Here is a 56,681-nt window from a genome sequence, read left to right on the forward strand (position 1 = left end):
AGTCGAATCGAATATCGACAAGGCGCTGGCTCCGTTCCTCGGCATGGATAATTTCCGCTCCAGCGTGACCGCCGATCTCAACACGGATGCGCAGCAGATCCAGGAAACCGTCTACGATCCGGAATCAAAGGTGGAGCGCTCCGTGCGCACGACCAAGGAAGCCTCGCAGTCGCAGCAGAAGCAGTCCGATAACGCAACGACCGTCGAGCAGAACGTTCCGCAGGCCGCCCCCGAGCAAGGTGGCAGCAATAGTCCGGAATCGCAGGACAAGTCGGACAAGAAGGAAGAGCAGACAAACTACGAGATCAACAGCAAGACGACCGCCACGACGCGCAACAGCTACGAGATCGAGAAGCTCTCGATCGCCGTTGTCGTCAACAAGGGCCGTATCGCCCAGATGGTCGGCGAACCTGCGGATCAGGCGAAGATCGATGCTTATCTCGCCGAGATGCAGAAGATCGTCTCGTCGGCAGCCGGTATCAGTGCTGATCGCGGCGACGTCGTCACGGTGACGGCAATGGACTTCCTCGAGAACCAGCTTCTCGAAGATGCCGCCGGCGGCGTTCGCGTCCTCGATATGCTGAGCCGCAACCTGGCGGGCATCATCAACTCGCTGGCCTTCCTGGGCGTCGCCTTCGTGGTGGTCTGGATGGGCGTGCGGCCCCTGGTGCGCAGCATCGGCGGTGGCGGTGCGGGAGTCATCGGCGACACGTCTTCAGAAAGCGTTGGCCTGGAGCTGCCTGATTTCGCACCGGCCGGTGGAGCGGCTGCCGGCGGCGCGCTCATGGACGGCTTCGGTTCTGACTTCGGCTTCGACAGCACGGAGGATCTGCTCAGCCTGGGCGACGACGACGGAAACTTCAACCGCCGCGTCAAGGAAGGCCCGGAGCGGAAGCTCGCGCGAATGGTCGAGATCAACGAGGAACGCGCCGCGAAAATCCTCAGGAAATGGGCGGTGGACAACGCCGCCTAAACGAAAGGCCGGGAGACCGGCCTTTTTTAACGTCTTCATCCGCCCGCTCGCCAGATCACGGATTTGTTATCGGAAGCTGCCGCGCGGGACATATTTTACACAAGATTGAAAAGGCACTCGATTTATTCCAGATCGAGGCGAAAGCGGAAGTTTCTCCTTACATAAATAAAAAGAAATAGCTTGGTAGGAAGACTGCTAAAGCCGAAAATTTGTTCTGTAAATACATATTCATATGTCACGCGCCGCAGCGGCGGATTTTTTCTCGATACTCGAATTACTGTTAGCTATGTTTAAAGTATATATGAATTGTGGCGCAGAATTACTTATATGGTGACTCGCCTAAAAGGAGTGGTGTGTTGCGATATTGAGAGAATCACCATAGATTCCAGACATCTAATCAAGCGATGTCTGAGCGCGAATCACGCGCACGGAAAGCGGCAAGAGTAAATCCCAAGAACTCGGATATGGTAGTTTCTATCGTCTGACTTACCCTTGGATGATTCGTTTAGTCATTGCCGCAGGCCGCGTCGGCCCTGCGCAGACAATGCCTTGCAGGAACGGGCACTCAGCCGCGGGACGTTGCCTATGGATATGCACATACTGCTTAAGGGCGAAAATCAGGCCGCGAATTTCGTTGGTCTCCAGGCCGTCAATCTTTGCTCTCGCGCCGAGCTCATTGGGCAGCTCAGCGAAATTGCCGACAGCGGGAGGTTGCAGGTCGCGCTTCGCACCCTGACCGACTACGTTGGAGCGTCGCATTACCTGCTGGCGCGATCCGACCTCATCCAGGAGGCCGGCCTCGATTTCATCGTGTCCTCGGACTGGCCGTTCGATCTCGTGAAGGACCTGGCGACGTCACTGACAAGCAGCTATGCACGCACGACCGAGCTGGAAAAGTGCATGCAGCTCTTCCAGCCAAATTTTGCTCTTCTGCCCGACAATGCCGACGTGCCGGATGGCGCCAGCCGCCAGTATTGTTCCTTGACGTTAAATGTCGGCCGTTCGCGGCTGTCGCTGATGTTCCTCTTCGATGACGGCTTCATCCTGTCACCGGAGCGGCTGCGGGACGTGGGACTCCTTGCAAGTTATCTCGCAAGTTCGCTCCGGTGCGGGGGCGCCCGGGCGGAGCGCGATTTTGAGCTGACGGAGCGGGAGCTCGAATGTCTCTTCTGGATCGCCGAGGGCAAAACCAGCGATGAGATCGCGATGATCCTCGGCATCTCCCGCAATACGATCAACAACTACATTACGAGCGTCATGCGAAAGACGGCGACCAAAACTCGCTCCGAGGCCATAGCGTTTGCGGTGAGAAATAATCTCGTCTGAGGGGAATTTATGGGGCATTCGTCAAGCAGGGCGATGGGTAGTACGGAACACATACGCAGCGTGCGCTTCAACAGGATAAGCAGCCGCTCCGACCTTTTCCCGCGGCTGGTCGCGATGCAGAAGCTGGCGGATGCCCAGAATTTTGCGGTCTACCGGATGAGCGGCTCAGGTCTGCCGGCGAAGCAGCGCCTGGTCTGCGAACTGGAAAACTGGGGACCTTCGGCAGCGGCGGCCTCAAGCAAGGCCCTTGTGGACGCTTATGGCGATGCGCTGCTGGACCATATCGAGAAATCACTCTTGCCTCTGTCCTGGGCCGGCGGCCATGATCGCGCCGCGCCCGGTTCAGCCGATTTCGCGCCGTTCATGGCGCGGCTGAAGGACGGCATCTTGCCATTTTCAGGCCTCGCTTTTCCGGTGCGGCTCGGTGCTGCAGGAAATGGCTTCGTCGTCTTCACCGGCGATTATCTTGATCCCGGCGGTGACATGATCGTAGAGCTTCATGGCCGTAGCTGCCAAATCATGATGGATCTGCTCTCGCTGGACGAACGCCGCGCGGCGGCGGCAGAAGCGTTGAGCGAGCGCGAGATCGCTTGCCTGCAGCTTGCCGGCGACGGACGCATCAGCGAAGAGATAGCTGACAAGCTCGGGCTCTCGGTTCATACGGTCAATGCTTACCTCGGCTCGGCGACGATCAAGCTGGATTCGGTCAATCGCATCCAGGCAATCGCCAAGGCAATTCGCCTAGGCTACATCAGCTGACAAGCCCGGCGCGGCGGACCGGCCGGGCTCTTTATGCCTGATGTTGGAAAGCTCGATCAGCCGGCTAGCGCCTGCAGCGGCCGGGTATTGTACCGGCTTTCGCGCAGGCTGCGTTCGAAAAAGGCCGTGTTCACGTCTGGATCGGCGGACGGTTCATGAAAGGCGATGTGATTGATCTCGATGCCGGCATGCTCCTCCGCCAAGGTCAGCTGCGCATAGACCGTCACGCCATGCGGCTTGATCTCGAGATCGAGGACGACCTCCGGCTTGCCACCCCATTCCAGCGTGTAATTGCCTCCAAGGCCGAAATTGACCGTGCCGGGATGAAAGAAGAGCTCCGCAGCCGAGGCCACCAGATCGGCGATGCTGCCGTAATACTCGAAGCGCAGCAGCGAAATCAGATCCGAAGCGTCGAGAAGCCGAAGCTCGGTCGCAACCGGGCTGATGGCTTCGGCAAGAATTCTTTCACGCTGAGAAGAGTAGGGGCATTTCTTCATTCGGCTTATCTTACCCGTTTGTTCCTGGCGTCGGCGGCGTAAACCCGGTGAATGAGCTCCGCCACTGCCTTGTAGAATACTGACGGGATGACACTATCGATCGAGACTTGCGCAAACATGGAGCGTGCAAGGGGCGGATCTTCGAAAACCGGAATTCCGTTCTTTTCGGCTATCTCTCTGATTTTCAACGCAATGAGGTCCTGACCCTTGGCGAGAACCACTGGCGCATCGTTTTCTTCGCGCACGTAGCGCAGGGCCACGGCATAGTGCGTCGGGTTGGCGATGACGAGCGTGGCGCGTTCGACATTGGCAATCATGCGGCGGCGGGCACGGTCTCGCATCAGCGAGCGCTGGCGGCCCTTCACGAAGGGATCGCCCTGAGCCTGCTTGTTTTCTTCCTTCACTTCATGCCGCGTCATCTTGAGTTCGGTGAACCAGTGATGCCGCGACCAGAAGAAATCAGCGATCGCAACGACGGCTGTCGCGAAAAGCACGACCAGCACGATCTTGCGCATGATCGTCATCGTCCGCTCGAAGAAGGTTTGCGGGTCGGAGAACATCGCATCGATCGCGTTGAAATATTCGCTCTTCAGCACGAAGAACATGATCACGCCGACGATCAGGATCTTGAACAGCGATTTACCGAATTCGATCAGGCCGGGCAGGCTGAATATGCGCGAAAAGCCCTTGGCCGGCGAAAGGCGCGACAGCTGCGGACGGATGCGTTCGAGAACCGGAGTGGGCAAATTCTGGCTTATGGATGCTACGACGCCGAAGATCATGAACAGCAGCATGGCCGGCGTGAGAAGCACGGCGCTCACCCAGCCGAGATGAACGAAGAGCGACATTGCGTCCGGCCCGGTCTCGATCTTCCACTGGTCCGGCTGCTCGAAGATGTCGCGAAGCGATTCGCTGACGCGGCTGATGCCGTCGGGCAGATAGAAGGTCAGATAGATGAAGGTCGCAAGAACGGTGGCAAAGATGGGCACTTCGCGTGAGAAGGGCGTATTGCCCTTCTCGGCCGCATCGGCCTGCTTTTTCGCTGTCGGGGCTTCTGTTTTGCTGTCCTTGTCTTCATCAGCCAAGTTCGCGGCCCTCCATCAATGGAAAGGGCCGCGGCAAGGCGCGGCCCGTTCCGAAAAGCGTAGTCTCGTGGTGCATCGCGATCAACGCCGTGAGCGGCCTCTCGTCGGGTTGTCAACAGAAGCAGAAGCTTAGGCGGCTGCCGGCGCTTCGCCCTCCGTCTCCTTGAGCTGGATCTGGCCGGAATTTGCCAGCCGAATCGCTTCCTGGGCGACAGCACGCCGCGCAATGGCGATCTCGCGCGGATTGATGCCGACAGTGCCGCTCTGCAGGTCCGATTCGATCATTCGTCGCTGGCGCGGGCTGATCGACGAGAGAACGGCTTCGCGGATTTCGGCCGACGCGCCGCGCAAAGCCATGGTAAGAATGTCGGCGGAGATATCGTTGAGCAGCATGACACGGCTGCGCTGCGGCATGAAGAGAATGTCGTCGAAGAGGAAGATCTTCGGGCGAACCTTGTTGACGGATTCGCGGCTGATCGACTCCAGCGAAGTTAGCAAGGTATCGACCTGCGGCTTGTCCATCTCGTTCATGAGTTCGGCAACCTTGTTCGAGCCGATCGAATTCTTCTCGGCCTCGACCTCGGCCAGCAGCGTCATCACCTGCTTTTCGATGATGTGCGCGACCTTGGGGCTGACGGATTTCAGGTTCACGGTACGGTTCATGATGTCCGCGCGGCGGCTGTCGGGAAGCTGCATCAGCACCTTGGCGCCGAAGGAAGACGGCATCATCGAAAGGATATAGGCGACGGTCTGCGGATGTTCGCGCAGCAGGAACTTGCCGATGAAGGCCGGATCGCCCTCGCCGAGACGGTCCCAGATTGAGGTTTCGTATGCCTGGAACGCGGTGCGGCGGCCGAGAAGGCTGTCCACCTCGTCCGGAGTCAGGCCCTCCTCGAGAATGCTCTCGATGGCCTTGGCATTGTCCATAAGGCCGGCGCCTTCGGTGAAGAGATCTTCGAATTCGGCTACCAGGCCAAGAAGTTCATCCGGCGGAATGGCCCGCAGAGCCTGCGCGGAGGAGATAATCGTCTGCAACTCGGCCTGGGTGAAATACTTCAATAGCCGGCCTGCGACTCCCTTCCCCATAGCGAGGAGTACAGCCGCTGCCTTTTCAGCCTGGGTCAACGGTTTCCCGGCAAGTGCGCCGCCGAAATCGTCAAAGTCCATCATGGTCTAACCTCTCCGCCCCTAACCGGGGTCAGGCTTTTCTTGTGCTCAAAACTTCTATCAGTTTAACCCCGAAGCGGGTGTCGTCATTCTCCAGGACGGTGATTTCGCCACGTGCGATCTTGCGGCCGTTCACCATGATTTCAACCGGCTCGCCGATCTTCTTGTCGAGGGCGATGGTCGCGCCTTCGTTGAGATTCATCAGGCCGGAAACCTGCATGCGGCTGCTGCCGAGCATGATCTGGACGTCGATCGGAATGTCCATGATCAGTTCGAAGTTCGAAGACAGCGCGCTGCCGAGCGGTGCCGGTTCGGCGCTCGCCGCGGACAAAGCGGTATCACCGAAATCCGAAGAGCCGCCAAAGTCGCCGGCGCCGAAATCGCTGCTGTCGAACGATGTCTCGGCTGCGCCATCGCTGCCGAAATCGCCGAAGGCCGACAAATCGGTGCCGGTTCCGGCGCCGAATGCATCGGCTTCTTCGCCCAACTCCGCAAGCCCGCCGTCCGAATCCTGCTTCAGAACTCCGCGGAGATCATCGATCGCCTGGTCGAGGTCAGCTTCGTTGCCCGGAAGCTCCAGTGACAGATCGTCGTTCTGCTGTGTTTTCTTCGTAGCCATGAAATCACTATTCCAGTTGAAACTTGCCTCAAACTGCCGTCGCAGCCGAGGGGAGGGGAACCGATTAATTCATTAAATGACGGATGAGCTCGTCGTCGGAGCTGATCGTATCTTTGACCCGGACAGTATAATTTTCGCCGGAACGCCCGAACTCGCACACATACAATTCCTTGCTGTTGGCACTGACTTCGACACGGACGTCGCCAGTGTCGCGGAACGGAATGACATCGCCCGGCGCGAGCTTGGAGATGGTGCGCAGCGTCAGATCCTGAAGGCGGATTTTCGCGTCGAGCGTCACATGCGAACGGTGGACCTGTTCGGTGAGCTGTTCGGTCCATTCCGTGGACTTGGTGGACTGGTTCGTTGCCTTCGGTGCGGAAATCTGCGTCTTAAGGAGCGGCGCCTGGGGCACGATCACCGAGAACTCGGACGTGATACCCGAAAGCGTGATTGACATGTTGATGGCCGAGGCGAATTCGTCCGGCGTATCGCTGGAGGGATGGCCGCGCAATTCGTGGGGATGCGGCGGCTCAAGGTTCGGTTCGAAACCGCCCGGTGCATTGACGGCGGAACGGAAGACATTGGCGATCTTCTCGAAAACCATGACCGCAAGTTCAAGCTCGATGACCGAAAGCGACCTATCGGCCGGCTGCTCGATCGTATCGGACGCGGCCCCAAGCAGGTTTTCCATCAGTGTGATGACGAAGCTGTTGCCGCAGGCAAAGGTGATGTTCTGCGACCAGTTGCGCAACGTCGCCTCGACGAGGGTCACGTTGGTGTCGAGGTCGGCAATCAGATCGTTCTTGTGGCCGGAACTGCAGCCGAGATAGGCGACGGCGATGTCCAGCCCGGTTTCGCTCTTGAAGATATCCGGCAGGAATTCGCCATAGACCTCCGACAATGAAGCGCAGAGCTTTTCTATGGTCGCCCGGTCGCCGAGGCGTCCCGTCAGCTTCGCAAGAAGGACCGGATCCACTGCCGGCCTTTGAGGGGAAAGGTTGCTCATGGTCGTTTAGGCCGCCTTGTTCTCGCCACCCGGGTTCATCATTTCCTGTTCGACCGCGTCGATTGATGGGCGCTCGTAAGCAGAAATCGTCTTGCGGCCGTATTCGAGGGCCACCTGTGGTACGGAGCCGTTCATGTAGGCAAGCAAGGTCTGCTTCACGATGACGTAGAGGCGATGCTGCTTCGTGCGCACGACCTTGATCTGGGAGACGAGCGGCGAGCAGAGGCAATAAGACAGCAGAATGCCGAGGAAGGTGCCGACGAGCGCCGAACCGATCAGGTGGCCGAGGACCTCCGGCGAATCGTTGATGTGCGCCATGGCCTTGATGACGCCGAGAACGGCGGCAACGATACCGATCGCGGGGAAAGCGTCGCCCATGATCTGGATGGCGTGATAGGGCTTCATCTTGTCGTGCAGGATCGTATTGATCTCTTCGTCCATCAGAGCCTCAATCTCATGCGAGCGGGCATTGCCGATAATGATCAAGCGGACGTAGTCGCAGATGAATGCCGTCAATTCCTTGTTCTTCAGGATCGTCGGAGCTGACAGGAAGATCGAGGATTCGGCCGGATTGTCGATATGCGCCTCGATCTCGTTGCGTGATTTCGTGCGCAGGTCGCGCATTAGCGAATAGAGGACACCCAGCGTATCGAGGTAATTCCGCTCCTTGGGCACCGTATGCTTGAAGGCTTCACCGAGTGCCTTTCCGGAATCCTTCACCACCTTCATCGGGTTAGCCATGATGAAGCTGCCCAGGCCAGCGCCGCCGATGATGACGAGTTCGAAAGGCTGCCAGAGTGCGCCGACATGGCCACCCATCGCCATGAAGCTGCCAACGATGCAGCCGCAGGTAATCACAAATCCGATAATGATATTCATCGTCAGTCCAAACCTGAACGTTGTTTTCAACCTCAGGGATAGGGTTGCTGGCTTGCGTGAGGCTGATGGTTGGCACTTTGAGCCCGCATTGTGCATGCCAGCTTCGCACAAGGATTTGCCGTCAGGTTCAAGGTGACGAATGGACCGATTCGTCCGTTTCTGAGATGCCGCCTCAGCGAAACCGTGGTTGAACAAATGACAGGAACCCGGTCTTCGTTCCGTTCATCGCCAATGCCAGGAGCCTATCATGCAATCCGGTCTTTATGTTTCCTTGTCATCCCAGATGGCACTCGAAAAGCGCCTGACGACAATTGCGGACAATATGGCGAACGTGAACACGACCGGATTTCGCGGGACGGAGGTGAAGTTCAATCAGTTGCTGAGCGACACCGACAACAAGCTGAATGCACAGGTTGCCTTCGTCTCGCAGGGCAATGACTATCTATCCGGCGACAGCGGCGAGCTGCAGCACACCGGCAACATGCTGGACTTTGCGATCAAGGGCGACGCCTGGTTCGCACTGGATACGCCGGCGGGTCAGGTTCTGACCAAGGACGGCCGGTTCACCATGAAGGACACGGGCGAGCTGGTTTCGATCCGCGGATACCCGGTTCTCGACGCTGGCGGCGCGCCGATTCAGCTGAACTCGGCGGGCGGTGAGCCCAAGGTCGGCAATGACGGCATGATCTACCAGGGCGGCCGGCAGGTTGGCTCGCTCGGTCTCTTCGAAGCCGATATCAGCAAGGGTTACCTCCGCTATGAGAACAGCGGCGTCATGACCACGGAGACGCCGCGGGCCGTGACCGACCGATTCAATATCGGCATCGAGCAAGGCTATCTCGAAAACTCCAACGTCAACGCGATGCACGAAATCACCCAGCTGATCGAAGTCAACCGCGCCTTCGAGAGCATCGCCTCGCTGACGGCCGACAGCGAAAGCTCCTTCAACGAGGCCATCAAGACGCTGGGTGGCAGCCGTTGAGCGAAAGGTTTGACGGATGACCAACATGCCGCTGACTGAAGACGCGCTTTCGCCGAAGCTGGATCATCTGGCCGGCCTCGTCAGCCGCTATACCAAGCCGGAATATGCGGTCGCACATGGCGGCCATGTCCAGACGATCGCCGCCGGCCACTATACGGTAAGCGGTCTTTCCCGCCACGTCCGTCTCGGCGAATTTGTGGCCCACAAGTCGGCGACCGGCATCCATCTCGGCGAGGTCGTCCGCGTCGAGCCGGAACTGGCCTATGTCTGCCCGATCGAACCGGGTGAGCCGATCGGCATTCATGACACGGTCATCCGCAAGGGAGCTTTTCGAATATCGCCGGCCGAAAGCTGGTGCGGCCGGACGATCAATTCGCTTTGCGAACCGATCGATGGCCTTGGCCCGATCGTTGAGGGCCTCGATCGCCGCTCGATTTCCAATACCGCGCCGCCTTCGATGACCCGCAAGCGTGTCGAGAAGGGCTTCCGGACGGGTGTCCGCGCCATCGATATCTTTTCGCCGCTATGCCACGGCCAGCGCCTCGGAATCTTCGCAGGCTCCGGCGTCGGTAAATCGACGCTGCTCTCGATGCTCGCCAAGGCCAATGCCTTTGACAGGGTGGTCATTGCGCTCGTCGGCGAACGCGGCCGCGAAGTGCGCGAATTCATCGAGGATACGCTCGGCGAGAACATGAAGAAGTCGATCGCCGTTGTCGCGACCAGCGACGAGAGCCCGATGCTGCGCAAGATGGCGCCGTTGACGGCGGTGACGATCGCCGAACATTTCCGCGATCAGGGCGACAACGTTCTCCTGATTGTCGACAGCGTCACGCGCTTTGCCCATGCAATCCGGGAAGTGGCGACGGCATCCGGCGAGCCGCCGATCGCCCGCGGCTATCCCGCATCCGTTTTCACCGAGCTGCCGCGACTGCTCGAGCGTGCGGGTCCCGGGCCGGAAGGCACAGGAACGATCACCGCAATCATCTCGATCCTCGTCGATGGCGACAATCACAACGACCCGATCGCCGACTCCACGCGCGGCATTCTCGACGGCCATATCGTCCTGCAGCGCAGCCTTGCAGAGGAGGGCCGCTATCCGCCGATCGACCCGCTGGCTTCCATTTCGCGCCTTGCCCGCAAGGCCTGGACGCCGGATCAGGAAAAGCTGGTCTCGCGCCTGAAGGCGCTGATCCATCGCTTCGAGGAAACGCGCGACCTGCGCTTGATCGGCGGCTACCGACCGGGGGCCGACCCGGATTTGGACATGGCGGTCAAGCAGGTACCAATTATTTACGATGTTTTGAAACAGTCGCCGGGAGACCGCGAGTCGGCCGATGCCTTTGCTGACCTGGCGGCAGCACTCAAGACGGCTGCCGGGATTTCGAACCAGCCGTCGACGATCCCGACGAGACCCAGAGGCTAGCTTTGACCACTTTCGACGATGATGACGAGCGCATCGCTCCCTTGAAGCCACTGGAAAAGCGGCAGGCGCTGATGCTCGACCGTGTGCTGACCGTGACCGGGCTTGCGCTCGCGTGTGCGGCGGCGTTTTTCCCATGGTATGTCTTCTTCAACGAGGACAAGTTCAGCATCAAAGTCGAACAAGGTGACCGGAGCCGTGACCTGCCGGACTGGCCGGAACGCAACGTTTTCAGCGTCTCGCCGCTTGCGATGGTCAACAAGAACGAGGTGGAGAAGAAGCCCGCGCTTGCCTTCGACCCGCTGACGACCGCGACGGTTTCGAATGTCGGCAGGGAGAGCAACAAGGGTATCATGCCCGACGACCAGCCGTTTCCAGCCGTTTCCGGTTTCAAGCTGCTGCATGTCGCCAACGGCCGCGCGCTGATTGAGGATTCCTCAGGCATGTATGTCGTGCGCGTCGGATCGATCCTCCCGGACGAAAGCCGTCTTGCCACGCTGGAAGAGCGCGACGGCAAATGGGTGATCGTCACGTCCAATGGTGAAGTCTACCAGAACAATTGATCGCGATTGCTGTGATCGGTGGAGGCTCCGCGCGTGCGACGGGGTCTCTTTGCTTTTGGCGCTTCCATAAAGATAGCTTCGGCGCGAAGCCGAAATTCCCCGTAAGTCTGACGCAAGATTGCCGCCCTAGGGTCCTCTCAGTAAAAACGGAGAGTTCCCATGCAACCGATTCAACTTTTCGACTTGGCCTCGCGGCAGGCGGAATGGCTGACGATCCGTCAGGAGGTTGTGGCCGGCAATATCGCGAATGCAAACACGCCGAAATTTCGTGCCAAGGACGTGACGCCTTTCGAGGCCGTGCTCGACAAGGCCGATATCACCATGGCCCGCACCAATCCGGCGCATCTCAGCGGCAACGATTTCAGCACCAGCGGCGGCATCGACGTCAAGGAAGCTGCACTCGACCAGGAAATCGGCGTGCAGGAATCGGGCAATACCGTCGGCCTCGCGGAGGAACTGTCCAAGTCCGGCGAGATCAAGCGTCAGTACGAGTTGAACACCTCTTTGGTGGGCTCCTTCCATCGAATGATGTTGATGACCGTAAGGAAGTAATGTCGTGGATCCCTTGTCAGCAGCAATGAAGATCGCAGGTTCCGGGCTCGAAGCGCAGTCGACGCGCTTGCGCATCGTCTCGGAAAACATCGCAAACGCCCGTTCGACCGGCGATACGCCCGGCGCCGATCCCTATCGCCGCAAGACGATCACGTTTGGCGAGGAGGTCGATCGCGCCGGCGGCGTGACGACAGTGGGCGTCAAGAAGCTCGGCGTCGACGAATCCGATTTCACGACGGAATACGATCCGAGCAATCCGGGCGCCGACGAGCGTGGCGTCGTCAAGCTGCCGAACGTCAACATGCTGGTCGAAATGGCGGACATGCGCGAAGCCAACCGTTCCTATGACGCCAACCTGCAGACCATCAAGCAGACCCGCGACCTGATCTCCTCCACGATCGATCTCCTGAAGAGCCAACAATGATCAACACCGTACAGAACGTTAGCTCTCTTTCCGTAACGCGCGGCCTCGGCAGCGTTGCGACCGAGAATTCCTCCACGGCCCCTTCCGCCGCCGAAAGCGCCAAGAACGACCAGAGCTTTGCGGCCGTTCTCGGAAACATGGCAACGCAGGCCGTAGATACCATGAAGGGCGCCGAAAGCATGTCCTTCGCCGGCATCAAGGGCACGGCGACGACCCGCGAAGTGGTCGACTCCATGCTGCAGGCCGAGCAGACCCTGCAAACCGCAATCGCAATCCGTGACAAGGTCGTGTCGGCCTTTCTCGAAGTCACCAAGATGCAGATGTAACTGGATTTAAGGACGAACCGATGAGAGCGCTCGCCATTGCGGCTACGGGCATGGATGCCCAGCAGACTAACCTCGAAGTGATCGCGAACAACATCGCGAACATCAATACGACAGGCTTCAAGCGTGCACGCGCCGAGTTCACCGACCTTCTCTACCAGACCGAACGCGCCAAGGGCGTCGCAAACCGCGCCAATCAGGCGATCGTTCCGGAAGGCGCCAATATCGGCCTCGGCGTGCAGACATCTGCGATCCGCAACCTGCACATTCAGGGCGAGCTCAGCCAGACCGGCAACGATCTCGACGTGGCGCTGATCGGCAAGGGTTTCTTCCAGATCGAGGCCCCGGACGGCACAACGCTCTACACACGCGCCGGCGCTTTTAACAAGAACGACCAGGGCCAGCTCGTCACCGTCGATGGTTATGAGGTCGTCCCGGGCATCACGATCCCGACCGGTTCGACGGAACTGACGATCAGCCGGTCCGGTGAAGTCACCGCAAAGCTCCCGGGCCAGACGGATCCGACGACGCTCGGCCAGCTGACGCTTGCAAGTTTCGTCAACGAAGCCGGCCTTCAGCCGCTTGGCGACAACCTTTTCCAGCAGACGCCGGCCTCCGGCGACCCGGTCGTCGGTACGCCGGACGAAGAGGGCTTTGCGTACATGAAGCAGGGCTACCTGGAATCTTCGAACGTCGATCCGGTGAAGGAAATCACCGAGCTGATATCGGCCCAGCGCGCCTATGAAATGAACTCCAAGGTCATCACCACGGCCGACGAAATGGCCTCCATCGTCAGCAAGAACCTGAAATAAAGAGGAAAGGGCCGAACATGATGTTTCGCCGGGCGAGAAATATCGTCGCTTTGACGGCATTAGCCTCGGTTGCGATCGCAGGCATCTTCATGCCCGGCGCCGCGAGCGCCGGCATGGGCTATGCGGTCGTGCCGACGGCCATCATCTATCCCGGAGAAACGATCGGCGGCGGCCAGCTTCAGGAGGTCGAAGTCACCAATCCGAACCTTGCGAGCGGCTATGCGAAATCCATCGACGAAGTTCGCGGCATGATCTCGAAGCGCACGCTGCTGCCGGGACGGACGATCCCTGTTTCGGCGCTGCGCGAGCCTTACACCGTCACCCGCGGATCGCAGATTCGCCTTATCTTTCGTATCGGCGCGATGACGATCTCGGCGGCAGGCTCGCCGCTCGAGGACGGCTCTACCGGCCAGGTCGTTCGTGCCCGCAACATGGATTCAGGCGTCATCGTCAGCGGCACCGTGCTTGCCGACGGCACCATACACGTGGCGGCAAAATGAAGATTGTCTCTCGCATTTTTATCGCACTCGCGGCCCTTTCCATGTGCATGGCGCATGTGACGCCGGCATTTGCGCTGACCTCGCGCATCAAGGACATCGCCTCGCTGCAGGCCGGGCGCGATAATCAGCTCATCGGCTACGGTCTCGTCGTCGGTCTTCAGGGCACGGGCGACGGCTTCCGCGCTTCACCGTTCACCGAACAGTCGATGCGCGCCATGCTGCAGAACCTCGGCATTTCGACGCAGGGCGGGGAATCCAATGCGAAGAATACGGCGGCTGTCATGGTCACGGCGAACCTTCCGCCTTTTGCGAGCCCCGGCAGCCGCATCGACGTCAGCGTCAGTTCGCTGGGCGACGCGACCTCGCTGCGTGGCGGCACGCTTGTCATGACGTCGCTGTCGGGCGCCGACGGTCAGATTTATGCCGTCGCGCAAGGCTCCGTCGTTGTCTCCGGCTTCCAGGCGCAAGGCCAGGCTGCAACGCTGACCGAGGGCGTCACGACGGCCGGCCGCGTTCCGGGCGGCGCAATTATCGAGCGCGAGCTTCCCTCGCACTTCAAGGATTCCGTCAATCTGGTGCTGCAGCTTCGCAATCCGGATTTCTCGACGGCCGTGCGCATTGCCGATGTGGTGAACGGCTATGCCGCTGCCCGCTTCGGCGGTCCGGTCGCGGAGGCGAGGGACGCGCAGGAAGTTGTCGTCCAGAAGCCGCGTGTGGCGGACCTGACGCGATTAATGGCCGATATCGAAAATCTCGTCGTCGAGACCGATACGCCGGCGAAGGTCGTGGTCAACGAGCGCACCGGCACGATCGTCATCGGGGCGGACGTTCGCGTCTCGCCGGTTGCGGTCAGCTACGGAACTCTGACCGTACAGGTTACCGAGCTGCCGCAGATTATCCAGCCCGAGCCCTTCTCGCGCGGCGTCACAGCCGTCCAGCCGCAGACCGATATCGCCGCGCAGCAAAACGGCGGACGTGTCGCGATCCTCGACGGTCCGGACCTCCGGACCCTGGTTGCAGGTCTCAACAACATCGGCGTCAAGCCGGATGGTATCATCGCAATCCTGCAGGGTATCAAGTCCGCGGGCGCCCTGCAGGCGGAGCTCGTACTGCAATGATCGGCTCGAAGTTCGACACCAGAATTTCCAAACTGCTACGGCGGCTCTCGCTACCGGCTGCCGTGGCCGTCCTTCTTTCCATCCCCGGCGCCTTCGCCCAGGAAGCCGCAAGACCTGCCGGCGACCTGAGCTCGGAAGAGGAAATCAAGCAGTTCTGCACCAACATTGCCGATCCGGCGCGCGACCAGCGCTATCTGCTGCAGAAGCAGGAACTGGAGAAGCTGCGCGCCGATATCGACGCCCGCATGGCGGAAATGGACAGACGCAAGGCCGAGTATCAGGACTGGCTGAAGCGTCGCGACGACTTCCTCAAGCAGGCCCAGGCGGGCCTTACCGACATCTTTAAGAACATGAAGCCGGACGCTGCGGCCCTGCAGCTTCAGGAAGTCAAGATCGAGGTTGCGGCGGCGGTGATCATGCGGCTCGGCTCGCGTCAGTCGAGCCTGATCCTGAACGAGATGGACCCGCTGAAGGCGGCCGTCATCGCCAATATCATCGCAAGTGCGTCCGATCCCAATACGTCGAAGGATCCCTCATGAACAAGCGTTTCCCGGCTGTCATGGCCGCTGTTGCCCTACTAGCCGGCTGCCAGTCGCCGCAGGCTGTGAGGGAGATCGGCCGGGCGCCTGCCATGAGCCCGATCGGCAGTGGCCTTGCTTACGGCCAAACACCGCAGATGGCGCTTTATCCGAAGCAGCCACGCCAGGTAGCGCAGGGCTATTCGCTGTGGAGCGATTCCCAGGCGGCCCTCTTCAAGGATGCGCGCGCACTCAACGTCGGCGACATTCTGACGGTCAATATCCAGATCAACGACAAGGCGACGTTCGACAACGAAACCAATCGCAGTCGCCAGAATTCGAGCGGGCTCAATTGGGATGTGCAGGCGAACATCTTCGGCTGGAACCCGACCTCCCAGACGGACATCACCTACGGTTCCGACACGAGCACTGACGGCAAGGGCAAGATCGAGCGTTCCGAAAAGCTGACGCTCCTCGTCGCGGCTGTCGTCACCGGCATCCTCGAAAACGGCAACCTCGTCATCAGTGGATCGCAGGAAGTCCGCGTAAACCAGGAAATCCGCATCCTCAATGTTGCCGGTATCGTGCGCCCGCAGGACGTCGATGCCGAAAACCAGATCTCCTACGAGAAGATCGCCGAAGCCCGCATCTCCTACGGCGGCCGCGGCCGCCTGATGGAAGTGCAGCAGCCGCCGCGCGGCCAGCAGGCCATCGATCTCTTCTCGCCGCTCTAAGGCCGGATGACCATGGCAGACGCAGAAGAAACCGACGGCAAGCCGAAAGCGAAATCCGCCATGCTGATCATGGCTGCGGGGCTGCTCGCGCTCACCCTTCTCGGCGCTGGCGGCGGCTGGCTCGTCGGCACGATGATTGCACCGAACGTCAAGAGCGCCGAGCAGGCGGAGGTGGCGGCACAAACGGCTTCGGCCAGCGGCGAAGAGAAAAAGGAAGGCGAGGGCGGACTGCCCCATATTTCCACCGAGGCGAACAACGTCTTCCAGCTTGAGCCGATCACGTCGAACCTCGCCTATCCCTCGGAAAACTGGGTCCGCCTCGAAGTGGCGCTGCTCTTCAACGGTCCGCCGGATGTGAAAGTGGCCGAGGATATCCACCAGGATGTCCTGGCTTACATCCGCACCGTTTCCCTTCAGCAGATCGAAGGGCCGCGCGGCTTTCAATATCTGCGGGATGACATACAGGAACGTGTTGACCTGCGTTCGCAAGGACGAGTATCGAAGGTCATGTTCAGGACCTTTGTCATCGAATGATTCGATTTATAGTTTTCTTCGCTGCCATGATGGCGGCGCCGGAATTGGCGGTTGCCCAGCAGCTGCCGACAGATCTTTTGAACATACCCGTCGATGGTTCCGTCGCCGCCTGGATCATCCGCACCTTCGGCCTTCTGACCGTCCTTTCGGTCGCGCCCGGCATCCTGATCATGGTGACGAGCTTTCCGCGCTTCGTCATCGCCTTTTCGATCCTGCGCACGGGCATGGGACTTTCTTCCACCCCTTCCAACATGATCCTGCTTTCGTTGGCGCTCTTCATGACCTTCTATGTCATGTCGCCAACCTTCGATCAGGCCTGGCAGAGCGGCGTGCAGCCACTGCTTTCCAACCAGATCAACGAGCAGGAGGCCGTCCAGCGCATTGCGGAGCCCTTCCGCACCTTCATGGCCGCCAACACGCGCGACAAGGATCTGGCGCTCTTCGTCGACCTTGCGCGTGAGCGCGGCCAGACCGTCCAGACCGGTGCCCAGATCGACTACCGTGTTCTTATTCCGGCTTTCATGATTTCGGAGATCCGGCGCGGGTTTGAGATCGGCTTCCTGATCGTCCTGCCGTTCCTCGTCATCGACCTGATCGTTGCAACGATCACTATGGCGATGGGCATGATGATGCTGCCGCCGACCTCGATCTCGCTGCCGTTCAAGATCCTGTTCTTCGTATTGATCGACGGCTGGAACCTGCTGGTCGGCAGCCTGGTGCGATCCTTCAGCTGATCTCCACTAACGAATTCCGATCGGCCGGCATGCCGCAATGAAAAACCGCCGGGCATGCACCCGGCGGTTTCCTTCATCTTATACAGCAGCTATTCCGCCGAGTAGAACGGCTCTGTACGCCGCGGCAAAGCCGGCACGTCGATGTGATCAGGATCAAGGCCGTTCCTGGCGCGCTCAGCCATCATTTCATAGGCTGTTTCCAGGTGATGGCAGAAGCGCTCCGCATCGAAAAGCGGCATGATCGGGCCGTTGGCTTTCAGGCGCGCCTTGTACTCGGCGATCTTTTCGGGATTTTGCGCCAGCTCGACGGCCAGGTCTTCATAAGCCTTCAGGTCCGGGGCAACGAGTTCGGGCAGGCCGATGGCGTGCTGCAGGCTCTCGCTGACGCGCGACGCGAAGTTCGTGCCCTTGACTGTCAGGACCGGCAGACCGCCCCATAGCTGCTCCGACGTGGTCGTGTGACCATTGACCGGGAATGTGTCGATGCCGATGTCGGCTGCCTGCTGGCGGGTGATATGTTCTTCGTAGGTGACACGCGGGCAAAAGATGATGCGCTTTTGCGGGATGCCGGCCTGCTGGAACCTCTTCGAGAGATTTGCCTGGTTCCGCGTCCCGTTGGACATGATCCAAAGGACGCTGTTGGGCGCGCGCTTCAGGATATTGCACCAGATGTCGATCGTCTCGGCGATGATTTTGCGGTTGCCGTTGAACGAAGCGAAGATGAAGGCATCTTCAGGCAGGCCGAGGTCGGCCCGCGTGATCGGCTTCGGTTTCGGACGGTTCGTCGGGTCATTCGGCTGGTAGCTTTCCGGCATCCGGCAGAATTTCTCATGGTAATACGGCTTTGCCGCATCCGGAAGGACGAAGCGGTCGCCGATGACGTAGTCGAGATCGATGTTGAGCGTGCTGCCCGGAAAACCGAGCCAGGCGACATGAACAGGTGCCAGCGGCAGATTGAAAGACGATGCCCGGCTGCCGGCGGTGTGGCCCTTCAGGTCGACCATGATGTCGATGTTATGCTCGCGAACGACGGCAGCGATTGCTTCATTGGAAAGGCCGTACACATCGACGACGTTTCCCCAACGGCTGCGGTCGGTCGTGTTCTTCGCCAGATGCTCCGGCTCCGTGTGGCAGAACAGCGTAATTTCGAAGCGGCTCGTGTCGTGCAGTTCGAGGATGCGCTGCAGGAGCTTCATCGTCGCGTGGTGATCCCAGAAGTCCGAGGACATGTAGCCGACGCGGATCTTGTCGGACCAGGTGTGCGGCATCTTCCGCCGCATGGCGACGCGTTCTGGATTGAGGGGGGTCGTACCGATCGTGGCAAACCAGTTCAGGCTCTCGTCGCCGTTCCAGTGGAGATGGTAGAACGGATTGTCCTTGCGAAGCACGTCGAGATCGCCTTTGGCGATGCGCTCGATGATCGGAGCGTTGTGTTTGTCGGTTTCGTCGAAATCGTTGAACTCGCGCAAGAAGACCAGATAGAGAAAGCGGAAAGCGATATTGCCGGGGTACCGCTTGAACAGATTGCGCGCGAGCATCTGGTTGGTCTGATCATGCAGGTCGTCGGTCAGGAGCAGGGCGGCGAGCCTGGAGTGGTCTGGATTGGAACTTTCCGACAGCACTTTCTTGAACGGCTTTACGATGTCGCGCTGCTGGCGGTTCAGGTAGATCGAGGTCAGGATATAGGCGAGCTCCGCGTCATCCTGCGCCTTCGAAAGATTGCGCATGCCGATCAGCAATGCGTCGTCTTCGTTCCCGCACTCAAAATGCAGACGTGCGGCCTGCTTGTGGTATTCGTAGGCGTTCGGGCTGTCGTATTGAGCAGCGAGCGCATAGGATCTTGCCGCATCTGCCTTGAAGCCCAACTGCAGAAGGTTCTTTGCAAGCAGCGCGTAGGTTTTGGCGTCCTGTTGGCTGTCGATGAGCTGGTTCAGTGTTGCAAGCGATTGGGTATAGCGGCCCATCTGGTAGTCTTTGGAGGCTGCCGAAAACGAAACTTTGCTGTTCAAAACCAACTCCGTGCGGAAATATCCGTTTGAATGTCGCCGTTCAGGGTCGCGCCCACGGCGCCGCAAAGGCGCAATTATCCCAACCCTGGTTCATCGCATATTGCCGGGCGAAGCTTGCTTGAAACAGGTGACCAGTGGATGCGCACTACAAAATATTTTTAGCTTGAGATTACAGATATTTACCGCGCATTAACTACGCCTGCTGTCCGCGTTCGGGCACTGCTTCGTTTTTAAGAAGTTGGCAAGCATTGGCTGCGAGATTGCTCCCCGACATGACGGGTTTGGGCCAAGAACACAGGGCACCGAGGGGCATGAAGCTGCTCCGTCATCGCCGGTAAGCAGTCCGGTAATGTCCTCCTTTTGTATCTAGTTTTCTAGGGGACAGACTTATGACAAGTATTAATACGAACAACTCTTCCATGGCAGCTCTCCAGACGCTGCGTAACGTCAACAAGGGCCTGAACCAGACTCAGAACCACGTTTCGACGGGTCTGCGCGTCGGCTCGGCTTCCGACAACGCTGCTTACTGGTCGATCGCAACGACCATGCGTTCCGACAACAAGGCGCTTTCGGCCGTTTCCGACGCTCTCGGCATGGGTGCCGCCAAGGTCGACACCGCTTACACCGCGATGGACAGCGCCATCGACGTTGTTTCCGAAATCAAGGCCAAGCTGGTTGCCGCGACTGAAAACGGCGTCGACAAGGCGAAGGTCCAGGAAGAAATCAGCCAGCTGCAAGCGCAGTTGATGAGCATCGCTCAGTCGGCTTCCTTCAATGGCGAAAACTGGGTTGCCGGCGCAAACAACACCACGAAGAGCGTTGTTTCGTCCTTCGTTCGCGACGGTTCGAACGGCGTCTCGGTCAAGACCACCGACTACAAGCTCGACAACACCTCGGCCGGCAACGTGCTGTTCGGCATGAGCGGTGGCTCGATCGAAACCTCCACCGGCATTCTCGGCACCTCGACGGGCGCAACCGGTTCCGTCTACTCGATGGACATCACCAACTTCACGCTGGGCCAGATCTCGACGGCTCTGTCCAACGTCGAATCCGCACTGAAGGCGATGACTTCGGCTGGTGCCGAGCTCGGCTCGCTCTCCACCCGCATCGAACTGCAAGACGATTTCGTCTCGGCTCTGAGCGACTCGATCGACTCCGGTATCGGCCGTCTCGTCGACGCCGACATGGAAGAAGAGTCCTCCAAGCTCAGCGCCCTGCAGACGCAGCAGCAGCTGGCGATCCAGTCTCTCTCGATCGCCAACTCCTCTTCGCAGAACATCCTGTCGCTCTTCCGCTAAGAGCGGTCGAAATCGACAAGCACGAGTTTTCGCGGCCGGGTCATCCCGGCCGCGAAATGTTTTAAGAACAGGTTAATCAAATCACATTTAACATTCAGAATTCATTAACTAAATTTCTTTTTTAGCTTCAGTATTCCTTAACCATCTTGCTGTTTCCTAAGCCCATCGAAACGGCGAGTTAACCTTAATGGATGCGGTTAACAGGCATGAGGCTGATCGCTGTGGGCCGGCTAAAAATTCCGGAATGTCCCTTCCTTGTTTTTCCTGCCAAAGGGGCAAATAGACATGACGAGTATCGTTACCAATAACGCTGCAATGGCAGCTCTCCAGACTCTCCGCGGCATCAACCAGGGCCTCGGCGAAACCCAGGATCATGTTTCGTCCGGCCTGCGCGTCGGCAAGGCCGCTGACAACGCTGCTTACTGGTCGATCGCAACGACCATGCGTTCCGACAACAAGGCGCTTTCGGCCGTTTCCGACGCTCTCGGCCTCGGTGCCGCCAAGGTCGACACTGCCTATGCTGCGATGGACAGCGCCATCGACGTTGTTTCCGAAATCAAGGCCAAGCTGGTTGCCGCAACTGAAAACGGCGTCGACAAGGCGAAGGTCCAGGAAGAAATCGACCAGCTTCAGGAACAATTGCTGAGCATTGCTCAGTCGGCTGCCTTCTCCGGCGAAAACTGGGTTGCCGGCGCAAACAACACCACGAAGAGCGTTGTTTCGACCTTCGTTCGCGATGGTTCGAACGGCGTCTCGGTCAAGATGACCGACTACAAGCTCGACAACACCTCGGCTGGCAACGTGCTGTTCGGCATGAGCGGCGGCACGATCGAAACCTCCACCGGTATCCTCGGCACCTCGACGGGCGCAACCGGTTCCGTCTACTCGATGGACATCACCAACTTCACGCTGGGCCAGCTCTCGACGGCTCTGTCCAACGTCGAAGCCGCACTGAAGGCAATGACTTCGGCTGGTGCCGAGCTCGGCTCGATCTCCACCCGCATCGAAATGCAGGACGATTTCGTCTCGGCTCTGAGCGACTCGATCGACTCCGGTATCGGCCGTCTCGTCGACGCCGACATGGAAGAAGAGTCCTCCAAGCTCAGCGCCCTGCAGACGCAGCAGCAGCTTGCGATCCAGTCTCTCTCGATCGCCAACTCCTCTTCGCAGAACATCCTGTCGCTCTTCCGCGGCTAACAGGTCGAAGAACATACACCTGCCGGCTCGTCCGGCAGGCCACGATAAGAAAGCCGCGCTTTGTTGGAGCGCGGCTTTTTCTGTTGGCGTTAACTATTCGTTAACCATTTTGGCGTCTTCTGCGCTCAACGAAACGGCGGGTTAACCAATATTGATTTTCGGTTAACAGGCATGAAAGCTGACCGCCGCTCCCGGTAGTCCGGAATGTCCCTTCCCAATATATGCCAACAAGGGGCAATCATTTTATGACCAGTATTTTGACCAATGTCGCTGCAATGGCCGCTCTCCAGACGCTGCGCGCCATCAATGACAGTCTGGAGGAAACTCAAAATCATGTTTCATCCGGTTATCGCGTAGAAAAGGCAGCCGATAATGCCGCCTATTGGTCGATCGCAACGACCATGCGCTCCGACAATAAGGCGCTTTCGGCGGTCTCCGACGCTCTGGGTCTCGGTGCCGCCAAGGTCGACACTGCCTATTCTGCGATGGACAGCGCCGTCGACGTGGTGACAGAAATCAAGGCCAAGCTGGTTGCAGCGACCGAGAAGGGTGTCGACAGAACGAAAATCCAGGAAGAGATCAAGCAGCTGCAGGCGCAGCTCCTCAGCATTGCGCAATCCGCATCCTTCTCCGGCGAAAACTGGGTCGCAGGCAACGAAACGAAAAGCGTTGTCTCCTCCTTCGTCCGCGACGGCAACGGAAACACTTCCGTTACGACCACCGACTATAAGCTCGACTCCTCGTCCACCGGCAACGTTCTGTTTGGCGTGAGCGGTGGCGCAATCGAAACCTCGTCGGGCATTATCGGCTCTTCGAACGGGACCATCGGTTCAATCTACTCGATGGACATCACATCCTTCGGAACGGACGGGATTTCGCTCGCTCTGACGGCCGTCGAACTCGGCCTCGAGGCGATGACGAGGGCAGCCTCGCAGCTCGGCTCGATCTCGACACGCATCCAGCTACAGGAGGATTTCGTCTCAGCGCTGAGCGACTCGATCGACTCGGGTGTCGGCCGTCTCGTCGATGCAAACATGGAAGAGGAATCCAGCAAGCTGACGGCATTGCAGACGCAGCAACAGCTAGCGATCCAGTCGCTGTCGATTGCGAATTCCAGCGCGCAGAACATTCTCTCGCTCTTCCGCAGTTAAGCTTCAGGTTGAAGCTAAGCCAGGCCCAGATCCTGGCCAAGGCGGATTTCGGCCGCAACAACAGACAGCAAATCGCGCCGTTTGGCGCGATTTCGATTTTGGAAATCAAGAGCTTGCGTCAAGCTTGCCGGTGCGTTCGGCGGATGCGTTCAAGCTCTTGCCGTCAAGGTAAATGTCGGGTTAACCTCATTGTAGAGTTGATTTGTTTGCGACGTACCGGCCTGGAGGGACCAGCCGGCGGCATGAAGCCAGTTAAGTCGCTGCCGGCAATCCGGCCTGTCCCATTCATATTATTTCAGGGATTAATCGATGGCCTACACGATCACAGACGTAGGCGCGTTGAACGTGCTCACTGTTCTTCGCGGCGTTAGCAAGGAAGCCGACACCGTTCAGCGGCAGGTATCGTCGGAGCTGCGCGTCGAGACTGCGGCGGATAATGCCTCCTCATGGGCTTCGGCAACGACCCTGCGGTCGGACGAAAACGCGTTGAAGACGGTCGGCGATGCACTAGGTCTCGGTGCCGCGAAGGTCGATACCGCCTACACGGCGATAACCTCGCTTATCGACGTGGTCTCGGAGATACGCAAAACCGTCGTATCGGCAACCGACCCCGCCAATGATCGCGACAAGCTCAGCGTCACGATGGAGCAGTATAAGTCACAGCTGGAAAGTGCCGTGAATTCCGTCAATTTTTCCGGTGAGAACTGGCTGTTGAACCGAGATGCGACGGCACCTGTGCAACGGTCGGTCATCGGCGGCTTCGTCCGCGGTCCGAACGGTGAATATTACCCGCAGAATATTACTTACCCGGCAGCCAATACGATCATGATCGACACGAACAACGCCAGCCGCGGTCTTCTGACGAAATCGATCAACGCCGATCCGGACGCAGTGCCGGCCCGCAATTACTATCTGCTCGATGTGGGTTCGACGACGTCGGCGGCTGGTACCGAAATATCGATCTCCACAAGCTCGACGTCGCAGGACCTGCAGGACATGCTGACGGTATTGGACAATATCCTTTCCAGCCTCAATGCCACCGCCGCGGGCCTTGGCACGATGAATTCCCGCATCGAAGACCGGCAGGATTTCGTCGCCACGCTTTCGACGTCGCTGAAGACAAGCATAGGCGCCCTTGTCGATACTGATATGGACGAAGCGTCGGTCCGCCTGTCCGCAGCTCAAACAGCACGTGATATGGCAACCGAAGCACTTTCTGTCATGAACACGTCCGCGAGCAAGGTCCTGATCCTGCTCGAGTAGTGTCGGCCCGAACGGCAGGCGTGGAGCCTGCCATTCATCCTCGCACAAGTTTGGGTTTCTAGTCTGAAGAAGAAACGCTGTTTGAGCCGTGCGAAGGCTGAAGAATGCCTTCGCGTCCGTTGCCGGCGTAAGTGTTTGGTTCGTGCAAGGCGGGACGCGCATGTCGAAATTGATTGCAGATGCCGGGTGGTTTCAATGAGCGCTATGCTTTCTCGGTATTTGAAGGACTTCGGTGAGACGAAACCTGCCGCACCGGTCGTCGATACGGACAACTTCGCCGACGACGTCTTCGGCGGTTTTCCGGACATCCCGGAAGAGCCTGCGGTCGATGTCAAAGCCGAGCGCCGTGAGGCCTATGGCGAGGGCTATGCCGCAGCGACGGCCGAGCTGACGCAGCGATACGAGCTGGAGGCGCAGACGGTCGCGCTTGTGCACCAGCGCGAGATTGAAGAACTGACGGCAAGGTATGAAGAAGAGACGGCAGCAGTGATTGCGCGCCGCCTCGATGAGATCGCGGCGGAGGTCGCAAATCTCGTAAGTGCGGCAACCGCGAAAGCGATTGCGCCGATGCTGACGCAAGCGCTTGCCGTCCAGGCGGTCTCAAGTCTTGCAGCCTTGCTACGCGAAGCGATCCTGGAAGGAGCAGCAGGTTCGATGACGGTCAAAGGTCCGGCGCGGCTTTTCGAATTGCTGAAGGCCGAAATGGGTGAAAGGCCGGATCTGCTGCGTCATCAGGAATCCGATGACGCCGATCTCTCTGTTGAAGTCGGCGATTCCGTGTTGGTTACGCGCATTTCCGCCTGGTCTGCCAGCCTGAAGAAGGTTCTTGAATGAGTGAAAGCGAAAACCATCACCACGGCAGGAACGAAGTCATCATCGTCAAGCGACATGGCGGCGGCGATCATGACGGCGCGCATGGCGGCGCCTGGAAAATTGCCTATGCCGACTTCATGACCGCGATGATGGCGTTCTTCCTCGTCATGTGGCTGGTCAACGCAGCGAACGAGGAAACCAAGGCCTCCGTCGCCACCTATTTCAATCCGATCAAACTTGCCGATGAGAAGCCCACTGAGAAGGGCTTGAAGAAGCCCGTCGACCAGGCCGATGGCGATCGGAAGCAGGACAAGTCGAAGGAAGAGGAAGAAGAACCCACCAAAGGCGCATCGGCCGCGAATGGTGACGATCAGACGTCGACTTCAGGCGACCAGAAGAATTACTCCGAAGCCGATTTCTTCGAGAACCCCTATTCGGTTCTTGCCGAAATCGCCCAGGAAGTCGGCCAGCAGGCAAATGTCAGCGCGAAAGGCGAGGGCGGAGCAAGCGATTCGGGTCCCGCAACCGGGGCTGATGGCGGAAAGGCGTATCGCGATCCGTTCGATCCGGATTTCTGGACGAAACAGGTCGAGGTCACGCATGCCGACAAGGCCGAACAGGCCGCAGCCGACGAGGCCGACCCCGAACAGAAGCCCGATGCGACGGAGCTGGCGAAGGCAGAGGCTCTCAAGCCCGCAACCGCGGATCAGGCGTCCGCCGCGGCAGGCGAAGCGCAGGACAAAAGCGCGCTCTTGCCGGAAAAATCAGGTGAAGCCGCAGCCGAGGCACAAAAAACCGGCCAACAGCAGCCTGCCGATGCACCGAAGCTCGCCGACGTGCAGAAACAGGCCGAGGAACTGCAGCAGGAGATCGCCAGGCAGATCAGCGGTATTGCGGGCAAGCTTGCAGAGGGTTTGACCGTCACTGCAGCAGAGGGCGGCCTGCTCGTCAGCCTGGCCGACCAGAACGACAGTTCCATGTTCAATATCGGCTCGGCCGTTCCCCGTAAGGAAATGGTGCTGGCGATGGAGAAGATCGGCGAAATCCTGAAGAGCCGTCAGGGCGCAGTCGTGATCCGCGGCCATACGGACGGCCGTCAATACAAGGGCGCCGACAATGAGAACTGGCGTCTTTCCATGGATCGTGCGCAGGCAGCCTATTACATGCTCGTTCGGGGCGGGGTGGACGAGAAGCGCGTCTCCCAGGTTTCGGGCTTTGCTGACCGGAGGCTGAAGTTGCCCGACGATCCATTCAATGCCGGCAACCGCCGCATCGAAATCCTGGTTCAGGCGGATCAAGGATAGTCTCATGGCGCGCCCGCAGCACCGGCATCTTCTCCTGGCTCTCGGACTGGCGATCGCTTCGCCAGCCGTCGCTGCGGGTGAGGACCAGGCGAACCTGGCGCCGTACAAGATGTTGCGTTCGCTGCAGTTCGTACAGGACTCGGTCGCCCTCGGCGATCATTCGGCGGCGGAGATGCAGCGCTTCATGCTCGGCACGATCGATCAGCGCCTGCGCAGTGCGGATGCCTCTGTCTTCGACGATGACCGCAATGTCGATGCCGCACTCGTCTATGCCATGAGCGGCGGCAATCCGGCCACGCTTGAATATCTGATTGCCCGGGACGTGAACGGCTATTTCGACACTCGCGTAACCGATGTCCTGCGCAAGTACCTGAGCGGCAAGGGCCTGCTCGTTGCAAAGACACTGGTCGAAACCGCAAATGAGTACCGCGACAAGAAGATCGGTCCCTATCTCGCGCTTGTCGGCGGCAACGTCATGGTGGCGCGAAGGCCGGACGAAGCGCTCAAGCTCTATGATCAGGCGCGGCTCTCGGCGCCGGGAACGATCGTCGAAGAGGCGGCCCTGCGCCGCTCGGTGGCGATTTGCGTCGAAGCGGGTCTCCTTGACAAGGGGCTTGCCTATTCGCAGCGCTATGTGCGGCGGTTCCTCCATTCGCCCTATGCGAGCCAGTTCGCCGATCTTTTCGTCAAGCTGATCGTCGACCACGACCATGTGAAGACGGAAGATATCGTCAGCATCCTCTCCTTCATGGACGAGTCGCGGCGGCGCGAGGTCTATCTGCGCATTGCGCGCGCCGCCGGTATTGCCGGCAAGGCGGAGCTTGCGAGGACGGCAGCCGCATACGCGCAATCGCTTGCCGGCGAACCGAACAATGCGCTCGGCGCGCTCGCGGATTTCTACGGCAACATGGCCTTAGTCTCCACGCCCGACGTGGGTGCGGCCGCAAAGAGCATCAAGAGCGTTGCAGACAGCGAGCTCTCCCCACGCGACCGCGCGCTACGCGCTGCGGCCAAATCAATCGCCGAACAGGTGCTGCAGCCGCCGGATCCGGCAAGCCTGACACAAGCGTCCGATTCTAAACCTGCTAATGAAGAAATTACTTCTGAACAGGCAGCGGTATCCACGGCCGACGGATCCCAGCCCGCAGAGATCGCGGCGCCCTCCAAGCCTGCTGACGATGGGGCGGCGCCGGCGCTGATGCCGGACGGTGCAGGGCAGGAGGCTGACCCGTCATTCAAATCCTTTGTGACGACGAGCCGTTCGAAACTCGACGAAATCGACGGTCTCTTGAGCCAAGAGAGCAATTGAAATGATCGATATGAGCGTTACGGGGGGAGTTGCCGCAACCGAGGCGTCGCCAGCCGCCAGAGGCAATGGTCCGGCAGCCAAGGACGGCGACGCTGGCAATGGCGGCTTTTCGGACGTGCTCTCGAAGGCAGGAAACAGTGCGCAAAACAGCACCGGCGGCGAGCCTGCTGTGCCCCCTGCGGCTGATGATGCCCAAACAGACGTCGATGAAGGCGCCGCCGGCAGTATCGCTCTCAGTTTGCGCGATCGCGCTCGCAGCAAGCCGATGATCGCTCTCAGCGATGCCTCGTTGAAACAACAGGCCGCGACGCAGCCGGAGACGGTTGCAATCGACACAGGCAAATCCGGCAAGGATCAGATGAAAAGCCGCGTCGATACGGTTTCGGTAAAATTCGAAGTCAAGGAAGACGCCGGCGAGGTCGCGGAAGATGCACATGTCGCAAAAGACGAAAAATCGGCAAAGACCTTGGAGAACAAGACCGGAGCCGATGAAGGCCCTCCGTTGGATGCGACGTCTGTCTCTGATGCGCTCGGTCTTTTGAACAAGGATGCCACGGATACGGTGATCCCGGTGGCATTCCTGGCTGCAGCCCATGTGAATGCGAAGGACGATATGGCCGGCAAGGAAAAGGATGCCGGCCGTGGCACTGATATTGCGCCTGCGGCCGATGCGCTGGCGGCGATCAGCACCAGCGACGCGCAGATGCCGGCCGTGGACGACGCAGCCAATCTTGATGGAAAGACGTTCCGTTTGAGCCGGGCGGACGGGCGCGGCGAGTCCATGGACATCCGTATCGGTGCTGACCAGGAAGCGTCCGCCGCCAAGGCGAAGAGCGATATCGAAAACGTCACGGTTCTCGATTCACGCCGCTATATCGGCCTCGCGCAGAATTCCGCATCCGTGACCGCTGCAATCCTTGGCGACAGGGAGTGGACGGGTGCGATGCAGCCGAGTTCCGCACTGTCGAACGCTGCCGAATGGACGAGCACCGGGAAGGTTGTCAACACCCTGAAGATCCAGATGACGCCGATCGACCTCGGCCTCGTGACGGCAACGATGCGCCTTTCCGGCGATGCCCTGAACGTCGATCTGAAGGTCGAAACCGGTGCGGCCTATCGGCAGCTCAAGGAAGATCACGGCAAGATCATCGAGGTGCTTCGCAGCCAGGGTTATGCCATCGACAACGTCACGATCAGCATGGCGCCGGTAGAAAAGCCCGACGCGGGGAACCAGGCAAATGCGCAAGAGCAGTCTTCCCAGCAACAATCTTTGCAGCAGGGGCAGGGCGGTGAAGCGCGCGAGCGCCACGCCCAGACAGCACAGCGGGGCAATGGAGGCCTTAATGGGGCAGGGGAGACAAATGTTGAAGATGTTGCTTCTGGCGCCGCTGGCGGCGGCGCTTCTGGCAGCGTTTACCTCTGAGACGCGCGCCTCCAACGGTGCCTGCGAAAGGGAAATCCAGTCTGCTGCCGCCAAATACGGCATACCGGAAGGCATTCTCTATTCCGTGGGCCTGACGGAAACCGGACGCAAAGGTTCGCTCTATCCGTTTGCGCTGAACATAGAGGGCAAGGCAGTCTTCCCGCCTTCCGAGCTGGACGCCATGAGGCAGTTCTATTCGGCGCGAAAAAGCGGTGCAAAGCTCATCGACATCGGCTGCATGCAGATCAACCATTACTTTCATGGCGAGAATTTCAGCTCGGCGGAGGCCATGTTCGACCCGCACCGCAATGTCGAATATGCGGCGAAGTTCCTTCGCAATCTTCACGACCGGCATGAAACCTGGACGATGGCGGTAGCCAGATACCACGCCGGACCAAACAACGACCCTGCGCAGAAGCGGTATGTCTGCCGCGTGATCGCCAATCTCGTCGCTACCGGCTATGGCAAGTGGACTCCCAATGCGAGTAACTTCTGCCACAACTGATGCAAGTAAAAATAGAAAAACGTGAACAAAACGGAATCGTGCCATAATGTGGCAGGAATTGGCCGAAAATTGGGTTCACAAGACCTAATTTACCCTCTGTTAACTTTTCCACGAAATTTTTGTGTGCATAACTGAGAAGGCATACTACATATAGAGCAAATCGGGACCCAGTTCTTAATCAACTGTTAATTCCTGCCATTAAGTTCCAGCAGCTTGTCCCAGATTCGTGCGATTCGTACCCATAGATCATCGAGGTGCCACACTGATTCGGAGGCGGACGAATGATCGTAGTGGTTGATGAGCGTGAGCTCGTAAAAGATGGTTACACATCACTGTTTGGCCGCGAGGGCATTCCCTCGACCGGCTTTGATCCAAGCGAATTCGGCGAGTGGGTGCAAACGGCGGCGGATTCCGATATCGCGGCTGTCGAAGCTTTCCTGATCGGCCAGGGCAGGCAGACCTTAGAGCTGCCACGGGCGATCCGGGATCGCTCCCAGGCGCCGGTGATCGCGGTCAGCGACCAGCCTTCGCTCGAAAACACCCTTGCACTTTTTGATTGCGGCGTCGACGATGTCGTCCGCAAGCCAGTGCACCCCCGTGAAATCCTGGCGCGCGCCGCTGCAATCCGCCGCCGCCTGAAAGCGATTTCGACCCACACCGATATCGGCGCGATCCGCGTCTTTTCGGACGGCCGCGATCCGGAAATCAACGGTGAAGTCTTTGCGCTTCCGCGCCGCGAACGCCGCATTTTGGAATACTTGATCGCCAACCGCGGCCGCCGCGTCACCAAGACCCAGATCTTCAACGCCATCTACGGCATCTTCGACGAGGAAGTCGAAGAGAATGTCGTTGAGAGCCATATCTCCAAGCTGCGCAAGAAGTTGCGCAAGAAGCTCGGCTTCGACCCGGTCGATTCGAAGCGCTTTCTCGGCTACTGCATCGACTGGAACTGATTTTCAGCGGCGGGCCCGGCCCGCGGAAACGTGCCTTTCAATATTTCGATCAGGCAGCTCCGCTACAGACAGCTTCACGCAAGGCCCGCCAAATACTCTCCAAGCTATCAAGGAAAACGAGGTTTTCAGATGAGCATTTTTGGCAGCATGAAGACGGCAGTGTCGGGGATGAACGCACAGGCAAACCGCCTGAGCACCGTTGCCGACAACATCGCGAATGCAAATACCACCGGCTACAAGGCTGTCTCGACGGCCTTCTCCTCTCTCGTCCTGCCGTCCACGGCAGGCAACTACAATTCCGGTGGTGTGCAGACGTCCATCCGTCAGGCTGTTTCCGACCAAGGCGACATCTCCTACACGACTTCGGGCTACGACCTCGCCATTTCCGGCGACGGCTTTTTCATCGTGCAGGGCGCCGACGGCACGCCGGTCCTGACCCGCGCCGGTGACTTCACGAAGGACGACGAAGGCAACCTCGTCAACTCGGCGGGCTTCACGCTGATGGGCTATCCTTATGGTTCGTCCGCTCCGGCCGTCGTCGTCAACGGCTTCGACGGCCTCGTTCCGATCAATGTCCTCGGCGACCAGAAACTGGAAGCCGTGCCGACGGCGAATGGTACGTGGACGGGCAACCTCAAGCCATCTTCGCCCATCGAAACCACTGCGGCAGACCTCCCGAGCGCAAACAACGCAACGGCCACATCCGATACGCAGAAATATTCGATCGTCACCTATGACAAGCTCGGCAGCAAGGTGATGTACGACATCTACTTCACAAAGGTCCCGGTAACGACCGTGGCGCCGCTGCCGCCGACTGGCACCGCCTACGAATGGGAAATGGCCGTATTCCGCAACGCCGACAAGGCCGCGACTGGCACGAGCTCCTTCCCGTACTCTTCCGCCGCCGTTGACGTGAAGCGGGTATATTTCGACAGCTCGGGGCAGATGCTGACGGATGCAACGCATACCAGCACCACGGACATCATCGATCCGGTGACGGGTCTCACCATCAATATGAGCCTCGATCTCTCGCAGGTCGGCGACAGTTGGTCCGGCACCGGTAACGTCGATGGACAGGGCGCAAACTCGCCGGTCGATATCACCATCGACGCCGATGGTGTGGTGTATTCGAAATACGACGACGGCAGCACCAAGCCCGTCTTCCAGATCCCGCTCGCAAACGTGCCGAGCCCCGATCTGCTGACGCTGATGTCCGGCAACGTCTACTCAGCGAACGGCAGGTCCGGCGTCACCGTCACCGGCTTCCCGCAGACGAGTGGCTTCGGCAAGATCCAATCGGGCGCGCTTGAAGGTTCGAACGTCGATATGGCGGGCGAGCTCACGGAAATGATCGAGTCGCAGCGCAGCTATACGGCAAACTCGAAAGTGTTCCAGACGGGTTCGGACTTGATGGACGTCCTCGTCAATCTCAAGAGATAAGTAAGGTAACGGCTAAGCCATGTCGCTCACTTCCGCACTTAATACGGCACAGGGCATATTCAACAATACAGGCGCTCAAAGCAGCGTCGTATCGAACAATATCGCCAATGCCGGCAATAAGGATTATGTGCGTCGGCAGGCGATGCTCACCACCTCCTTGAACGGCGCGCAGGTGGTCAAGATCAACCGTGCGCAGGAGGATGCTCTCCTGCGCCAGTACCTGAAGAGCAATTCTCAAGACAGTGCCCAGCAGACCCTTTTGAACGGCTTGGAAGACATCAAGTCCGTCATCGGCGGCAACGATTACGAGACGGCGCCCTCCACCTACCTTGCGGTCTTTCGTGACAAGCTTAGCGCGTTCAGAGCCGCACCGAACAGCACGATCGCCGGCCAGGGCGCCATCACGGCGGCGCAGGACGTCGTGAACTCGCTCAACAATGCGACCAACGCTGTCCAGCAGGTGCGGATGAATGCGGACAAATCGATTGCAAATTCCGTAGAAGAGCTGAATGAGCTGCTGGCGCAATTCGAGACCGCAAACAACGCCGTCAAGTCTGCCACGTCTTCCGGTGCCGATCCGTCGCAAGCGCTCGACCAGCGCGATGCCTTGCTCAAGCAGATTTCGGGGATCGTGGGAGTCACGACCGTCGCCCGCGATAACAACGACATGGTGCTGTATACCTCGGACGGGGTGACGCTCTTCGAGACCATTCCGCGCGCGGTGACTTTCAAGCCGACCCAGAGCTACGGCGCCTCCACCGACGGCAACGGCGTTTACATCGATGGCGTGGCGCTCGGTAAGGGTTCGGGCGGCACGACGTCGGCGCAGGGCAGTCTCCAGGCGCTTCTCCAGCTTCGTGACGAAGTCGCGCCGACATTCCAATCCCAGCTCGACGAAATCGCCAAGGGTCTCGTTGCGTTATTTTCGGAAACGAACACGGCCGGAACCAGCACGCTGCCGGGTCTCTTTACCTGGACGTTGCCGAGCGGGCTTCCGGGCGGAACGCCGACGACGGCCACGATCATCGACGGCATTGCTGGTTCCATCACGGTCAATCCGGCAGTGGTGACCTCGCTGGGCGGCGATCCGATGAAGCTGCGCGACGGTTCGATCAACGGCGCCGCGTTCAATCAGAATACCGCTGCCAATGGCGGCTACACCGCGCAGCTCGACAAGCTCTACACGGCCATGGGCGCCAAGATGGATTTCGATCCGGGCGCCGGCGTAATCGGCTTCAACTCGGCAACGGGTATCGACTCGAACGTCAGCATCATGGATTTTTCGTCTAGCTCGATCGGCTGGTTCGAACAGTACCGCAGCGACGCGAGCGGTGCCACGGAGAACACGGCAGCAGCGCTTTCGCGATCCGACGAAGCCTATTCCAACGAGACCGGCGTCAACCTGGACGAAGAGCTGACGCTGCTTCTCGACATCGAACAATCCTACAAGGCGGCGACGAAGATTTTGAACGCCATCGATGAAATGTTGAAGTCATTGCTGGATATAGCGAGTTAAGCCATGAAGAGCTCTTTTATTTCTAGTTCAGCCATTCAGAACGCGATGCGATTGACGATCCGCCAGTCGCAGAACCAGATGGTCAAGGCTTCGATTGAAGCCACCACGAAAACCTACGCCGATATCGGCGTATCGCTCGGCATCGACGCGGCCAAGAGCGTGAACTATGCGCGCGAGCTTGATCGGATCTCCTCGTTCAAGGACAGCAACTCCACCGTCAATCTTCGTCTCGAAATGTCCCAGAGCGGGTTGGCCGACGTGCAGAAGGCGAGTGATGCGCTGGTCAAGAATCTGACGGCGCTCAAGGGAAGCCAGGCATCGACCGCCATTACCGTTACTCTCCAGTCCTCGGCGGCGGCACTTTCGCAGCTCATGGACACCGGCAACATGATCACCGGCGGCGAATACCTGTTTTCCGGTGTCAATACGGACGTTCCGCCACTGACGGATCGCAGCGCCACCGTTGAAGCCGATATCGTCACTGCCCTGAACACTTACGCGACCGGGCTTTCCAAGCCGGTCAGCGCCTTGACGGCGGCTGAAATCGATACCTTCATGACCAGCACCGTGGAGCCGATGTTCAGCGCTGCGGCATGGACGAACCCGGCCACAGGCTGGTCCAAGGCCTCCAACCAGAACATGACGAGCCGGATCAGCAACTCGGAAGTCATCACATCGTCCACCAACGCCAATTCCGACGGCATGCGCTACCTCGCAATGGCCACGGTGATGACGAATGCGCTGATCGATCAGGGCCTTGGCACCGATGCCATGGACGCGGTTTCCTCACGCGCCATCGGCTATGCGGCGCAGGCGACATCCGGCCTCGTGACGCAGCAGAGCCAGCTCGGCCTGTCGCAGGAGCGCGTCGAGAAGGCGAACGACGCTCTCGATGCCCAGGCTGCCATCATCAACAACAAGGTCGTGGACCTCCAGGGTGTTGACCCTGCAGAAGCTTCGACCCTCGTCAAGACCTTGGAAACGCAGCTCGAAACGGCTTACACGATCGTATCGAAAATACAGCAGCTGAGCCTCGTGAATTACCTTTGATGATCAAAGGCGCGCAATACAAAGAAGGATGCATGAATGTATCAATTCTCTTATGCCGAGGTCATGCAAGACTCGGTGACCGACGCGAAAGAGCGGGAGCGGCAAGTTCTCGACCGGTCAATCGAATTGCTCTCGCTGGCGCGCGACAAGGAAAAGTACAGCCGGGAATCTGTTGAGGCACTGTTTTACACCCGGCGTGTTTGGGTGAGTTTTATCGAGGATCTCAAGCATCCCGACAATCAGCTCCAGATCGAGCTGCGGGCCAACCTGATTTCGATCGCAATCTGGATTTTGAAGGAATGCGACAAGATCAGGCGACGCCAATCGAGTAACTACCAAGGCATTATCGACGTTACCACCATCATCAGGGATGGACTTAAATGAAAAGTACACTTCGCATTTCGCTAAAAGCCGGAGAGAGAATCTTCATCAACGGCGCGGTTTTGCGCGTAGACCGCAAGGTCGCGCTGGAATTCCTGAATGATGTGACGTTTCTTCTTGAAAACCATGTTCTTCAGCCGGAAGACGCCACGACGCCGCTGCGCCAGCTCTACTTCATCGCGCAGATGATCCTGATTAATCCGGAAGGCAAAGAGCAGTCGACGGCGATGTTCCGCAAGTCGATCACCATGCTGCTGACCTGCTTCAAGAACGAAGAGGTTCTCGCCGAGCTGAAGCGCATCGATGGCCTCGTCTCGACGGGGCGCGCATTCGATGCGCTGAAGGCCATCCGCGCGCTCTATCCGACCGAGGACGGCATCTTGAACAACCAGGAAATGCACCCGGCGATGGTCGAGCAAATCCGCAAGGAGATCGCACCATGGCGGTAGACGGCGTTTCCAGCGTCGGCACGACGTCGACCACGCAGACTGCGCAGCAGAAGGCAACGCTCAACTACGACAACTTCCTGCAGTTGCTCATCGCGCAGATGAAGAACCAGGATCCGACGGATCCGATGGACGCCAGCGAGCAGATGTCGCAGCTCGCAAGCTTCTCGCAGGTCGAGCAGACGATCCAGACCAACACGAAATTGGACACGCTGCTCGCAAGCTCCAGCCTCACCCAGGCAGGCAGCTATATCGGCAAGTACATGACCAGCGCCGACGGCACCGTTAAAGGCACTGTCGCCTCGGTCAAGGTGTATTCCGACGGAATTATCGCGACGACGACGGACGGGAAGAGTATTCTCGTGCAGGCGGGAATCACTCTCGCGGATGAAGCGCCGACGTCAGACACGTCGTCGTGAACTGACTTGCAATGAACGCAATAATGGTCCGGCTACTGCGGGGCGGACCGAAAGGCGATATGAGGTTGCCTGACGATGAATGAAGCCGATGCACTCGACCTTTTTCAGGCGGCGATCTGGACCGTTTTGATCGCAGCCGGCCCTGCGGTCGCTGCTGCCATGATCGTCGGCCTCGTCATCGCGCTGATCCAGGCGCTGACGCAGATTCAGGAGGCGACGCTCACCTTCGTTCCAAAGATTGTCGCCGTTCTCATTACCGTCGGCATTTCCGCACCGTTCGTCGGTTCCCAGATCTCTATTTTCACCGACATGGTCTTCTCGCGCATCCAGTCCGGCTTCTGAGCTACCTTCGCGCAAGCTTCGCCGGTTAATTCTCGATCCGAATTGGGCAGGGCATACCTGCCTCCTCTCATGAAGAGACGGAATCGAAATGGCGCAACCACCTGCACTACCCCTTCCGAAATCTGCTCCGAGCCTTCGTGATGTCGGTTTTGCCCTCGGCATCATGGTCATCATCTGTGTGCTCTTCCTGCCGATTCCGCCGTTTCTGATCGACTTGGGGCTGGCGTTTTCGATCGCGTTTTCCGTTCTGATCCTGATGGTTGCCCTCTGGATTCAGAAGCCTCTCGAATTTTCGTCCTTCCCGACCATCCTGCTGATCGCGACCATGACGCGACTGTCGCTGAACATTGCAACGACGCGCGTGATCCTTTCGCATGGCAATGAGGGACATGACGCCGCCGGCGGCGTGATCGCCGGTTTTGCAAGCCTGGTGATGTCCGGCGATTTCGTGATCGGTCTGATCGTGTTCCTGATCCTGATCACCATCAATTTCATTGTCATCACCAAGGGTGCGACGCGTATCGCTGAAGTCGGCGCGCGATTCACCCTGGATGCGATCCCCGGCAAGCAGATGTCGATCGACGCCGATCTTTCCGCGGGCATCATCGACGAGAAGGAAGCGCAGCGCCGTCGCAAGGAGTTGGAGGAGGAAAGCTCGTTCTTCGGCGCCATGGACGGTGCCTCCAAGTTCGTCCGCGGCGATGCGGTCGCCGGCCTCCTTATTACCTGCATCAATATTTTCGGCGGCATCATCATCGGCTATTTCCGCCATGACATGCCGATTTCCGAAGCGGCCGACGTTTTCGTCAAGCTCTCGGTCGGCGACGGCCTCGTCGCCCAGATGCCGGCGCTTATCGTTTCCTTGGCGGCCGGCCTTCTCGTTTCGCGCGGCGGCACCATCGGCTCGACCGACCAGGCCGTCGTCAATCAGCTGAGCGGTTATCCGCGCGCGCTTTCCGTTTCCGCCGTGCTGATGGCAGTCCTGGGCCTGATGCCCGGCCTGCCGACAGTCCCCTTCATGTTCCTCGGCGGCCTCATGGCGTTCGGTGCATGGTTCATTCCGAGGCAGATCGAAGCAGAGAACAAGGTTCGCCGCGAGCAGGAGGAAAAGAAGGTCGTTCAGACCAAGGAGCTCGAAAAGGACTCCGTCAAATCGGTCCTGCGCACCTCGGAAATCGAACTCGCGCTCGGCAAGATGGTGTCGACACGCCTCCTCGGCGCACACCAGGAACTCGCCTTCCGGGTCGGCAAGATGCGCAAGAAATTTGCAACGCAGTATGGCTTCGTCGTTCCGGAGATCAAGGTCACCGACGATATCAGCATTCCCGAGAAGTCCTACCAGATCCGCATCCACGGCACGACGGTGGCATCGAACGCGTTGCGTGTCGGCGAAGTGCTGGTCGTCACCGGCTCTGGCCGCAAGCCGCGCATTCCCGGAGACGAAATCCGCGAACCGGCTTTCGGCATGCCGGCGGTTTCCATTCTTGAGGCTTTCGCCGAGGACTTGAAACGCGAAGGTTTCCAGCCGATCGACAACGTCTCGGTGGTCCTCACCCACATGAGCGAGGTCATCCGCAACAACTTGCCGCAGCTTCTCTCCTACAAGGACGTGAAGGTTCTGATCGACCGTCTCGATCCCGAATACAAGAAGCTCGCAGACGAGATCTGCACCTCGCATATGTCGTATTCGGGCCTGCAGGCCGTCCTCAAGCTGCTGCTTGCCGAGCGCGTCTCGATCCGTAACCTGCATCTGATCCTGGAAGCCGTGGCCGAGCTCGCGCCGCATGTCCGCAAGACCGAGCAGATCGTCGAGCATGTGCGGATCCGCATGGCGCAGCAGCTCTGCGGCGACCTGGCGGACAATGGCGTGCTGCGCGTCCTGCGGCTCGGCAGCAAGTGGGACATGGCCTTCCACCAGGCGCTCAAGCGCGACAACAAGGGCGAGGTCGTCGAATTCGACATCGACCCGCGCAGCCTTGAGGAGTTCAGCGAGCAGGCAACGAAGGTTATCCGTGAATTCATGGACCGCGGCCTGCCATTCGCCCTTGTCACATCGCCGGAAACACGCTCCTATGTGCGCATGATCATCGAACGGCTGTTCGCCACGCTTCCGGTTCTTTCGCACGTCGAACTGGCCAAGGGCATCGAGATAAAGATTTTGGGCTCTATTTCATGATTTCCGACCCGCAAGGGACTGTTCTGGCGCTCTTCCTGGTTTTCTGCCGGATCGGCGGCTGTGTCCTTGCAATGCCAGGCTTTTCCTCGGCGCGCGTGCCGGAACTGCTGAGGGTCTTTGTGGCCGGCGGCCTTTCGATCGCCATGCTGCCGGTTCTTTGGGACACGGTTTATCCGGCCGTCAGCAACACCGGCGCGACCTATATCGGGCTCATCGTCAGCGAATCGCTGATCGGCGTCATGTACGGCTTGCTGGCGCGGCTCTACACGCTGGGCTTCCAATTCGCCGCCAGCATCATCGCCATGATGGTCGGATACACCTCACCGGGTGCGGCAGATGTCATCGAGGATTCGGTGGAAACAAGTCTCTCCGGTTTCATCACCTTTGCCGGAATGATGATCCTCTTCATGATGGACTTCCATCACATCGTGTTCCGGGCGCTGATCGATTCCTACACGACGATGCCCTTCGGCGGCATTGCCGATATGCGCGCCAATCTGATTTCGCTCACCGATACGCTGCAATCGACGACCTACATCATGCTCCGGCTCGCAAGCCCGTTCCTCATCTACAGCATGATGTTCAACGTCTCGATCGGCTTCATCAACAAGCTGGCGCCGCAGATTCCCGTGTACTTCATCTCGACGCCCTACATGCTGCTTGGCGGCTTGTTCCTGTTTTATTTCTCGGTTGCTGCCTTGATCAGCCAGTATGCGCAATCTTTCCCAAGCGTGTTCATCGGAAGATAGCGGATGGCGGAGAAGACCCGTTCCGAAAAACTGAAGCGGCTCGTCGCAGTCCAGCGGCATCTGGAGCAGATGGCGGAATACGACCTTGCCGAAACGAGCCGCCAGCGCGCCGAGGTCAACCAGTCGATCGACAATGTCGTCATGGCGCTCGGCTCCATGGATCCGGTCCATCGTGCGTTTTCGCAAAGCTATGCCGACCGGTTCGAGCGGCTGAGCACCAAGGACAAGCAGCTGACCGGCATGCAGCAGCTGCACGAGATGCGCCTGCAGCGCGAGCGGGCCAAGGGCGACCGGCTGGAAGAGGGCATGAAGGAAGCCCTTGAAGCCGAACGGCGCGAAGCCGATGACAACGCGGTCTACGATGTCATCGATCAGAAATTTGCAACACCAGCCTCCAGCAAGCTTCAAAAACCATAATCCCTGCAACTTAATTTAGAGGATTGTGACATTGGCTATTTCACCCCCGAGTGATCTGGTCCTGGATGTTGTCAAAGCCGCCGACCCGATGGAGGTTCAGGTGGCCCAGGAGAAATTGAAAGCGAGCCGCGCGGCCTTTCGGGCAACGGGCCTTGCCGAGAACGGCGATGGCTTTTCTGCCAAGGTCGACGTGCTTGACAGCGCCACCGGCCTCGACAACGTCAAGAATCGCGCCAAGACTGAGGAGATTCCGGAAACCTACCGGAAGTTCGAGGCCATGGTGCTTCAGAATTTCATCAAGAACATGCTGCCGAGCGACAGTGAACAGGTCTACGGCAAGGGCGCTACGGGCGATATCTGGAAGGGCATGATGGCCGAGCAACTCGGCAACGTCATCTCCGAAGGTGACGGCGTCGGCATAGCCAAGCAGATGTATAACGAGGCGCTTCGCAAGAAGGAAGGCGCCATCGTGAACGCGTCGGCGGACCAGGATGACCGCAAGGTCGCCTTCAGCATGATCGACGAATTCCAGCGCAAGACATTCGGCACGCCAACGGCGGATGCCAAGATCAATAATGAAGCATAACCGAGGATAAAATGGAAATCATCTCGAATGAATATCGTATCAAGTCGGTCCTCGGCCGCCTGGAAATGATCATTGACAACGAGAACACGCGGATCGGCAGCGACCCGCAGTTCGATCTCAAGGTCTCGAATGCGCATAAGAGCCGCTGCCTCTATGAGCTGTCGATGCTCTTTCGTGATACGGATCCGGCCGAGCTTGCTGCGTCGCATCTGGAACAGCTTCACGGGCTGAAGCAGAAGCTGACGCTGAACGCCCGGCGCGTTGAGGCACATCTCGAAGCCGTTCGTGCGGTTGCCGACCTGTTGAAGAATGCCGTTCAGGATGCGGATGCCGACGGCACCTATTCCCAGGAACAGTTCGTCGCGCGTGATGCCGGATGGTGAAGCTCGTCCTGACAGGCATCTGGGTTTGCGCCATCACGCTTGCTTCGGTCTATTTCTCCGTGAAGCTGGCGACAGCACCGGCCCCGCCGGCTGATGATTCGAAGCAGAGCCAGCTTGAGCTTGTGAAGGGCGAGACAATCACCGTACCGATCATCGGCGACGGTGCGGTGACTGGTTACTTCCTCGGCCGCGTGTCCTTCATGATGAACAAGGACACGGTGAAGGGTATGACCCTGCCGCTTACCGAAATGACCACCGACGAGCTTTTCACCCTGCTCGTCGGCAATAAGATGGTCGATATCAGCAAGCTGAAATCCTTCGACCCGCAGGCCTTCCGCGACGCGATCAAGAAAGGCATGAACGAGAAACTCGGCGGCGAATACGTTTCAGAGGTCATGCTGGAGCAGCTCGACTACCTTTCCAAGGAAGACGTCAAAGCCAACGCCTCCGGCCAGCAGAAGAAAACGGCCGATCCGGTCAAGATCATCGAGCCCCCGCCACCTGAAGCTGCGAGCGCTGCCCACTAGTTTCGCCGGCTTCGTCTGCGCCGTTCAGGTGAAGCGCAAAGCCGGTTGCGCCCGGTTCGCCGAGCTCAGGGCGTAGCTGCATGCTGGGGATCAGATAGTCTCCGCCATTTTGCTGACGATAGGGGATAGGTGGGGTGGACTCGAGCGTGCGCATCCTCTCACGCAGGCGCTCGGCTGCGAGTTCGAAGCCGGCCTCATCCAGACCATCGACCCTGTAAGCCGCGAAAGGCGGAAGAACGGCATAGCCGGGGTAATAGAGGATCCCATGATTGATCGGGAATAGCAGGTCGTCGATCGGTCCGTTGACCCCGCGGGTCGAGTAATGTTCCTCCCAGCCGCCGGTAGTCACAATCAACATGGCTCGCTTGCCCGCCAGAGCGCCTTCGCCATAGCGGTCGCCCCATCGCTTGTCGCTGTGCTCGCCGACGCCGTAGGCGAACCCATAGGCATAGACCCGCTCGACCCAGCCCTTGAGGATTGCCGGCATGCTGAACCACCAAAGCGGAAACTGGAGGATCAGCATATCGGCCCACAGGAGCTTATCGATCTCGGTTTTGACATCCTCGGTCAGCGCGCCAGTTTCGAAAGCTCTCTTGGATGCAGCGACAGGTATGAACCGCGTATCAGTTGCCAGCGACGGAAAGTCGGCACGGTCGATTTCGGATTTCCAGCCCTCGGCATACAGGTCGGACACGCGCACCTCATGGCCCTGGGCCTCGAGCTCCTTGATGGCAACGTCTCGCAGTGCCCCATTGAGCGAGCGCGGTTCGGGATGAGCGAAGACAAGCAGAACTTTCATGGTCAGTGATCCTGTGAAGGTGAGAACTGACCCATAGGTAGACAGGGTTTGAATCATCCACTAGATGTGCGTAATGCATAAGATTATGCCGAATCATGGATAGTTCAGACGTTACGCTGGAACGTATGCGAACCTTCGTCCGCGTTGCCGAACGCGGCAGCCTGTCGGCGGTTGCGCGCGAGTTCGGGGTCGGCCAGTCGACGGTCACACGGCATTTGCGGGAGCTTGAGGAGGCCGTCGGCGTGCCTCTGTTGAGCAGGACCACCCGGCGTGTCGCGCTGACCGATGAAGGCAGCCGATATTATGCCAACAGCGTCCAGATCCTGCGCCTTGTCGAACAGGCCGGCGATGAGGCGCGGGGCACGCGCGGTGCGCCAGCCGGCACGATCCGGATCTCCTGCACTGCGGCTTTTGGGGTTCTGCACGTCAGCCGGCTGATCTTCGCGTTTCAGGACCGCTATCCCGATATCGGAGTCGACCTCAGCCTTACCGATGAGCGCGTCGACCTTGTGCGGGAAGGCGTCGATATCGCGCTTCGCTTAGGCCCGCTCACCGACAGTTCGATGAAGCTGCGGGCGCTCGGCCAGTCCCGGCGTCTGCTCGTCGCGTCACCGGACTATCTTGCAGCGCGGGGGAAGCCGGTTGTCCCGCAGGATTTGCTCGGTCATGAAGGCATCCGTATGTCGAACGTGGCAGGGAGCGACATGCTCGCTTTGCGGGGGCCCAGCGGCGAAGACCATGCCGTGCCCTTTGGAGGGCGCTTTCGGGTCGACCATGGGCTTGCTGCACGCGAGGCCATTGTCGCCGGGCGCGGCATCGCACCTACCCATCAATGGCTTGTCGACGATCTCCTGACGGCTGCCAAGCTTGAGGTGATCTTGCCGGACTATTCGCTGCTGCCTGTCCCGCTCAGCATGCTGATCGTCCCCGAACGCGCCGGCGTTGCCCGGGTCCGGCTGCTGGTCGACTTCCTCGTCGAGCAGATTGGCGGCATTCCGGGGATCGAAAAGCCGCAGCGCTTTGGCGCACAAGCTTAACAAAGCCTTGAAAGCGGCGGCGGAATTCGAACGACTTTTCTAAGAGTTGTTTGAAACCCACCTGCTATAGCTCCCTTCATATCCCTGATGCAGCATTCGGGACTTGCTGCAGGCGGGCGGGTGCTGCCGGTTCGTAAAAAACCTGCTGGTGCGGAATGTATCTTGTGTTTTCCGGGATGTTGGGCGCGTAAAGCACCCTGGCTGGAGGTTGGAATGAACCTGATCGCGAATTTCGCGGTTCTCGCATCGCGCCGCACGATCTTTGACGTGCCGGTGTGCGACCTCGGATGGGACGACGCGCTCGTCTTCATCAACGAGCTTGCCTCCTTTCCTGTCGGCCAGACCGTCATTTCCTTCGTCAACGCTCACAACATGCTGATGACGCTGCGCGATAGCGAATACCGGGATATCCTCCTGCAGAATCTCGTCCTGCCGGACGGCATCGGCCTGAACATCGCTTCCAAGATAGCGCATGGGGCACCGTTTCCTGCCAATCTCAATGGCACGGACTTCGTTCCCGCGTTTCTGACCTATATGGAAAATCCGCGCCGTGTCGGCCTGATCGGCGGCAGGCGCGAAGTCGTCGAAAAAGCCGCAGCGAATTTCCGCAAGCATGCGCCCTGGCACGAATTCATCGTCATTTCGGACGGGTATTTCGACAAGGAGAACCCGGCGGAGCTCATTGACGAGGTTGAGCGCCAGGACCTCGACATCCTGATCATTGGCATGGGAACGCCGCTGCAGGAGAAGTGGGCGCATCATCACATTCGCGCCGACCATGCCCGGCTTGTTCTGACTGTCGGGGCGCTCTTCGATTTCATCTCCGGAGTTGTTCCCCGCGCTCCGGAAACCGTTCGCATGATGCGGCTGGAATGGGCCTACCGGATGCTGCAGGAACCGGCCCGTCTCTGGCGGCGCTATGTGCTCGGCATCCCGGTCTTTCTGTTTTACGTGATGCAGTACCGCTTCAATCGCCGCGAGCGCATCCTTAGCCAGGCGGGCAACAACAGCGTCCCCTTGCCGTTACCGCAGGAACAGAGCGAGGGGGCTCACTGAGACCCTGCTTCTTGCCTCGCGCAGTTAACCATTTCTTTGCCATGAAAATTTAGAGTGCCTTAATCATCCGCTTCCTACGGGCGGCTCGGCTCGTGCGCATGAGATATGGCGTCATGTATGACAGCAGGTTAAATGGCAGCATTGATAGGCGTCGACTGGCAACGGCGGGGCGCGCCGATGCACGAGACCGAAATCTCGAAACCCTGCCCGTTCGCCCCTCGGAGGCCGAACTGCTAAGGGTGATCGGAAAAGCACTCGAAGAGCAGCGCCTGCAGCGGAGCGCACCGCCCGAACCGCCGCATCTGGTCGATCGCATCGAGACAATCCTCGAAACACGTCTGCGTGCCGCAAACGATGTCCGTCCTGCGGAGCCATCGCAGCATAGACTGGCGGCGCCTGCCGAGGCCCGGCAGGTAGATGCAGCAAATCTCAGCGCTTGTCCCGTCCGCCGCCGCAGTTTGGTGAAGCCGATCGGCACAATCGCAGTTGCTGCCTTGATCGGCGCAGGCGTCCCCTTTCTGATGCCGGCCGAACCCGCGCACTATGCGGCGGAGGCGGCATTTCATGTGCAGGCGGGCAAAGCCGAGCGCGGCCCCGTGACCGCTGCAGCCGTGAGCCGCCTGCTTTCCGGCCGCACCATGTCTGCCGCCGTCGGGGCGCTGAAGCTCGATCGCGATCCAGAGTTCACCGGCGGCCAATCCACGATCGGCGTAGCACTTGATCTCCTTTCGGGCAGTGGTGCAGCGGCCGACGCGGCCTCGCGTGCGGAAGCGGCGCTTGCAGGAATGGTCGAGGCCAATGCGGATGGAACGCAGGGCGCAGTCCGTCTGAAAGTCACGACGGCCGACGGCGCCAAGTCTTCGCGTATCGCTTCCTGGCTTTCCGACATGCTGATGTCAAGCGGCCCTCCTGCATCGGCTGAGGCAGGCGCAGGGTTGCGCAAGGCCTATGAGGACGTGAAGGCGCAGCTGGCCGCCTTCACCGCAAGCAGCGGCGAAGGCAACGTCAAAGTCGCAAGTGATCTTCAGCAGCGCATCAACCAGCTTGACGCCGATCTCAAGATCGCCGAGCAGCGGATCACGCTTGCCAAGCAAGAGACCGATCGTCTCAAGGTGGCCAAGCCCGGCGATGTGCTCAACGGTTCCTTGCCGCTCGAAGCGATCTCGCCTGCGCTGCAGGACGCGCGTGACAAATACGTCACCGAGAAGGCGACGCTGTCGCTGCTTTCGAACGAGCTCGGTCCGCGCCATCCGCGCCGCCTCGGACAGCAGGCTGTCGTTGACGGCCTGAAGGACAAGGTTGCGAAGGAGCTGGCTCGCCAGGCCCAAGACGCAAATGCCGCTCTCAAGGCAGCCACAGAAGCACGAAAGACGCTGAACGATCAGCGCAACACGCTGATCGCCCAGAGCCGGGACACCGGTGTCGATCTCGCCAAACTGACCGAACTGCGCGACAAGACAGAGGCGGCGAGATCGCGGATGGCAGATGCCGTTACGTCGACGGCTTCGATCGCCGCTTCGATCACTGCCGCCAAGCCGATAAAGACCACTGCCGTTGCCGCCGGCCCCGGACTGCCGGTTCGCTCTGCCGTCGGGGCTGCACTTGCAATGGCGATCGGCCTTGCTGGCATGCTTGGTTTGCGCCTCTTGCGACAGCGTCCCGCACGTGCCGCGGAGACGCTAACTGTGCCGGAACAGCCGGAGGCGGCAGCCGGCGAACTCGAACTGCTGCGCGATCGGCTCGCCGGCCTGCGCGACAGGCTGCAATCCCACGGCGCCGGCCATCGTTGAACTCGGCCGCGGCATCATTGAAACCGCGCGGAACCTCGTCCTTGTCTTATGATGGAATAGCTGTTTGAGGCTATATTGGATTTGCCACCGCTGCCCGTGAAGCGGCGGCGGCGAAAGGGTGTGGATCGTCCTCGAAGACCTGAAGATCAGGAACATGAGCGCGTCGGCCAAGGGGACGGCAGAGGAACCGGGAAAGAACGTCGCGCAGAAGGCCGGACTCAACCGCTCGATCCTCGCGGCGGCGTGGTACCGCTTCGAACGGCTGCTCTCCTACAAGCTGGCCTTCCTCGGCTGCAACCTCGTGAAGGTCGATCCTCGATACACGTCCGTGACCTGCTCCGAATGCGGGTCGAGGGACAAGGGAAACCGCGAAAACCAAGCGAAGTTCCTCTGCCTCTGCTGCGGACACGCAGACCATGCCGACGTCAACGCGGCGGTCAACATCCTAGCGGCCGGAACACGGCCATCGAAGGCAGTTAAACCCGTCTCCCGAGAACGCGAAAGCGCGGCCTGAGCCACCCCTGAAAATCCCCGTCCTTTCGGGCCGGGACGATGTTAAAGCTCTTGCATTTGCCGCTTTTAAACAGGATACGGCGTTCTGAGGCAAACAGCGCGGCCGGCAAGAGCCTAGCTTTCGCGCGAGGCAGGGCAGGAGAATCGCATGACGACAGTGATCGATGGCAAGCAGGTAGCCGCTTCGGTAATCGAGACGGTAAAGATGGCGACGGCTTCACTGGAAAAGCAGAGCGGCGTGAAGACCGGGCTTGCCGTGGTGATCGTCGGCGACGATCCGGCAAGCCATGCTTATGTCAATTCAAAAAGCAAGATGGCCAAGCAATGCGGCTTCAAGTCGGTACAGCACACCCTGTCGGCCGAGACGACTCAGGAAGAGCTTGCCGCGCTCGTTTCGTCACTCAACGCCGATCGCTCGATCCATGGCATCCTCGTACAGCTGCCGCTGCCGAAGCATCTGAACAGCGAGGCGATCATCCAGTCGATCCTGCCGGAAAAGGATGTCGACGGGCTGCACGTCGTCAATGCCGGCAAGCTTGCGACTGGCGACCTTGAAACCGGCCTCGTCTCCTGCACGCCGGCCGGTGCCATGGTGTTCGTCCGCCGAATGCATGGCGAGGACCTGTCTGGGCTGAACGCCGTCGTCATCGGCCGATCGAACCTCTTTGGCAAGCCGATGGCGCAGTTGCTGCTCAATGCCAATGCGACGGTGACGATTGCCCATTCGCGCACCAAGGATCTGCCCGCCGTCTGCCGCAATGCCGATATCCTGGTTGCGGCCGTCGGCCGTCCGCAGATGGTCAAGGCCGATTGGGTGAAGCCCGGCGCAACCGTCATCGATGTCGGCATCAACCGCATCGCCGCACCGGAAAGGGGCGAGGGCAAGACGCGCCTCGTCGGCGACGTCGCCTTCGAGGAAGCATCGAATGTTGCCGCGGTGATCACCCCGGTTCCGGGTGGCGTCGGCCCGATGACGATCGCCATGCTGATGGCCAATACCGTCATTGCCGGGCATCGCGCGGCCGGCCAGACGCCGCCGAAATTTTGAGGCCTATCGCGGTGCAGGGCCGGTCGAGGCCCTGACGATCAGCTCCGCTTTCCACAGCTCGTGCTCCGGATAGGAGCCGATCTCTTTGACGGTGCCGATCAGGCGCTGCGCAATCCGGGCGCCGGCGGCACGAAGAGACGAGCGCGTCGTCGTCAGCGGGACCGAAAAATTCTCCGGCTTCAGAAGCGGCAGCTCGTCGTCATGGGCGATGAGCGAGATATCCTCACCGAGCTTCAGGCCGGCCTGGTTCAGGGCGCGGATCGCGCCGAGTGCGAGCACGGTGCTGGAGCAGAGGACGGCAGTCGGACGCTCCGGCATCTGCAGAAACTGCTCCATGGCGATCAGGCCTTGCTCGTCGGTCATCAGCGAGTGACTGACGCAGCTTTTGGAAAGGGTCAGTCCCCGTTCTGACAAGGCCGCGACGACGCCGTTCTTCCGGCGGATCGCAAAGTCGAGATGCGCCGGCCCGTTCATCAGTGCGAATCGCGTATGGCCGAGCTGCAACAGGAGTTTCGCCGCATCGTAGAAGGCGGTCTCGTTGTCGATATCGAGATAGGGATAATCCGGCTCTGACCCGAACGAGCGGCCATGCACGATGAACGGCATCGCCAGCGATTTCAGCATCGCCAGGCGCGGGTCGTGAGCGCGCATATAGGCAACGAAAAGCGCATCGACATTGCCGCTGATCGCGAGGCGGCGAAGTGCAGCCACTTCGTCGTCGGGGTCCGAGGGCATGATGACGAGATGGAAGTCCTGCCGGACGGCCTCCTCTCCGAGGCCGGCCAGGAACTCGCCAAAATGTATATCCGATTGATGGCCAGGCGCCATCGGCATCACCAATCCGATCGAACCCGCCTTGCCGGTCGCGAGACGCTGAGCCGCCTTGTTCGGCCGGTATCCCGTTTCCTTGACGGCGCGAAGCACACGTTCGCGCGTCGCCTCGTTGACCTCAGGATAGCCATTGAGTGCACGGCTGACGGTCGTCTGCGAAAGACCAAGCAATTCCGAGAGCTGTTTGAGATTCACCTGCCGCGTTTCCTCCTCAGCGCCCTCAACACACGCCTCCCTGCGTCCAAAGCGCTTTCAATTATGTAGCAACTACGGCGCTTGACTCAAGAAAAATCGCTCCATATTCCCCTCCAGGTGCCGCTGCAATGGGCAATGCAAGCGTCTCGTTCCGCGGTATTTTTGAAATGGCTTGACTCTTTTCTGCCGAAAGTGAAATGAGTGTCAAAGCGCTTTGAAATTTGCTCTCGGGAGGTTGGGAAGCGCCGTTGGGATTGTGATGGGAGGTTGATCACATGAAGAAAATTCTTTTGATGGGCGTTGCCGTAACGGCGCTGTTTGCCGGGGCAGCTTCTGCTGCCGATCTGAAGTTTCCTCCAGGTCAGGATACGAAGTTCAACTGGAAGAGCTATGACGAGTTCAAGGCCGCTCACGCCGATTTGAAAGGCGAGCCGCTGACAATCTTCGGGCCGTGGCGCGGTGAGGACGAGGCCTTCTTCCGCAGCATTCTCGCTTATTTCACTGAGGCGACGGGCGTCGATGCCACCTATTCATCCTCTGAAAACTACGAACAGCAGATCGTCATCGATACGCAAGCGGGCTCGCCTCCGAACGTCGCGATCCTGCCGCAGCCCGGCCTCCTGGCCGATCTCGCCAGCAAGGGCCTCCTGACGCCGCTGGGCGAGGAGAATTCCAAGTGGGTGAAGGACAATTACGGCGCGGGCGACAGCTGGGTCGGTTACGGCACCTACAAGGGCAAGGACGGCAAGGACGGTTACTATGCATTCCCGTACAAGGCCGACGTGAAGTCGCTTGTCTGGTATGTTCCGGAAAACTTCAAGGAAGCTGGATATAAGGTTCCGACCACGATGGAAGAGCTCCATGCCCTGACGGACCAGATCGTCAAGGACGGCGGCGTTCCGTGGTGCATCGGCCTCGGGTCCGGCGGCGCGACCGGCTGGCCTGCGACCGACTGGATCGAAGACATCATGCTGCGCATGAACAAGCCGGATGTCTATGACAAGTGGACCACGAACGAAGTGAAGTTCACCGACCCGGCCGTCGTTGCCGCGATCGATGAATTCGGCAAGTTCGCCAAGAACGAGAGCTATGTCGATGGGGGTGCTGCGGCCGTTGCTTCGACCGACTTCCGCGACAGCCCGAAGGGTCTCTTCGCCGTTCCGCCGAAGTGCTACCTGCACCATCAGGCTTCGTTCATCCCGTCCTTCTTCCCCGAAGGCACGAAGCTCGGTCAGGACGCCGACTTCTTCTATATGCCGACCTATGCGGCGCATGCCGACCTCGGCAAGCCGGTTCTCGGTGCCGGCACGCTCGTCTCGATCACCAAGGATTCGAAGGCCGCCCGCGCTTTCGTCGAATTCCTGAAGACGCCGATTGCGCACGAGGTCTGGATGGCGCAGTCGAGCTTCCTGACGCCGTACAAGGGTGTGAGCACCGCAGCCTATGCCAACGAGCAGATGAAGCGGGAAGGCGAGATCTTGACGACGGCCACGACCTTCCGCTTCGACGGTTCGGACCTGATGCCCGGCAAGATCGGCGCAGGCGCCTTCTGGACCGGCATGGTCGATTTCGTCGGCGGCAAGTCTGCGGAAGACACCGGCAAGGAAATCCAGGCCGCCTGGGACGCCATCAAGTAGTCGCGATAGCCGGTGCCGCGGGAGACCCGCGGCATTGCTGGCACGAATGACCGGACCCGTGGGGGGCCGGTCAACGCCGGATACTGTGATCAAACGCATAAAGAAGTTGACGGTAACTGGTGTCGGCCCTTCAACATAGGCAAGGGTAGCACGGGGAGGGACGAATGCTGTCGCAGATAGTTTCCGCGTTGGGCGTTGTGGTGGTGGCGGTATTCGCCTGCTCGGCCTACTTCTATTTTTCGAACAAGATTCTGGATCTGGCGCTACCCGTGAAGGATGGCGACATTCGTTCGGCGGCGCGCAATCTGAACCGCCGTGCGATGATCCGCCCGTGGCTCTTTCTCGGGCCGGCGCTGTTTTTGCTGATCGTCTATCTTGTCTACCCCGTCGTGGCGACCCTCATCCTCTCCTTCTACGATCGCTCCGGTGAGCAGTTCGTCGGCTTTGCAAATTACCAGTGGGCCTTCGGCGATCGTGAATTCCGTCAATCCATCTTTAATAATATTCTCTGGCTTGCCGTCGTTCCGGCGGCCTGCACGTTCTTCGGCCTGGTCATCGCAGTGATGACCGACCGCATCTGGTGGGGCAACATCGCCAAGAGCATCGTCTTCATGCCGATGGCGATCTCCTTCGTCGGCGCATCCGTCATTTGGAAGTTCATCTACGAGTTTCGCGGCGGCAACGACACCCAGATCGGGCTCTTGAACGCGATCGTGCAGCTTTTCGGCGGCACACCGCAGGTGTGGATTTCGGTGCCCTTCTGGAACAACTTCTTCCTCATGGTGATCTTGATCTGGATCCAGACGGGCTTTGCCATGGTCATTCTCTCCGCGGCGCTGCGCGGTATTCCGGAAGAAACCATCGAGGCGGCTGTCATCGACGGCGCCAACGGCTGGCAAATCTTCTGGCGCATCATGGTGCCGCAGGTCTGGGGAACGATTGCTGTCGTGTGGACCACCATTACCATTCTCGTGCTGAAGGTGTTCGACATCGTTCTGACCATGACCAATGGTCAATGGAACTCGATGGTTCTTGCCAACCTGATGTTCAACTGGATGTTCCGCGGAGGCGGCGATTCCGGCCGAAGCGCCGTCATCGCCCTCATCATCATGCTGGCCGTGACGCCGATCATGGTCTGGAACGTCCGCCGCGCCAATCGCGAGCTGGGAGGCCACTGAGGTGACGCTTGCCAGAGATTTCTTCAAGATTGGCCCCGCTCGCCTTTTCGTGCACTTCGTTGTTCTGGTCATCGTGATCCTGTGGCTGATTCCGACGCTCGGCATCTTCATCAGTGCGCTGCGAGACAAGGATCAGCTCGTCGTCTCCGGCTGGTGGACAGCCTTCGCCGGCTCCTCCCGAACCGTGGCATCCCGCCTTGGACAGCCCGACCAGCAGAAGCAAGAGGGCGCGACCTATGTGATCGCCGGCAATGTCCTGGAAGGCCAGGAAGGACGTTCGATCAAAGCCTTCGGCACGCGTGTCCAGCAGCCCGCTGCCAACAGCGCCGGTGAGACCGCTGACCTCGGCGACGGCGTCTCGCTGCTCGTCAACAGCGACGGCACCTACCGCTACACAAAGAATGCCCCCTTCGGCCCGGACGACGGCGGCCGGCGCGTCTACGTTTCGATCGCAACGCCGCCGGAATTCACGATGCAGAACTACCGGACGGTTTTGACGGGCGAGGGCATCGGCCAATCCTTCATCAATTCGCTGACGGTGACGATCCCGGCGACCATCATTCCGATCCTCATAGCTGCCTTTGCAGCATACGCCTTGAGCTGGATGGAGTTCCCGGGCCGCGCGCTGTTGATCGCGCTCGTCGTCGGCCTCATCGTCGTGCCGCTGCAGATGTCGCTGATCCCGCTGCTGCGCCTCTACAATATGGTCGGCGCGGCTTTCGATGCGCCGTCCAAGACCTATCTCGGCATCTGGCTGGCGCACACGGCCTTCGGCATGCCGCTGGCCATCTACCTGCTCCGCGCGTATATCGCAGGGCTGCCGAAGGAGATCATCGAATCCGCGCGCGTCGATGGCGCGAGCGATTTCGAAATCTTCGTCCGCATCGTTTTGCCTCTTTCTTTCCCCGCACTTGCATCCTTCGCGATCTTCCAGTTCCTCTGGGTGTGGAACGACCTGCTTGTTGCCATGGTCTTCCTCGGCACCGACAGGCAGCACCTCGTGCTGACCGGCGCGCTGAACGCGCTGCTCGGCTCGCGTGGCGGCAACTGGGAAATCCTAACGGCTTCTGCCTTCGTCACCATCATCATACCGCTGCTCGTCTTCTTCGGGCTGCAGCGCTATCTGGTGCGCGGCCTGCTCGCCGGTTCGGTCAAGGGGGGCTGATCATCCCAACACGACACATCCCGCAGGAACAGACATGAGCATAGCATCCCAAACCAATTTGACAGTCGACAAGGACTGGTGGCGCGGTGCGGTAATCTATCAGATCTACCCGCGCTCCTTTCAGGATTCAAACGGCGACGGCATCGGCGATCTGAAGGGCATCACCGCCCGCCTTCCGTATGTAGCAAGCCTCGGTGCCGACGCGATCTGGATTTCGCCCTTCTTCACCTCGCCGATGCGCGATTTCGGCTACGACGTTTCGGACTACGAGAACGTCGATTCGATCTTCGGCACGCTGGTGGATTTCGACACGATGATCGCCGAGGCCCATCGCCTCGGCATCAAGGTGATGATCGACCTCGTCATCTCGCACAGCTCGGACCAGCACCCCTGGTTTGCCGAAAGCCGTTCCAGCAAGACGAATGCAAAAGCGGATTGGTATGTCTGGGCGGATGCAAAGCCGGATGGCGCGCCGCCGAACAACTGGCTGTCGATTTTCGGCGGCTCGGCATGGGCGTGGGATCCGCGACGCATGCAGTATTACCTGCACAATTTCCTGACCTCGCAGCCGGACATGAACCTGCACAATCCGGAAGTACAGGACCGGTTGCTCAATGTTGTCCGCTTCTGGCTGACGCGCGGCGTCGACGGCTTCCGTCTCGACACGATCAATTTCTATTTTCACGACCAGCAGCTGCGCGACAATCCGGCGCTGCCGCCCGCCCGCCGCAACGCTTCGACCGCGCCGGCGGTGAACCCCTATAATTTCCAGGAACACATCTACGACAAGAACCGGCCGGAGAACTTGGAGTTCCTGAAGCGCTTCCGTGCGGTTCTGGAAGAGTTTCCGGCAATCGCGGCCGTCGGCGAAGTAGGTGACAGCCAGCGCGGCCTGGAGATCGTCGGCGAATACACTTCCGGAAACGACAAGATGCATATGTGCTATGCCTTCGAGTTTCTTGCCCCCGATCCGCTATCGCCGGAGCGCGTCGAAGAAGTGATGGAAGATTTCGCCGCCGCAGCGCCCGATGGCTGGGCCTGCTGGGCATTCTCCAATCACGACGTCATGCGTCATGTCAGCCGCTGGGGTTCGCTGGTTGCCGATCATGACGCATTTGCAAAGCAATATGCTTCCCTGCTGATGACCCTGCGTGGCTCCGTCTGCCTTTATCAGGGTGAGGAGCTCGGCCTGACCGAAGCCGATCTTGCCTACCAGGACCTGCAGGATCCATACGGCATCCAGTTCTGGCCGGAATACAAGGGACGCGACGGCTGCCGCACGCCTATGGTCTGGGACTCGCAGGTTTCCCAGGGCGGCTTCTCGACCGTCACGCCGTGGCTGCCGGTGCCGGTCGAGCATATCCTGCGCGCCGTCAGCGTGCAGCAGGGCGACGAGAATTCCGTGCTCGAGCACTACCGCCGCTTCCTCGCCTTTCGCAAGCAGCATCCGGCGTTTGCCAAGGGCGAGATCGAATTCGAGCAGCCGCAAGGCGATGCGCTTGTTTTCACGCGCAGATATGGCAACGAGCAATTGCTCTGCATTTTCAACATGAGCCCGGTGGAAATCAACGTCAGCTTACCAATGGGAGAATGGCAGGCATTGACGGGACACGGTTTCACCAGCAACAACTACGGCGACAAGATCGATATTCCGGCTTGGGGGGCGTATTTCGCCCGTCTCGCGTAAGGATCAGGAGGGGAGCATCAAATGACTGGACTTACTCTAAAGGAAATCCGTAAATCCTACGGCTCCGTGGATGTCCTCCACGGCATCGACCTGGAGATCAACCAGGGTGAGTTCATCGTCTTCGTGGGGCCGTCGGGTTGCGGCAAGTCAACGCTGCTGCGCATGATCGCCGGCCTTGAGAACATCACGGGCGGCGAGATGTATATCGATGGCCAACTCGTCAACGACGTCCCGCCGTCGAAGCGCGGCATCGCCATGGTGTTCCAGTCCTACGCGCTTTATCCGCACATGACAGTCTTCGACAACATGGCTTTCGGCATGAAGATCGCCGGCGAGAGCAAGCAGGAGATCGATCGTCGCGTGCGAGCCGCCGCCGAAAGCCTGCAGCTTACCAATTATCTCGACCGCCTGCCGAAGGCGCTCTCCGGTGGCCAGCGCCAGCGCGTTGCGATCGGCCGCGCCATCTGCCGCGATCCGAAGGTCTTCCTCTTCGACGAGCCGCTGTCGAACCTCGATGCAGCATTGCGCGTCGCGACCCGTATCGAGATCGCCCGCCTCAATGAGCAGATGGCCGATACCACGATGATTTACGTCACCCACGACCAGGTCGAGGCGATGACGCTTGCCGACCGTATCGTCGTCCTGTCGGCCGGCCACATCGAGCAGGTCGGCGCACCGCTGGAGCTTTACGAGCGTCCGGCAAACCTCTTCGTCGCGAAGTTCATCGGTTCTCCGGCCATGAACATCATCCCCTCTACCATCACTGAAGCGGGTGCCACCACGACGATCACGCTGAAGGGCGGCAGGTCGGTCGCGCTCGACATTCCGACCGCGGCTTCCGAAAAAGGCAAGACGGCAAGTTTCGGCGTGCGCCCTGAAGACCTGCAGATCGCCCATGGCGACGACTACACCTTCGAAGGCGAGGTTTCGATCGTCGAAGCGCTCGGCGAAGTCACGCTGCTTTATATCGAAGGCCTGATGCCGGGCGAGCCGATCATCGTCAAGCTGCCAGGCATCACCGACATCAAGAAAGGTCAGAAGATGAGGTTCGCTGCTGATCGCTCGAAACTGCATCTTTTCGATGCCGAAGGCCACACTTACAGAAGGTAGGAGACTATTTTTGGGTGGTTCTTTGTGAGCGCCTGAAACGCAGCGATCATCACTTTCTGTTAAACATCCGCTGCTAGCTTCCCCCTTATAGTTTCAAGGGGAATCAGGGTCGTGGGTGCATCCAATCCATTGCCTCCAAGGCATTTTCTCAACAAGGAAGAATCCTTCATGTATGACCGCGAACAGCGGTTCAAAATGGAGGATACGATGAACGCTGCGCGGATCGAGTACACCGAAAAGGGGGTCATGCACATGGCATCCCGGCGCTGCGATATCATACGAATTTCGATGAGCAGTGCGATCCTGGCGATCCTGACGCAGTTCACTTTGCCGAAGCAGTTTTATCTGGATATTCCCGACGCACGCATCACCAAGGTCGGCTGCATGCTGATGCGGGTGAACACCAACAACACCATCGAGGTCCGCTTCCTGCGCCTGTTGACGCAGAAGGAAATGAACAAGATTTTCGTCTACAGCACGCATCCGGCGCATCGCGACTACGTTCTAGACGTTCGCGCCTGATCGGACATTTCTGGAATTGAACAAGCCCGCGATCCGTTCGCGGGCTGTTTGCGTCAGTGGAAGAGGACGCTGGCGCCGTGGTCTGAGGCGCCGACGGAGCGGCGGAACGGAGCGAAGAGCTCGCGGCCCATGCCGAATTCATTGTCCGAAAGATCGGCCGTCACCGGCTCGCGGTCCGCCAGGGTGGCGGCATCGAGGAGGACTTCCAGCGTGCCGCGGATTGCATCGAGCCGGATGATGTCGCCGTCCTGTATGCGGGCGATCGGCCCGCCCTCGACAGCCTCCGGCGTCACATGGATCGCAGCCGGAACCTTGCCTGACGCGCCGGACATGCGTCCGTCCGTCAGGAGGGCGACGTGGAAGCCGCGGTCCTGCAGTACGCCGAGCGGCGGCGTCAGCTTGTGCAGCTCCGGCATGCCGTTTGCCTTCGGCCCCTGGAAGCGCACAACCGCCACGAAGTCGCGGTTGAGCTTGCCTTCCTTGAAGGCGTCCTGCAGCTCCTGCTGGCTATGGAAGACGATCGCCGGTGCCTCGATGATATGGCGGTCCGGCTTCACCGCGGAGATCTTGATGACCGCCTTGCCGAGATTGCCGCGCAGCATCTTCAGGCCGCCATTCGACTGGAACGGCGTTTCGATGCTGGCGAGCACCTTGCCATCGTGGCTCTTTTCCGGTGCCGGTTCGCGAACCACCGTGCCGTTGTCGCCGAGGCGCACGTCGATCGTATAGGCTTCGAGACCCTGGCCGGCAACCGTGCGCACGTCATCGTGCAGCATGCCCTTCTTCAAAAGCTCCTTGATGAGGAAGCCCATGCCGCCTGCGGCGTGGAAATGGTTAACATCCGCCAGTCCGTTCGGATAGACGCGGGCAAGCAGCGGGATTTCCTCGGAGAGTTCGGCAATATCCTGCCAGGTGAGCTGGATGCCGGCAG

At 59.5% G+C, this 56,681-nt stretch carries 60 protein-coding genes (2 of these 60 cut by a window edge); 50 read left to right on the forward strand and 10 right to left on the reverse strand.

What is annotated here, in order from left to right; translation table 11 throughout:
* The 3 genes from fliF to QA644_RS01700 form a co-directional block, all read left to right on the forward strand.
* Positions 1-973, forward strand: the 3' portion of a protein-coding gene (fliF, locus tag QA644_RS01690; RefSeq protein ID WP_283070795.1) for a flagellar basal-body MS-ring/collar protein FliF. Its footprint begins 719 nt before the window's first position; only the last 973 of its 1,692 coding nucleotides appear in the window; its start codon lies off the left edge, out of view; its stop codon occupies positions 971-973.
* Positions 974-1,558: 585 nt separating this feature from the next.
* Positions 1,559-2,299, forward strand: coding sequence for a helix-turn-helix transcriptional regulator (locus tag QA644_RS01695; RefSeq protein ID WP_283070797.1), 741 nt, complete (start codon positions 1,559-1,561; stop codon positions 2,297-2,299).
* 9 nt (positions 2,300-2,308) lie between these two features.
* The gene (locus tag QA644_RS01700) at positions 2,309-3,058 is read left to right on the forward strand and encodes a helix-turn-helix transcriptional regulator (protein ID WP_074066669.1); all 750 of its coding nucleotides are present in this window, start codon (positions 2,309-2,311) and stop codon (positions 3,056-3,058) included.
* Positions 3,059-3,114: 56 nt separating this feature from the next.
* Here QA644_RS01700 and QA644_RS01705 read toward each other — a convergent pair whose 3' ends face one another.
* The 6 genes from QA644_RS01705 to motA form a co-directional block, all read right to left on the reverse strand.
* Complete coding sequence (locus QA644_RS01705; RefSeq protein ID WP_194728970.1) at positions 3,115-3,555, reverse strand: hypothetical protein; 441 nt, start codon at positions 3,553-3,555, stop codon at positions 3,115-3,117.
* Between the two features lie 5 nt (positions 3,556-3,560).
* A complete protein-coding gene (flhB, locus tag QA644_RS01710; protein ID WP_074066671.1) occupies positions 3,561-4,640 on the reverse strand; it encodes a flagellar biosynthesis protein FlhB in 1,080 nt (359 codons plus the stop codon).
* 129 nt (positions 4,641-4,769) lie between these two features.
* The gene (fliG, locus tag QA644_RS01715) at positions 4,770-5,810 is read right to left on the reverse strand and encodes a flagellar motor switch protein FliG (RefSeq protein ID WP_074066672.1); all 1,041 of its coding nucleotides are present in this window, start codon (positions 5,808-5,810) and stop codon (positions 4,770-4,772) included.
* A gap of 28 nt (positions 5,811-5,838) precedes the next feature.
* A complete protein-coding gene (fliN, locus tag QA644_RS01720) occupies positions 5,839-6,426 on the reverse strand; it encodes a flagellar motor switch protein FliN (protein WP_074066673.1) in 588 nt (195 codons plus the stop codon).
* Positions 6,427-6,490: 64 nt separating this feature from the next.
* Entirely contained in the window at positions 6,491-7,432 is a 942-nt protein-coding gene (locus tag QA644_RS01725) for a FliM/FliN family flagellar motor switch protein (protein ID WP_283070803.1), read from the reverse strand.
* A 6-nt stretch (positions 7,433-7,438) separates the two neighbouring features.
* Positions 7,439-8,311, reverse strand: coding sequence for a flagellar motor stator protein MotA (gene motA / locus QA644_RS01730; protein ID WP_022718683.1), 873 nt, complete (start codon positions 8,309-8,311; stop codon positions 7,439-7,441).
* A 247-nt stretch (positions 8,312-8,558) separates the two neighbouring features.
* Here motA and flgF point away from each other — a divergent pair, with 247 nt between their 5' ends.
* The 13 genes from flgF to fliP all read left to right on the forward strand — a co-directional run bounded on the left by flgF (position 8,559) and on the right by fliP (position 17,525).
* Positions 8,559-9,293 (forward strand): flagellar basal-body rod protein FlgF, encoded by a 735-nt coding sequence (gene flgF / locus QA644_RS01735; RefSeq protein ID WP_283070806.1) that lies wholly within the window; start codon positions 8,559-8,561, stop codon positions 9,291-9,293.
* A gap of 16 nt (positions 9,294-9,309) precedes the next feature.
* Positions 9,310-10,716, forward strand: a complete 1,407-nt coding sequence (gene fliI / locus QA644_RS01740) for a flagellar protein export ATPase FliI (protein ID WP_283070807.1) — start codon at positions 9,310-9,312, stop codon at positions 10,714-10,716.
* Positions 10,717-10,718: 2 nt separating this feature from the next.
* Positions 10,719-11,276 (forward strand): flagellar protein, encoded by a 558-nt coding sequence (locus QA644_RS01745; RefSeq protein WP_239595520.1) that lies wholly within the window; start codon positions 10,719-10,721, stop codon positions 11,274-11,276.
* A 159-nt stretch (positions 11,277-11,435) separates the two neighbouring features.
* Entirely contained in the window at positions 11,436-11,828 is a 393-nt protein-coding gene (gene flgB, locus QA644_RS01750; RefSeq protein ID WP_074066678.1) for a flagellar basal body rod protein FlgB, read from the forward strand.
* Positions 11,829-11,832: 4 nt separating this feature from the next.
* Positions 11,833-12,252 (forward strand): flagellar basal body rod protein FlgC, encoded by a 420-nt coding sequence (gene flgC, locus QA644_RS01755; protein WP_283070808.1) that lies wholly within the window; start codon positions 11,833-11,835, stop codon positions 12,250-12,252.
* The gene (locus QA644_RS01760) at positions 12,249-12,578 is read left to right on the forward strand and encodes a flagellar hook-basal body complex protein FliE (RefSeq protein WP_074066679.1); all 330 of its coding nucleotides are present in this window, start codon (positions 12,249-12,251) and stop codon (positions 12,576-12,578) included. Before flgC ends, QA644_RS01760 begins: the two co-directional genes overlap by 4 nt.
* A gap of 20 nt (positions 12,579-12,598) precedes the next feature.
* Positions 12,599-13,387, forward strand: a complete 789-nt coding sequence (flgG, locus tag QA644_RS01765) for a flagellar basal-body rod protein FlgG (protein WP_022718690.1) — start codon at positions 12,599-12,601, stop codon at positions 13,385-13,387.
* A gap of 17 nt (positions 13,388-13,404) precedes the next feature.
* Positions 13,405-13,887: a flagellar basal body P-ring formation chaperone FlgA gene (flgA, locus tag QA644_RS01770; RefSeq protein WP_074066680.1), complete on the forward strand. Its 483-nt coding sequence runs from the start codon at positions 13,405-13,407 to the stop codon at positions 13,885-13,887.
* Entirely contained in the window at positions 13,884-15,005 is a 1,122-nt protein-coding gene (locus QA644_RS01775; RefSeq protein ID WP_183925440.1) for a flagellar basal body P-ring protein FlgI, read from the forward strand. The genes flgA and QA644_RS01775 overlap by 4 nt, the downstream gene beginning before the upstream one ends.
* Positions 15,002-15,544: a MotE family protein gene (locus QA644_RS01780; protein WP_283070814.1), complete on the forward strand. Its 543-nt coding sequence runs from the start codon at positions 15,002-15,004 to the stop codon at positions 15,542-15,544. The genes QA644_RS01775 and QA644_RS01780 overlap by 4 nt, the downstream gene beginning before the upstream one ends.
* The gene (gene flgH / locus QA644_RS01785; RefSeq protein ID WP_022718694.1) at positions 15,541-16,257 is read left to right on the forward strand and encodes a flagellar basal body L-ring protein FlgH; all 717 of its coding nucleotides are present in this window, start codon (positions 15,541-15,543) and stop codon (positions 16,255-16,257) included. Before QA644_RS01780 ends, flgH begins: the two co-directional genes overlap by 4 nt.
* A 12-nt stretch (positions 16,258-16,269) precedes the next feature.
* Positions 16,270-16,791, forward strand: a complete 522-nt coding sequence (locus QA644_RS01790) for a flagellar basal body-associated FliL family protein (protein ID WP_074066683.1) — start codon at positions 16,270-16,272, stop codon at positions 16,789-16,791.
* Positions 16,788-17,525, forward strand: a complete 738-nt coding sequence (fliP, locus tag QA644_RS01795; protein WP_022718696.1) for a flagellar type III secretion system pore protein FliP — start codon at positions 16,788-16,790, stop codon at positions 17,523-17,525. The genes QA644_RS01790 and fliP overlap by 4 nt, the downstream gene beginning before the upstream one ends.
* An 89-nt stretch (positions 17,526-17,614) precedes the next feature.
* Here the strand turns inward: fliP and QA644_RS01800 are convergent, their stop codons facing one another.
* Complete coding sequence (locus QA644_RS01800; RefSeq protein WP_283072431.1) at positions 17,615-19,489, reverse strand: glycosyl transferase; 1,875 nt, start codon at positions 19,487-19,489, stop codon at positions 17,615-17,617.
* A gap of 434 nt (positions 19,490-19,923) precedes the next feature.
* On the opposite strand from QA644_RS01800, the gene QA644_RS01805 reads away from it, so the two are divergent.
* The 23 genes from QA644_RS01805 to QA644_RS01915 all read left to right on the forward strand — a co-directional run bounded on the left by QA644_RS01805 (position 19,924) and on the right by QA644_RS01915 (position 41,182).
* Complete coding sequence (locus tag QA644_RS01805; protein ID WP_022718698.1) at positions 19,924-20,832, forward strand: flagellin; 909 nt, start codon at positions 19,924-19,926, stop codon at positions 20,830-20,832.
* A gap of 285 nt (positions 20,833-21,117) precedes the next feature.
* Positions 21,118-22,029, forward strand: a complete 912-nt coding sequence (locus QA644_RS01810) for a flagellin (RefSeq protein WP_074066685.1) — start codon at positions 21,118-21,120, stop codon at positions 22,027-22,029.
* A gap of 245 nt (positions 22,030-22,274) precedes the next feature.
* Positions 22,275-23,180: a flagellin gene (locus QA644_RS01815; RefSeq protein WP_022717169.1), complete on the forward strand. Its 906-nt coding sequence runs from the start codon at positions 22,275-22,277 to the stop codon at positions 23,178-23,180.
* Between the two features lie 309 nt (positions 23,181-23,489).
* The gene (locus QA644_RS01820; RefSeq protein ID WP_074066686.1) at positions 23,490-24,443 is read left to right on the forward strand and encodes a flagellin; all 954 of its coding nucleotides are present in this window, start codon (positions 23,490-23,492) and stop codon (positions 24,441-24,443) included.
* A gap of 195 nt (positions 24,444-24,638) precedes the next feature.
* Positions 24,639-25,277 carry a hypothetical protein gene (locus QA644_RS01825; protein WP_239595517.1) on the forward strand — a complete coding sequence of 213 codons (639 nt, stop codon included), beginning with the start codon at positions 24,639-24,641 and terminating at the stop codon, positions 25,275-25,277.
* Positions 25,274-26,560, forward strand: coding sequence for a MotB family protein (locus QA644_RS01830; RefSeq protein ID WP_239595514.1), 1,287 nt, complete (start codon positions 25,274-25,276; stop codon positions 26,558-26,560). Before QA644_RS01825 ends, QA644_RS01830 begins: the two co-directional genes overlap by 4 nt.
* 4 nt (positions 26,561-26,564) lie before the next feature.
* Positions 26,565-27,869, forward strand: a complete 1,305-nt coding sequence (motC, locus tag QA644_RS01835) for a chemotaxis protein MotC (protein WP_283070817.1) — start codon at positions 26,565-26,567, stop codon at positions 27,867-27,869.
* 1 nt (position 27,870) lies between these two features.
* Positions 27,871-29,292, forward strand: coding sequence for a flagellar hook-length control protein FliK (locus tag QA644_RS01840; protein ID WP_283070819.1), 1,422 nt, complete (start codon positions 27,871-27,873; stop codon positions 29,290-29,292).
* Positions 29,234-29,797, forward strand: a complete 564-nt coding sequence (locus QA644_RS01845; protein WP_194730079.1) for a lytic transglycosylase domain-containing protein — start codon at positions 29,234-29,236, stop codon at positions 29,795-29,797. The genes QA644_RS01840 and QA644_RS01845 overlap by 59 nt, the downstream gene beginning before the upstream one ends.
* 281 nt (positions 29,798-30,078) lie before the next feature.
* On the forward strand, positions 30,079-30,750 hold the full coding sequence (locus QA644_RS01850; protein WP_022717176.1) for a winged helix-turn-helix domain-containing protein: 672 nt from the start codon (positions 30,079-30,081) through the stop codon (positions 30,748-30,750).
* A 129-nt stretch (positions 30,751-30,879) separates the two neighbouring features.
* Positions 30,880-32,190 (forward strand): flagellar hook protein FlgE, encoded by a 1,311-nt coding sequence (locus QA644_RS01855; protein WP_074066692.1) that lies wholly within the window; start codon positions 30,880-30,882, stop codon positions 32,188-32,190.
* Between the two features lie 19 nt (positions 32,191-32,209).
* Positions 32,210-33,706 (forward strand): flagellar hook-associated protein FlgK, encoded by a 1,497-nt coding sequence (gene flgK, locus QA644_RS01860; protein WP_283070823.1) that lies wholly within the window; start codon positions 32,210-32,212, stop codon positions 33,704-33,706.
* Between the two features lie 3 nt (positions 33,707-33,709).
* Positions 33,710-34,756, forward strand: a complete 1,047-nt coding sequence (locus QA644_RS01865; protein ID WP_074066694.1) for a flagellar hook-associated family protein — start codon at positions 33,710-33,712, stop codon at positions 34,754-34,756.
* Between the two features lie 36 nt (positions 34,757-34,792).
* Complete coding sequence (flaF, locus tag QA644_RS01870; protein ID WP_022717180.1) at positions 34,793-35,140, forward strand: flagellar biosynthesis regulator FlaF; 348 nt, start codon at positions 34,793-34,795, stop codon at positions 35,138-35,140.
* Positions 35,137-35,586, forward strand: coding sequence for a flagellar biosynthesis repressor FlbT (flbT, locus tag QA644_RS01875; RefSeq protein WP_022717181.1), 450 nt, complete (start codon positions 35,137-35,139; stop codon positions 35,584-35,586). The genes flaF and flbT overlap by 4 nt, the downstream gene beginning before the upstream one ends.
* On the forward strand, positions 35,577-36,002 hold the full coding sequence (flgD, locus tag QA644_RS01880; protein ID WP_074066695.1) for a flagellar hook assembly protein FlgD: 426 nt from the start codon (positions 35,577-35,579) through the stop codon (positions 36,000-36,002). Before flbT ends, flgD begins: the two co-directional genes overlap by 10 nt.
* Before the next feature lie 75 nt (positions 36,003-36,077).
* Complete coding sequence (gene fliQ, locus QA644_RS01885; RefSeq protein WP_022717183.1) at positions 36,078-36,344, forward strand: flagellar biosynthesis protein FliQ; 267 nt, start codon at positions 36,078-36,080, stop codon at positions 36,342-36,344.
* Between the two features lie 88 nt (positions 36,345-36,432).
* Positions 36,433-38,520, forward strand: coding sequence for a flagellar biosynthesis protein FlhA (flhA, locus tag QA644_RS01890; protein ID WP_022717184.1), 2,088 nt, complete (start codon positions 36,433-36,435; stop codon positions 38,518-38,520).
* A complete protein-coding gene (locus QA644_RS01895) occupies positions 38,517-39,269 on the forward strand; it encodes a flagellar biosynthetic protein FliR (protein WP_074066697.1) in 753 nt (250 codons plus the stop codon). The genes flhA and QA644_RS01895 overlap by 4 nt, the downstream gene beginning before the upstream one ends.
* A gap of 3 nt (positions 39,270-39,272) precedes the next feature.
* Entirely contained in the window at positions 39,273-39,686 is a 414-nt protein-coding gene (locus tag QA644_RS01900; protein ID WP_039843986.1) for a hypothetical protein, read from the forward strand.
* A gap of 31 nt (positions 39,687-39,717) precedes the next feature.
* Positions 39,718-40,272 (forward strand): rod-binding protein, encoded by a 555-nt coding sequence (locus QA644_RS01905; protein WP_022717187.1) that lies wholly within the window; start codon positions 39,718-39,720, stop codon positions 40,270-40,272.
* Between the two features lie 11 nt (positions 40,273-40,283).
* Positions 40,284-40,655 (forward strand): hypothetical protein, encoded by a 372-nt coding sequence (locus QA644_RS01910; RefSeq protein ID WP_039843988.1) that lies wholly within the window; start codon positions 40,284-40,286, stop codon positions 40,653-40,655.
* Positions 40,649-41,182, forward strand: a complete 534-nt coding sequence (locus QA644_RS01915; RefSeq protein WP_022717189.1) for a membrane protein — start codon at positions 40,649-40,651, stop codon at positions 41,180-41,182. Before QA644_RS01910 ends, QA644_RS01915 begins: the two co-directional genes overlap by 7 nt.
* On the opposite strand, the gene QA644_RS01920 is transcribed toward QA644_RS01915, so the two are convergent.
* The gene (locus QA644_RS01920; protein WP_194728986.1) at positions 41,139-41,981 is read right to left on the reverse strand and encodes an NAD(P)H-dependent oxidoreductase; all 843 of its coding nucleotides are present in this window, start codon (positions 41,979-41,981) and stop codon (positions 41,139-41,141) included. The two genes, QA644_RS01915 and QA644_RS01920, sit on opposite strands and share 44 nt — an antisense overlap.
* Positions 41,982-42,076: 95 nt before the next feature.
* On the opposite strand from QA644_RS01920, the gene QA644_RS01925 reads away from it, so the two are divergent.
* The 5 genes from QA644_RS01925 (at position 42,077) to folD (ending at position 47,425) form a co-directional block, all read left to right on the forward strand.
* Positions 42,077-43,018, forward strand: a complete 942-nt coding sequence (locus QA644_RS01925; RefSeq protein ID WP_283070828.1) for a LysR family transcriptional regulator — start codon at positions 42,077-42,079, stop codon at positions 43,016-43,018.
* Between the two features lie 213 nt (positions 43,019-43,231).
* A complete protein-coding gene (locus tag QA644_RS01930) occupies positions 43,232-44,074 on the forward strand; it encodes a WecB/TagA/CpsF family glycosyltransferase (RefSeq protein ID WP_283070830.1) in 843 nt (280 codons plus the stop codon).
* A gap of 113 nt (positions 44,075-44,187) precedes the next feature.
* The gene (locus tag QA644_RS01935) at positions 44,188-45,864 is read left to right on the forward strand and encodes a succinoglycan biosynthesis protein exop (RefSeq protein ID WP_283070832.1); all 1,677 of its coding nucleotides are present in this window, start codon (positions 44,188-44,190) and stop codon (positions 45,862-45,864) included.
* A 154-nt stretch (positions 45,865-46,018) separates the two neighbouring features.
* Positions 46,019-46,378, forward strand: coding sequence for a transposase (locus QA644_RS01940; RefSeq protein ID WP_283070834.1), 360 nt, complete (start codon positions 46,019-46,021; stop codon positions 46,376-46,378).
* A gap of 147 nt (positions 46,379-46,525) precedes the next feature.
* Complete coding sequence (gene folD / locus QA644_RS01945; RefSeq protein WP_283070835.1) at positions 46,526-47,425, forward strand: bifunctional methylenetetrahydrofolate dehydrogenase/methenyltetrahydrofolate cyclohydrolase FolD; 900 nt, start codon at positions 46,526-46,528, stop codon at positions 47,423-47,425.
* A gap of 3 nt (positions 47,426-47,428) precedes the next feature.
* Here the strand turns inward: folD and QA644_RS01950 are convergent, their stop codons facing one another.
* Entirely contained in the window at positions 47,429-48,451 is a 1,023-nt protein-coding gene (locus QA644_RS01950; protein WP_283070836.1) for a substrate-binding domain-containing protein, read from the reverse strand.
* A 275-nt stretch (positions 48,452-48,726) separates the two neighbouring features.
* On the opposite strand from QA644_RS01950, the gene QA644_RS01955 reads away from it, so the two are divergent.
* From QA644_RS01955 to QA644_RS01980, 6 genes are all read left to right on the forward strand, one after another.
* Entirely contained in the window at positions 48,727-50,088 is a 1,362-nt protein-coding gene (locus tag QA644_RS01955) for an ABC transporter substrate-binding protein (RefSeq protein WP_194728993.1), read from the forward strand.
* Between the two features lie 164 nt (positions 50,089-50,252).
* Entirely contained in the window at positions 50,253-51,266 is a 1,014-nt protein-coding gene (locus tag QA644_RS01960) for a sugar ABC transporter permease (RefSeq protein WP_074066704.1), read from the forward strand.
* A 1-nt stretch (position 51,267) separates the two neighbouring features.
* On the forward strand, positions 51,268-52,431 hold the full coding sequence (locus QA644_RS01965) for a carbohydrate ABC transporter permease (protein ID WP_283070838.1): 1,164 nt from the start codon (positions 51,268-51,270) through the stop codon (positions 52,429-52,431).
* Positions 52,432-52,465: 34 nt separating this feature from the next.
* Positions 52,466-54,118, forward strand: coding sequence for an alpha-glucosidase (locus QA644_RS01970; RefSeq protein WP_283070840.1), 1,653 nt, complete (start codon positions 52,466-52,468; stop codon positions 54,116-54,118).
* Positions 54,119-54,139: 21 nt separating this feature from the next.
* Positions 54,140-55,228, forward strand: a complete 1,089-nt coding sequence (gene ugpC, locus QA644_RS01975) for a sn-glycerol-3-phosphate ABC transporter ATP-binding protein UgpC (RefSeq protein ID WP_239595486.1) — start codon at positions 54,140-54,142, stop codon at positions 55,226-55,228.
* A 168-nt stretch (positions 55,229-55,396) separates the two neighbouring features.
* Positions 55,397-55,750 carry a hypothetical protein gene (locus QA644_RS01980; RefSeq protein ID WP_074066708.1) on the forward strand — a complete coding sequence of 118 codons (354 nt, stop codon included), beginning with the start codon at positions 55,397-55,399 and terminating at the stop codon, positions 55,748-55,750.
* Between the two features lie 53 nt (positions 55,751-55,803).
* Here the strand turns inward: QA644_RS01980 and edd are convergent, their stop codons facing one another.
* Positions 55,804-56,681 carry the final stretch of a phosphogluconate dehydratase gene (gene edd / locus QA644_RS01985; RefSeq protein ID WP_074066709.1) on the reverse strand. Its footprint extends 943 nt past the window's final position, so the window shows 878 of its 1,821 coding nt (coding positions 944-1,821); its start codon lies off the right edge, out of view — the gene reads right to left on this strand; its stop codon occupies positions 55,804-55,806.

This window comes from Rhizobium sp. CC1099, from assembly GCF_029714385.1.
Taxonomy (GTDB): domain Bacteria; phylum Pseudomonadota; class Alphaproteobacteria; order Rhizobiales; family Rhizobiaceae; genus Rhizobium.

Excerpts from the sequence above, each read along its gene's own strand:
- QA644_RS01695 (WP_283070797.1), top strand. The coding sequence starts at position 1,559 with ATGGATATGCACATACTGCTTAAGGGCGAAAATCAGGCCGCGAATTTC.
- QA644_RS01700 (WP_074066669.1), top strand. The coding sequence starts at position 2,309 with ATGGGGCATTCGTCAAGCAGGGCGATGGGTAGTACGGAACACATACGC.
- QA644_RS01705 (WP_194728970.1), bottom strand. The coding sequence starts at position 3,555 with ATGAAGAAATGCCCCTACTCTTCTCAGCGTGAAAGAATTCTTGCCGAA.
- fliG (WP_074066672.1), bottom strand. The coding sequence starts at position 5,810 with ATGATGGACTTTGACGATTTCGGCGGCGCACTTGCCGGGAAACCGTTG.
- fliN (WP_074066673.1), bottom strand. The coding sequence starts at position 6,426 with ATGGCTACGAAGAAAACACAGCAGAACGACGATCTGTCACTGGAGCTT.
- QA644_RS01725 (WP_283070803.1), bottom strand. The coding sequence starts at position 7,432 with ATGAGCAACCTTTCCCCTCAAAGGCCGGCAGTGGATCCGGTCCTTCTT.
- motA (WP_022718683.1), bottom strand. The coding sequence starts at position 8,311 with ATGAATATCATTATCGGATTTGTGATTACCTGCGGCTGCATCGTTGGC.
- flgF (WP_283070806.1), top strand. The coding sequence starts at position 8,559 with ATGCAATCCGGTCTTTATGTTTCCTTGTCATCCCAGATGGCACTCGAA.
- fliI (WP_283070807.1), top strand. The coding sequence starts at position 9,310 with ATGACCAACATGCCGCTGACTGAAGACGCGCTTTCGCCGAAGCTGGAT.
- flgB (WP_074066678.1), top strand. The coding sequence starts at position 11,436 with ATGCAACCGATTCAACTTTTCGACTTGGCCTCGCGGCAGGCGGAATGG.
- QA644_RS01760 (WP_074066679.1), top strand. The coding sequence starts at position 12,249 with ATGATCAACACCGTACAGAACGTTAGCTCTCTTTCCGTAACGCGCGGC.
- flgG (WP_022718690.1), top strand. The coding sequence starts at position 12,599 with ATGAGAGCGCTCGCCATTGCGGCTACGGGCATGGATGCCCAGCAGACT.
- flgA (WP_074066680.1), top strand. The coding sequence starts at position 13,405 with ATGATGTTTCGCCGGGCGAGAAATATCGTCGCTTTGACGGCATTAGCC.
- QA644_RS01775 (WP_183925440.1), top strand. The coding sequence starts at position 13,884 with ATGAAGATTGTCTCTCGCATTTTTATCGCACTCGCGGCCCTTTCCATG.
- QA644_RS01780 (WP_283070814.1), top strand. The coding sequence starts at position 15,002 with ATGATCGGCTCGAAGTTCGACACCAGAATTTCCAAACTGCTACGGCGG.
- flgH (WP_022718694.1), top strand. The coding sequence starts at position 15,541 with ATGAACAAGCGTTTCCCGGCTGTCATGGCCGCTGTTGCCCTACTAGCC.
- QA644_RS01790 (WP_074066683.1), top strand. The coding sequence starts at position 16,270 with ATGGCAGACGCAGAAGAAACCGACGGCAAGCCGAAAGCGAAATCCGCC.
- fliP (WP_022718696.1), top strand. The coding sequence starts at position 16,788 with ATGATTCGATTTATAGTTTTCTTCGCTGCCATGATGGCGGCGCCGGAA.
- QA644_RS01800 (WP_283072431.1), bottom strand. The coding sequence starts at position 19,489 with ATGGGCCGCTATACCCAATCGCTTGCAACACTGAACCAGCTCATCGAC.
- QA644_RS01805 (WP_022718698.1), top strand. The coding sequence starts at position 19,924 with ATGACAAGTATTAATACGAACAACTCTTCCATGGCAGCTCTCCAGACG.
- QA644_RS01810 (WP_074066685.1), top strand. The coding sequence starts at position 21,118 with ATGACGAGTATCGTTACCAATAACGCTGCAATGGCAGCTCTCCAGACT.
- QA644_RS01815 (WP_022717169.1), top strand. The coding sequence starts at position 22,275 with ATGACCAGTATTTTGACCAATGTCGCTGCAATGGCCGCTCTCCAGACG.
- QA644_RS01820 (WP_074066686.1), top strand. The coding sequence starts at position 23,490 with ATGGCCTACACGATCACAGACGTAGGCGCGTTGAACGTGCTCACTGTT.
- QA644_RS01825 (WP_239595517.1), top strand. The coding sequence starts at position 24,639 with ATGAGCGCTATGCTTTCTCGGTATTTGAAGGACTTCGGTGAGACGAAA.
- QA644_RS01830 (WP_239595514.1), top strand. The coding sequence starts at position 25,274 with ATGAGTGAAAGCGAAAACCATCACCACGGCAGGAACGAAGTCATCATC.
- motC (WP_283070817.1), top strand. The coding sequence starts at position 26,565 with ATGGCGCGCCCGCAGCACCGGCATCTTCTCCTGGCTCTCGGACTGGCG.
- QA644_RS01840 (WP_283070819.1), top strand. The coding sequence starts at position 27,871 with ATGATCGATATGAGCGTTACGGGGGGAGTTGCCGCAACCGAGGCGTCG.
- QA644_RS01850 (WP_022717176.1), top strand. The coding sequence starts at position 30,079 with ATGATCGTAGTGGTTGATGAGCGTGAGCTCGTAAAAGATGGTTACACA.
- QA644_RS01855 (WP_074066692.1), top strand. The coding sequence starts at position 30,880 with ATGAGCATTTTTGGCAGCATGAAGACGGCAGTGTCGGGGATGAACGCA.
- flgK (WP_283070823.1), top strand. The coding sequence starts at position 32,210 with ATGTCGCTCACTTCCGCACTTAATACGGCACAGGGCATATTCAACAAT.
- QA644_RS01865 (WP_074066694.1), top strand. The coding sequence starts at position 33,710 with ATGAAGAGCTCTTTTATTTCTAGTTCAGCCATTCAGAACGCGATGCGA.
- flaF (WP_022717180.1), top strand. The coding sequence starts at position 34,793 with ATGTATCAATTCTCTTATGCCGAGGTCATGCAAGACTCGGTGACCGAC.
- flbT (WP_022717181.1), top strand. The coding sequence starts at position 35,137 with ATGAAAAGTACACTTCGCATTTCGCTAAAAGCCGGAGAGAGAATCTTC.
- flgD (WP_074066695.1), top strand. The coding sequence starts at position 35,577 with ATGGCGGTAGACGGCGTTTCCAGCGTCGGCACGACGTCGACCACGCAG.
- fliQ (WP_022717183.1), top strand. The coding sequence starts at position 36,078 with ATGAATGAAGCCGATGCACTCGACCTTTTTCAGGCGGCGATCTGGACC.
- flhA (WP_022717184.1), top strand. The coding sequence starts at position 36,433 with ATGGCGCAACCACCTGCACTACCCCTTCCGAAATCTGCTCCGAGCCTT.
- QA644_RS01895 (WP_074066697.1), top strand. The coding sequence starts at position 38,517 with ATGATTTCCGACCCGCAAGGGACTGTTCTGGCGCTCTTCCTGGTTTTC.
- QA644_RS01900 (WP_039843986.1), top strand. The coding sequence starts at position 39,273 with ATGGCGGAGAAGACCCGTTCCGAAAAACTGAAGCGGCTCGTCGCAGTC.
- QA644_RS01910 (WP_039843988.1), top strand. The coding sequence starts at position 40,284 with ATGGAAATCATCTCGAATGAATATCGTATCAAGTCGGTCCTCGGCCGC.
- QA644_RS01915 (WP_022717189.1), top strand. The coding sequence starts at position 40,649 with ATGGTGAAGCTCGTCCTGACAGGCATCTGGGTTTGCGCCATCACGCTT.
- QA644_RS01920 (WP_194728986.1), bottom strand. The coding sequence starts at position 41,981 with ATGAAAGTTCTGCTTGTCTTCGCTCATCCCGAACCGCGCTCGCTCAAT.
- QA644_RS01925 (WP_283070828.1), top strand. The coding sequence starts at position 42,077 with ATGGATAGTTCAGACGTTACGCTGGAACGTATGCGAACCTTCGTCCGC.
- QA644_RS01930 (WP_283070830.1), top strand. The coding sequence starts at position 43,232 with ATGAACCTGATCGCGAATTTCGCGGTTCTCGCATCGCGCCGCACGATC.
- QA644_RS01935 (WP_283070832.1), top strand. The coding sequence starts at position 44,188 with ATGTATGACAGCAGGTTAAATGGCAGCATTGATAGGCGTCGACTGGCA.
- QA644_RS01940 (WP_283070834.1), top strand. The coding sequence starts at position 46,019 with ATGAGCGCGTCGGCCAAGGGGACGGCAGAGGAACCGGGAAAGAACGTC.
- folD (WP_283070835.1), top strand. The coding sequence starts at position 46,526 with ATGACGACAGTGATCGATGGCAAGCAGGTAGCCGCTTCGGTAATCGAG.
- QA644_RS01955 (WP_194728993.1), top strand. The coding sequence starts at position 48,727 with ATGAAGAAAATTCTTTTGATGGGCGTTGCCGTAACGGCGCTGTTTGCC.
- QA644_RS01960 (WP_074066704.1), top strand. The coding sequence starts at position 50,253 with ATGCTGTCGCAGATAGTTTCCGCGTTGGGCGTTGTGGTGGTGGCGGTA.
- QA644_RS01970 (WP_283070840.1), top strand. The coding sequence starts at position 52,466 with ATGAGCATAGCATCCCAAACCAATTTGACAGTCGACAAGGACTGGTGG.
- ugpC (WP_239595486.1), top strand. The coding sequence starts at position 54,140 with ATGACTGGACTTACTCTAAAGGAAATCCGTAAATCCTACGGCTCCGTG.
- QA644_RS01980 (WP_074066708.1), top strand. The coding sequence starts at position 55,397 with ATGTATGACCGCGAACAGCGGTTCAAAATGGAGGATACGATGAACGCT.